The organism is Brachybacterium nesterenkovii (assembly GCF_900163655.1).
GTDB classification, from domain to species: domain Bacteria; phylum Actinomycetota; class Actinomycetes; order Actinomycetales; family Dermabacteraceae; genus Brachybacterium; species Brachybacterium nesterenkovii.
In genome coordinates, this window is the sequence record NZ_FWFG01000116.1 from 1 (window position 1) to 57,511 (window position 57,511).

56 protein-coding genes and 1 tRNA gene (1 of these 57 cut by a window edge) are annotated in these 57,511 nt (G+C 70.5%); 51 read left to right on the top strand and 6 right to left on the bottom strand.

Annotated elements, in window-relative coordinates; genetic code table 11:
* The first annotated feature begins 111 nt into the window (after positions 1–111).
* The 3 genes from FM110_RS13215 to galK all read left to right on the top strand — a co-directional run bounded on the left by FM110_RS13215 (position 112) and on the right by galK (position 3,906).
* Complete coding sequence (locus FM110_RS13215; protein ID WP_159458093.1) at positions 112–1,548, top strand: threonine/serine exporter family protein; 1,437 nt, start codon at positions 112–114, stop codon at positions 1,546–1,548.
* The gene (locus tag FM110_RS13220) at positions 1,545–2,594 is read left to right on the top strand and encodes a lactonase family protein (protein WP_087105217.1); all 1,050 of its coding nucleotides are present in this window, start codon (positions 1,545–1,547) and stop codon (positions 2,592–2,594) included. The genes FM110_RS13215 and FM110_RS13220 overlap by 4 nt, the downstream gene beginning before the upstream one ends.
* A 91-nt stretch (positions 2,595–2,685) precedes the next feature.
* Positions 2,686–3,906 (top strand): galactokinase, encoded by a 1,221-nt coding sequence (gene galK / locus FM110_RS13225; RefSeq protein ID WP_087105218.1) that lies wholly within the window; start codon positions 2,686–2,688, stop codon positions 3,904–3,906.
* A 6-nt stretch (positions 3,907–3,912) separates the two neighbouring features.
* On the opposite strand, the gene FM110_RS13230 is transcribed toward galK, so the two are convergent.
* The gene (locus FM110_RS13230; RefSeq protein WP_087105219.1) at positions 3,913–4,989 is read right to left on the bottom strand and encodes an adenosine deaminase; all 1,077 of its coding nucleotides are present in this window, start codon (positions 4,987–4,989) and stop codon (positions 3,913–3,915) included.
* Positions 4,986–6,230, bottom strand: a complete 1,245-nt coding sequence (locus tag FM110_RS13235) for a pyridoxal phosphate-dependent aminotransferase (protein ID WP_234992480.1) — start codon at positions 6,228–6,230, stop codon at positions 4,986–4,988. Before FM110_RS13235 ends, FM110_RS13230 begins: the two co-directional genes overlap by 4 nt.
* 279 nt (positions 6,231–6,509) lie before the next feature.
* On the opposite strand from FM110_RS13235, the gene FM110_RS13240 reads away from it, so the two are divergent.
* From FM110_RS13240 to rplA, 5 genes are all read left to right on the top strand, one after another.
* Positions 6,510–6,582: transfer RNA gene (locus tag FM110_RS13240), tRNA-Trp, on the top strand.
* 64 nt (positions 6,583–6,646) lie between these two features.
* The gene (secE, locus tag FM110_RS13245; RefSeq protein ID WP_087105220.1) at positions 6,647–6,913 is read left to right on the top strand and encodes a preprotein translocase subunit SecE; all 267 of its coding nucleotides are present in this window, start codon (positions 6,647–6,649) and stop codon (positions 6,911–6,913) included.
* A gap of 80 nt (positions 6,914–6,993) precedes the next feature.
* On the top strand, positions 6,994–7,920 hold the full coding sequence (gene nusG, locus FM110_RS13250) for a transcription termination/antitermination protein NusG (protein WP_087105221.1): 927 nt from the start codon (positions 6,994–6,996) through the stop codon (positions 7,918–7,920).
* A gap of 165 nt (positions 7,921–8,085) precedes the next feature.
* The gene (gene rplK / locus FM110_RS13255; RefSeq protein WP_087105222.1) at positions 8,086–8,517 is read left to right on the top strand and encodes a 50S ribosomal protein L11; all 432 of its coding nucleotides are present in this window, start codon (positions 8,086–8,088) and stop codon (positions 8,515–8,517) included.
* 5 nt (positions 8,518–8,522) lie between these two features.
* Positions 8,523–9,242, top strand: coding sequence for a 50S ribosomal protein L1 (rplA, locus tag FM110_RS13260; RefSeq protein WP_087105223.1), 720 nt, complete (start codon positions 8,523–8,525; stop codon positions 9,240–9,242).
* Positions 9,243–9,507: 265 nt separating this feature from the next.
* Here rplA and adhE read toward each other — a convergent pair whose 3' ends face one another.
* Complete coding sequence (gene adhE / locus FM110_RS13265) at positions 9,508–12,324, bottom strand: bifunctional acetaldehyde-CoA/alcohol dehydrogenase (protein WP_087105224.1); 2,817 nt, start codon at positions 12,322–12,324, stop codon at positions 9,508–9,510.
* A gap of 712 nt (positions 12,325–13,036) precedes the next feature.
* On the opposite strand from adhE, the gene rplJ reads away from it, so the two are divergent.
* The 10 genes from rplJ (at position 13,037) to tuf (ending at position 29,174) form a co-directional block, all read left to right on the top strand.
* Positions 13,037–13,555, top strand: coding sequence for a 50S ribosomal protein L10 (gene rplJ, locus FM110_RS13270; protein ID WP_087105225.1), 519 nt, complete (start codon positions 13,037–13,039; stop codon positions 13,553–13,555).
* A 165-nt stretch (positions 13,556–13,720) separates the two neighbouring features.
* On the top strand, positions 13,721–14,110 hold the full coding sequence (rplL, locus tag FM110_RS13275) for a 50S ribosomal protein L7/L12 (protein WP_087105226.1): 390 nt from the start codon (positions 13,721–13,723) through the stop codon (positions 14,108–14,110).
* A 185-nt stretch (positions 14,111–14,295) separates the two neighbouring features.
* A complete protein-coding gene (locus FM110_RS13280) occupies positions 14,296–15,450 on the top strand; it encodes a magnesium transporter CorA family protein (protein ID WP_159458094.1) in 1,155 nt (384 codons plus the stop codon).
* Positions 15,451–16,029: 579 nt separating this feature from the next.
* Positions 16,030–16,392 (top strand): carboxymuconolactone decarboxylase family protein, encoded by a 363-nt coding sequence (locus tag FM110_RS13290; protein ID WP_087105229.1) that lies wholly within the window; start codon positions 16,030–16,032, stop codon positions 16,390–16,392.
* Positions 16,393–16,752: 360 nt separating this feature from the next.
* Positions 16,753–20,232: a DNA-directed RNA polymerase subunit beta gene (gene rpoB / locus FM110_RS13295; RefSeq protein ID WP_087105230.1), complete on the top strand. Its 3,480-nt coding sequence runs from the start codon at positions 16,753–16,755 to the stop codon at positions 20,230–20,232.
* 112 nt (positions 20,233–20,344) lie between these two features.
* The gene (locus tag FM110_RS13300) at positions 20,345–24,232 is read left to right on the top strand and encodes a DNA-directed RNA polymerase subunit beta' (protein ID WP_087105231.1); all 3,888 of its coding nucleotides are present in this window, start codon (positions 20,345–20,347) and stop codon (positions 24,230–24,232) included.
* Between the two features lie 542 nt (positions 24,233–24,774).
* A complete protein-coding gene (gene rpsL, locus FM110_RS13305) occupies positions 24,775–25,149 on the top strand; it encodes a 30S ribosomal protein S12 (protein WP_087105232.1) in 375 nt (124 codons plus the stop codon).
* Entirely contained in the window at positions 25,149–25,619 is a 471-nt protein-coding gene (gene rpsG, locus FM110_RS13310; RefSeq protein WP_087105233.1) for a 30S ribosomal protein S7, read from the top strand. The genes rpsL and rpsG overlap by 1 nt, the downstream gene beginning before the upstream one ends.
* A gap of 84 nt (positions 25,620–25,703) precedes the next feature.
* Entirely contained in the window at positions 25,704–27,857 is a 2,154-nt protein-coding gene (gene fusA, locus FM110_RS13315) for an elongation factor G (protein WP_087105234.1), read from the top strand.
* A 129-nt stretch (positions 27,858–27,986) separates the two neighbouring features.
* Positions 27,987–29,174 carry an elongation factor Tu gene (gene tuf / locus FM110_RS13320; RefSeq protein WP_087105235.1) on the top strand — a complete coding sequence of 396 codons (1,188 nt, stop codon included), beginning with the start codon at positions 27,987–27,989 and terminating at the stop codon, positions 29,172–29,174.
* 119 nt (positions 29,175–29,293) lie between these two features.
* On the opposite strand, the gene FM110_RS13325 is transcribed toward tuf, so the two are convergent.
* Positions 29,294–29,941, bottom strand: a complete 648-nt coding sequence (locus tag FM110_RS13325) for a general stress protein (protein ID WP_200810255.1) — start codon at positions 29,939–29,941, stop codon at positions 29,294–29,296.
* A gap of 422 nt (positions 29,942–30,363) precedes the next feature.
* Here FM110_RS13325 and rpsJ point away from each other — a divergent pair, with 422 nt between their 5' ends.
* The 33 genes from rpsJ to FM110_RS13490 all read left to right on the top strand — a co-directional run bounded on the left by rpsJ (position 30,364) and on the right by FM110_RS13490 (position 53,581).
* Entirely contained in the window at positions 30,364–30,672 is a 309-nt protein-coding gene (gene rpsJ / locus FM110_RS13330) for a 30S ribosomal protein S10 (protein WP_006946210.1), read from the top strand.
* 11 nt (positions 30,673–30,683) lie between these two features.
* Entirely contained in the window at positions 30,684–31,364 is a 681-nt protein-coding gene (gene rplC, locus FM110_RS13335; RefSeq protein ID WP_087105236.1) for a 50S ribosomal protein L3, read from the top strand.
* 5 nt (positions 31,365–31,369) lie between these two features.
* A complete protein-coding gene (rplD, locus tag FM110_RS13340) occupies positions 31,370–32,071 on the top strand; it encodes a 50S ribosomal protein L4 (RefSeq protein ID WP_087105237.1) in 702 nt (233 codons plus the stop codon).
* Complete coding sequence (gene rplW / locus FM110_RS13345; RefSeq protein WP_087105238.1) at positions 32,068–32,370, top strand: 50S ribosomal protein L23; 303 nt, start codon at positions 32,068–32,070, stop codon at positions 32,368–32,370. Before rplD ends, rplW begins: the two co-directional genes overlap by 4 nt.
* A 48-nt stretch (positions 32,371–32,418) precedes the next feature.
* Positions 32,419–33,255, top strand: a complete 837-nt coding sequence (gene rplB / locus FM110_RS13350; protein WP_087105239.1) for a 50S ribosomal protein L2 — start codon at positions 32,419–32,421, stop codon at positions 33,253–33,255.
* Between the two features lie 15 nt (positions 33,256–33,270).
* Positions 33,271–33,552 (top strand): 30S ribosomal protein S19, encoded by a 282-nt coding sequence (gene rpsS / locus FM110_RS13355; RefSeq protein ID WP_087105240.1) that lies wholly within the window; start codon positions 33,271–33,273, stop codon positions 33,550–33,552.
* A gap of 50 nt (positions 33,553–33,602) precedes the next feature.
* The gene (rplV, locus tag FM110_RS13360) at positions 33,603–33,956 is read left to right on the top strand and encodes a 50S ribosomal protein L22 (RefSeq protein ID WP_087105241.1); all 354 of its coding nucleotides are present in this window, start codon (positions 33,603–33,605) and stop codon (positions 33,954–33,956) included.
* A 13-nt stretch (positions 33,957–33,969) separates the two neighbouring features.
* Positions 33,970–34,806 (top strand): 30S ribosomal protein S3, encoded by an 837-nt coding sequence (rpsC, locus tag FM110_RS13365; RefSeq protein WP_087105242.1) that lies wholly within the window; start codon positions 33,970–33,972, stop codon positions 34,804–34,806.
* A gap of 2 nt (positions 34,807–34,808) precedes the next feature.
* Positions 34,809–35,228 (top strand): 50S ribosomal protein L16, encoded by a 420-nt coding sequence (gene rplP / locus FM110_RS13370; protein ID WP_087105243.1) that lies wholly within the window; start codon positions 34,809–34,811, stop codon positions 35,226–35,228.
* Positions 35,228–35,461, top strand: coding sequence for a 50S ribosomal protein L29 (gene rpmC / locus FM110_RS13375; protein WP_087105244.1), 234 nt, complete (start codon positions 35,228–35,230; stop codon positions 35,459–35,461). Before rplP ends, rpmC begins: the two co-directional genes overlap by 1 nt.
* A gap of 20 nt (positions 35,462–35,481) precedes the next feature.
* A complete protein-coding gene (gene rpsQ, locus FM110_RS13380; RefSeq protein ID WP_087105245.1) occupies positions 35,482–35,796 on the top strand; it encodes a 30S ribosomal protein S17 in 315 nt (104 codons plus the stop codon).
* Between the two features lie 200 nt (positions 35,797–35,996).
* Positions 35,997–37,742 carry an MFS transporter gene (locus FM110_RS13385; RefSeq protein WP_234992482.1) on the top strand — a complete coding sequence of 582 codons (1,746 nt, stop codon included), beginning with the start codon at positions 35,997–35,999 and terminating at the stop codon, positions 37,740–37,742.
* A gap of 555 nt (positions 37,743–38,297) precedes the next feature.
* Positions 38,298–38,666 (top strand): 50S ribosomal protein L14, encoded by a 369-nt coding sequence (gene rplN / locus FM110_RS13390; protein WP_087105247.1) that lies wholly within the window; start codon positions 38,298–38,300, stop codon positions 38,664–38,666.
* Between the two features lies 1 nt (position 38,667).
* Positions 38,668–39,054, top strand: coding sequence for a 50S ribosomal protein L24 (rplX, locus tag FM110_RS13395; RefSeq protein WP_087105248.1), 387 nt, complete (start codon positions 38,668–38,670; stop codon positions 39,052–39,054).
* Positions 39,054–39,626 carry a 50S ribosomal protein L5 gene (rplE, locus tag FM110_RS13400; protein WP_087105249.1) on the top strand — a complete coding sequence of 191 codons (573 nt, stop codon included), beginning with the start codon at positions 39,054–39,056 and terminating at the stop codon, positions 39,624–39,626. Before rplX ends, rplE begins: the two co-directional genes overlap by 1 nt.
* A 1-nt stretch (position 39,627) precedes the next feature.
* A complete protein-coding gene (locus FM110_RS13405) occupies positions 39,628–39,813 on the top strand; it encodes a type Z 30S ribosomal protein S14 (RefSeq protein WP_087105250.1) in 186 nt (61 codons plus the stop codon).
* Between the two features lie 63 nt (positions 39,814–39,876).
* Positions 39,877–40,275 (top strand): 30S ribosomal protein S8, encoded by a 399-nt coding sequence (rpsH, locus tag FM110_RS13410; protein ID WP_087105251.1) that lies wholly within the window; start codon positions 39,877–39,879, stop codon positions 40,273–40,275.
* Positions 40,276–40,294: 19 nt separating this feature from the next.
* Entirely contained in the window at positions 40,295–40,837 is a 543-nt protein-coding gene (rplF, locus tag FM110_RS13415; RefSeq protein WP_087105252.1) for a 50S ribosomal protein L6, read from the top strand.
* Positions 40,838–40,839: 2 nt separating this feature from the next.
* Positions 40,840–41,226, top strand: a complete 387-nt coding sequence (gene rplR, locus FM110_RS13420; protein ID WP_087105269.1) for a 50S ribosomal protein L18 — start codon at positions 40,840–40,842, stop codon at positions 41,224–41,226.
* 30 nt (positions 41,227–41,256) lie between these two features.
* A complete protein-coding gene (rpsE, locus tag FM110_RS13425) occupies positions 41,257–41,946 on the top strand; it encodes a 30S ribosomal protein S5 (protein ID WP_087105253.1) in 690 nt (229 codons plus the stop codon).
* The gene (gene rpmD / locus FM110_RS13430; RefSeq protein WP_159458095.1) at positions 41,943–42,125 is read left to right on the top strand and encodes a 50S ribosomal protein L30; all 183 of its coding nucleotides are present in this window, start codon (positions 41,943–41,945) and stop codon (positions 42,123–42,125) included. Before rpsE ends, rpmD begins: the two co-directional genes overlap by 4 nt.
* A gap of 2 nt (positions 42,126–42,127) precedes the next feature.
* A complete protein-coding gene (gene rplO / locus FM110_RS13435; protein ID WP_159458096.1) occupies positions 42,128–42,580 on the top strand; it encodes a 50S ribosomal protein L15 in 453 nt (150 codons plus the stop codon).
* 87 nt (positions 42,581–42,667) lie between these two features.
* Positions 42,668–43,978, top strand: a complete 1,311-nt coding sequence (gene secY / locus FM110_RS13440; RefSeq protein WP_087105255.1) for a preprotein translocase subunit SecY — start codon at positions 42,668–42,670, stop codon at positions 43,976–43,978.
* Complete coding sequence (locus FM110_RS13445) at positions 43,978–44,604, top strand: adenylate kinase (protein WP_087105256.1); 627 nt, start codon at positions 43,978–43,980, stop codon at positions 44,602–44,604. The genes secY and FM110_RS13445 overlap by 1 nt, the downstream gene beginning before the upstream one ends.
* Entirely contained in the window at positions 44,601–45,461 is an 861-nt protein-coding gene (gene map, locus FM110_RS13450) for a type I methionyl aminopeptidase (RefSeq protein WP_087105257.1), read from the top strand. Before FM110_RS13445 ends, map begins: the two co-directional genes overlap by 4 nt.
* 294 nt (positions 45,462–45,755) lie before the next feature.
* Positions 45,756–45,977: a translation initiation factor IF-1 gene (gene infA / locus FM110_RS13455; protein ID WP_087105258.1), complete on the top strand. Its 222-nt coding sequence runs from the start codon at positions 45,756–45,758 to the stop codon at positions 45,975–45,977.
* A 69-nt stretch (positions 45,978–46,046) separates the two neighbouring features.
* Positions 46,047–46,160: a 50S ribosomal protein L36 gene (gene rpmJ, locus FM110_RS13460; RefSeq protein WP_087105259.1), complete on the top strand. Its 114-nt coding sequence runs from the start codon at positions 46,047–46,049 to the stop codon at positions 46,158–46,160.
* A gap of 208 nt (positions 46,161–46,368) precedes the next feature.
* A complete protein-coding gene (rpsM, locus tag FM110_RS13465; RefSeq protein WP_087105260.1) occupies positions 46,369–46,743 on the top strand; it encodes a 30S ribosomal protein S13 in 375 nt (124 codons plus the stop codon).
* 100 nt (positions 46,744–46,843) lie between these two features.
* Positions 46,844–47,251, top strand: a complete 408-nt coding sequence (gene rpsK, locus FM110_RS13470; protein ID WP_087105261.1) for a 30S ribosomal protein S11 — start codon at positions 46,844–46,846, stop codon at positions 47,249–47,251.
* Positions 47,252–47,396: 145 nt separating this feature from the next.
* Entirely contained in the window at positions 47,397–48,395 is a 999-nt protein-coding gene (locus FM110_RS13475; protein ID WP_087105262.1) for a DNA-directed RNA polymerase subunit alpha, read from the top strand.
* 25 nt (positions 48,396–48,420) lie between these two features.
* Positions 48,421–48,897 carry a 50S ribosomal protein L17 gene (gene rplQ / locus FM110_RS13480; RefSeq protein WP_087105263.1) on the top strand — a complete coding sequence of 159 codons (477 nt, stop codon included), beginning with the start codon at positions 48,421–48,423 and terminating at the stop codon, positions 48,895–48,897.
* Positions 48,898–49,160: 263 nt separating this feature from the next.
* Positions 49,161–51,239, top strand: coding sequence for an S-layer homology domain-containing protein (locus tag FM110_RS13485; protein ID WP_087105264.1), 2,079 nt, complete (start codon positions 49,161–49,163; stop codon positions 51,237–51,239).
* Entirely contained in the window at positions 51,236–53,581 is a 2,346-nt protein-coding gene (locus FM110_RS13490) for a polysaccharide pyruvyl transferase family protein (protein WP_087105265.1), read from the top strand. Before FM110_RS13485 ends, FM110_RS13490 begins: the two co-directional genes overlap by 4 nt.
* Before the next feature lie 37 nt (positions 53,582–53,618).
* On the opposite strand, the gene purL is transcribed toward FM110_RS13490, so the two are convergent.
* A complete protein-coding gene (gene purL / locus FM110_RS13495) occupies positions 53,619–55,949 on the bottom strand; it encodes a phosphoribosylformylglycinamidine synthase subunit PurL (RefSeq protein WP_087105266.1) in 2,331 nt (776 codons plus the stop codon).
* An 80-nt stretch (positions 55,950–56,029) separates the two neighbouring features.
* Positions 56,030–57,511 carry the 3' portion of an acyl-CoA dehydrogenase family protein gene (locus FM110_RS13500; protein ID WP_087105267.1) on the bottom strand. It continues 672 nt past the right edge of the window, so the window shows 1,482 of its 2,154 coding nt (coding positions 673–2,154); its start codon lies beyond the right edge, outside the window; the stop codon is at positions 56,030–56,032.

Below are 57,511 nucleotides of genomic sequence, written 5' to 3' on the forward strand. Positions count from 1 at the left end.
GGAGGGGGACGAGGGGGCCGCGGGGGCGCTGGAGTCGGGCTGGTTCATGGGTTCCTCCCCAGGTCGCAGGCGGGAATGCGGATGCGACCGACAGTGTGGCACGATCCTGGCGTGGCTACCGATCTGGCGCGTCTGCACGCGGTCTTCGACCTCGCGATTCGCATCGGCGAGGGGATGCTCACCAACGGGGCCGCGGCCTCCGAGGTCACCGCCACGGTGCTGCGGATCATCTCATCCTCGGGCATCCGCAACGTGTCGGTGACCGTCACCTTCGACGAGGTCTCGATCTCCTACCTGCCCGACCCGGAGGCGGCCCCGTTCACGAGGATCCGCGCGGCGGGCGCCCGCATCCAGGACTTCACCAAGCTCGAGGCCTTCGAGCAGATCGCCGAGGACTACGTGAAGGGCGCGGCGACGCTCGAGGAGTCCACCGCGCGCATCGCGCTGGTCCCCTCCGCGGCCCCGTCCTACCCGTCGTGGCTCGTGGCCGCGGCGCTCGCGCTCATGGGCGGCGCGGCCGCCTACGGCCTCGGCGCCGGGATCCTGGTCACGCTCGCCGCGACCGCGACGGCGGCGTTCCTCGCCGTCCAGACCGAGTCCCTCGTGCGGCGCCGCATCCCCCTGTTCTACGTGCAGGCCGCGGGGGGCTTCGTCGCCGCCGCGGCCGCCATCGCGGTCCACCTCATCGACCCCGCCCGCTCGTCGTCCCTCGTCGTGGTGGCCTGCCTCATCATCCTGCTCGCCGGCCTCACCTCGATCGGCGCGATGCAGGACGCGATCACGGGCTGGTACGTGACGGCGTCGGCCCGGATGCTGGAGACGATCATGCTCACGGTCGGCCTGATCGTCGGCGTCCGCGGCGGCCTGCTCGCCGCCGACCTGCTGGGCGCCGATCTCTCGGTCAGCGCCCCCATGTCGGTCTCCCTGTCCTCGGTCCCGGTCGTGCTGGTCTCCGGCGCCCTCATGGGGCTCGGCTACGCGATCAGCGTCCAGACCCCGCCGCGATCGCTCGTGTGGTGCGCCGTGATCGCCGCGGTCTCCGCCCTGGGAGCGAACCTCCTGACCGATACCGGGATCGAGCGGGTCTGGGCGGTCGGCGCGACCTCGCTCGCCGCCGGCGTGATCGCCGTGCTCATGGCCCAGCAGGTGCGGGCCCCGGCCCGCACCTTCGTCATGGCGGGCGTGATCCCGCTGGTCCCCGGCAGCCGCATCTACGCCGGGCTCCTGCTCATCGGCACGGATCTGACCGCCGGCGCCGCGAAGCTCTTCGAGGCGGGCGAGGTCGCGGTCGCGCTCGCCGCCGGCGCCGTCCTGGGCCAGCTCCTGGCGGCGTGGGCGCTGGGCGCTAGCGGGCGCACTGTGAGCACGTTCACACCGGTCATCGCCGCGCCCTTCACCACCCTGCGCCGCCGTCGGCAGGTGGCCGGGAGTCCCCGGGGAGGCCGCCGCGGCGGGTCTACGATTGCAGCGGAGCGGACAATGCCGTCCACGTCGCAACCGTCCGAGCCCCGCCACGACCGGGCCGCGGACCAGGAGGAGACCCCATGACTGTCAGCGCCCCCAGCGCACCCACCGCCGTCATCGCGACCGGCGCCTACACGTCGGCCTCCCGCGGCCGCGGGAGGGGGGTGACGCTCTGGGCGCTCAATCGCGCGGATCTGACGATGCGCGAGCTCGCGACCGTCGAGCTCGAGGACCCGAGCTTCCTGCTGTGGAGCGAGGACGGGACGCTGCTGCACGTGGTCCAGGAGACCTCGCCGACGCGCCTGACCACCCTGCGCGTCGCCGCGGACGGCGCGGGCGCCGAGGTCCTCGGCGACCTCGAGCTCACCGGATCGGGCGGATGCCATGCGGCGCCCGGGCTGCGCGAGGGCACCCTGGTGGTGACCGACTACGCGAGCGGGCACGTCGAGGTCGTGCGCCTGGACGAGGAGGGACGACCGGTCGCGGTGCTCGACGTCTGCGACCAGGACTCCTACCGCCCGGCCCGCGAGGGGCACCCGCACCAGGCGGTGGTGCTGCCCGGCACCGAGCTGCTGGCCGTGAGCGACCTCGGGATGGACCGGGTGTACCTGTACAAGCAGGACCCCGCGGGGACGATCGATCTGACGGGCGAGATCAGCGCTCCCCGCTTCTCCGGCCCCCGCCACCTCGCCGCCGACCACGAGAGCCGCACGGTCTACGTTGCGTGCGAGCTCAGCGGCCAGATCGTCGACTTCACCCGCATCGAGGCCACCGCCGAGCAACCCGGGCCCGCCTTCAGCGCAGGTCGCCCGCTCCGCGCGAGCGGGCGCGACGGGGAGAACCGCCCCTCGCACATCGAGGTCTCCCGCCACGAGAACCACCTGTTCGTCGCCAACCGCGGCCCGAACACGATCTCCGCCTTCAGCCTCGGTATGATGCGACCGGAGCTCGTCTCCGAGATCGAGGTCGGCGCCGAGCCGCGGCACTTCGCGCGCGTGGCCGAGCTCATGCTCGTCGCCGCGCAGGAGGGCGACCGCATCGACGTGCTGCGCTGGGACGGGATGCGCCTGGGCACGGCCGCCGATCCGGTGCCCGCACCGTCGGTCGCCTGCATCGCGCCGCGCCCCTGATTCCGGTGCGACCCTGACCGGCGCAGCCCTGATCGCGGTGCCGGACGCGCGCCCCTAACCTGCACCATCCCCGAACCGGATCGGAGTCCTGATGACCGTCCCCGCCGCCGTGCCCTCGTCCCCCCTGTCCGCCGCGCCGGATCGCGAGGCGGCGGCGGACGCGATCGCCGCCCACTTCACGGAGGTGTTCGGGTACGAGAGCGACGGGGTGTGGTCCGCGCCCGGGCGCGTCAACATCATCGGAGAGCACGTCGACTACCAGGACGGGCTGTGCCTGCCGATGGCGATCTCGCACCGCTGCTTCATCGCGGCCGCGCGCACGCCGACGAACCTGCTGCGCCTCCGCTCGGTGCAGAGCGACGTGGCGATCGACGTCGACGTGAGCGATCTCGAGCCGGGCGACGTCGACGGCTGGGGCGCCTACGTCGCCGGCGTGCTGTGGGCCCTCGAGCGCTTCCGCGGCGCGGGCCAGGGCGGGGCCGACATCCTCGTGGACGGGCACGTCCCGCGCGGCGCGGGCCTGTCCTCGTCGGCCGCGCTCGAGTGCGCGGCGGCGGAGGCCTTCGAGTCCCTCCTGTCGCTGGGCACGGCGCCGCTGGACCGGGTGCGCGCCGCGATCCGCGCCGAGACGGAGTTCGCGGGCGCCTCCACGGGCGGGCTCGACCAGTCGGCCTCCGTGCTGTGCACGGCGGGGCACGCGCTCGAGCTTGACTGCCGGGACTTCTCCACCGCGCCCGTGCCGTGGGACCTCGCCTCCGGGGGCCTCGCGCTGCTCATCTGCGACACAAAGGCCGAGCACTCCCACGTCGACGGCGAGTACGCCGCGCGGCGGCGCGACAGCGAGGCGGCGGCCGCGGCGGTCGGCGTGCCCGCGCTGCGCGACGTCGAGCTGGCCGATCTCGACGCGGTGCTCGCGCGCATCGAGGACGGGACGGTCCGCCGCCGCGCCCGCCACATCGTCACGGAGATCCAGCGGGTGCGGGAGACCGTCGAGCTGCTGCGCACGACGGACCTGCGCGCGGGCGTCGAGCGCCTGGGCGCCCTGCTGAACGCCTCCCACGACTCGCTGCGCGACGACTACGAGGTGACGGTGCCCGCCCTGGACGTGGCGGTCGATGCCGCCCGCGCGGCCGGCGCGCACGGCGCCCGCATGACCGGCGGCGGGTTCGGCGGGAGCGTCATCGCGCTCGTCGAGGCCGATGCCGCGGAGTCCGTCGCCGCCGCGATCACCGCCGCGTTCGCGCGCGAGGGCCTCGGGACGCCCGCCTTCTTCCTGGCGCTGCCCGAGGACGGGGCCGGCCAGGACCGCTGACGCCCGTCACGTGCGCTGCGCGGCGCGCACCTCGGCCGCCGAATCTCCGCTGGTGCCCGGCACCTGGGCGAGCCAGGCGTCGACGCCCCGCAGCATCCGGCGCCGGCTCTCCTCATCGGCCCGCGAGGCCCGGATCGAGGCGGCCGCGAGGCCCGCGAGCGCGGTGTCGTCGAGCCCGAGAGCACGGGCTGTCTCGTACTGGTCCAGGAGGCGCGAGCCGAACAGGAGCGGATCGTCGGCGCCGAGCGCGACGGTCGCCCCCGCGTCCAGCAGCGCGCGCAGGGGCACCTCGTCCGCGGAACGGAACACCCCGAGCGCGGCGTTCGAGGCGGGGCAGACCTCGAGGGCGATGCCGAGCTCGACGATCCGCTCGAGCAGCGCCGGGTCCTCGGCCGCGCGGACCCCGTGGCCCAGACGATCGGGCCCCAGATGCTCGACCACGTCGCGGACATGGGACGGGCCCAGCAGCTCGCCTCCGTGGGGGAGGCTCGCGAGCCCCGCATCGCGGGCGATCCGGAAGGCCGGCGCGAAGTCGGCCGTCGTGCCGCGGCGCTCGTCATTGGACAGGCCGAAGCCCACGACGGCCCCGGCGTGCCGGGCGGCCAGGCGCGCGAGGGTCCGCGCGTCCAGGGGGTGGCGCGTGCGGGAGGCCGCGACGACGATGCCGATGTCGACGCCGGTGGCCCGACGGGCGGAGGCCGCCTCGTCGAGCACGATCTCGAGCGCCGGGGTGAGCCCGCCGACGAAGGGCGCATAGCTGGTGGGGTCCACCTGCAGCTCGAGGCGCACCGATCCCTCGGCCGCGTCGTCCTCGGCGGCCTCGCGGACGATGCGCCGCATGGCCGCCTCGGAGTCCACCACGGCGCGCGCGGCGTCGTAGTGGCGCTGGAAGCGGAACCAGCCGCGGGCGTCGGGCTCGACGCGCAGCGCCTCGGACTCCGCGAGGCCGCGCGGCAGACGCAGGCGCCGCGCGGCGGCCATCTCCACGAGCGTGGTGGGCCGCATCGAGCCCGTGAAGTGCAGGTGCAGATGCGCCTTGGGCAGCGTCGCGAGGTCCCGGACGGCCCCGGGCGCGGCGCTCACCGGGCCAGGAGCGCGGCCACGCGGTCGATGCCCTCGACGAGGTCGGCGTCGGCGAGGGCGTAGGAGAAGCGCAGGTGGCCGGGGGCGCCGAACGCCTCGCCGGGGACCGCGGCGACCTCGGCGTGCTCGAGGATCGCGGCGGCCAGCTCGGCGGAGGTCTCGACGCGGGTGCCGGCGATCTCGCGGCCCAGGATCCCGGTGACGTCGGGGAAGGCGTAGAAGGCGCCGCGCGGGGTCGGGACGGTCATGCCCTCGATCGCCGCGAGCCTCTCCACGATCGTGCGGCGCCGACGGTCGAAGGCCTCGCGCATCTCCCACGCCGCGTCCATCGGCCCCGTGAGCGCCGCGAGCGCTGCGCGCTGGGACACGTTGGCGACGTTCGAGGTCAGATGCGACTGCAGGTTGGCGGCCGCCGCGATCACGTCGGTCGGGCCGATGGTCCAGCCCACCCGCCAGCCGGTCATCGCGAAGGTCTTCGCGACGCCGTTGAGGAGCATGCAGGTGTCGGCGAGCTCCGGCACGGCGGCTAGGACCGAGGTGAACTCGGCGCCGTCGTAGGTGAGGTGCTGGTAGATCTCGTCGGAGATCACCCAGATCCCGTGCTCGAGCGCCCACCGCCCGAGCTCCGCGACCTGCTCGCGGTCCATGACGGCGCCCGTGGGGTTCGAGGGGGAGCACAGCAGCACGGCGCGCGTCGCGTCGGTGCGGGCTGCCTCGAGCTGCGCGATCGTGGGGAGGTACCCCTGGTCGGCGCCCGCGAGCACCGGGACCTCGCGCGCACCGGCGAGCCGGATCGCCTCGGGGTAGGTGGTCCAGTACGGGGCGGGCAGGATCACCTCGTCGCCCGGATCCAGCAGCGTCGCGAAGGTCTGGTAGACGGACTGCTTGCCGCCGTTGGTGACGAGCACCTGGGACGGATCGACGTCGATGCCGTCGGTGCGCCGCGTCGCCTCGGCGATCGCGGCGCGCAGCTCGGGCAGGCCCGCCGAGGGGGAGTAGCGGTGGTTGCGCGGATCGGCGGCGGCCTCCTGGGCGGCCGCGACGATGTGCGCGGGCGTGGGGAAGTCGGGCTCGCCGGCGCCGAAGCCGATCACGGGGCGGCCCGCGGCCTTGAGGGCCTTGGCCTTCGCGTCGACGGCGAGCGTCGCGGACTCCGCGATCGCGCCGATGCGACGGGAGATGCGGCCGTGGGCGGCAGGGGACGGGTTGAATGCGGGAGCGGCGGCGCCTGTGCTGTTCACCTCACCTATGGTGGCAGAGCCCGGGCGGCGCGGCCACCGCGCAGGCCGCATCCGGCGACGTCGGCCCTCGTCGGAGGCGGTCCCGAAGGGGTGCGGGACCTGCCCGGTCCGCGCGGATCCGAGCAGGCGGCGCACTCGTCGCGGGCCCGACGGGAGGCGGAGCGATTCGCACGGCGCGGACGCGGCCGCTATGCTGGTCCTCGGTCCGAACGCTCGGACTCCCGCTGACGACGTCCCCGGACGAGGTCGGCAGGAGCTGCGAGCGGCACGGTCCGGTGAAGGGCAGTGGCGCAATTGGTAGCGCAGCGGTCTCCAAAACCGCAGGTTGCAGGTTCGAGCCCTGTCTGCCCTGCTCATCCGCCCGGGAACTCCCGGGTGGGAGCGGTCGCCCTCGACGAGATCGGACGGATGCAGGCGTGAGCACCAGCGAGCACACCTCCCCGACCCGCAGCGCGGAGGGGCCCGAGGGGAGCCGCAATCCGTTCGTCGCGATCCTCCGCTTCGTGCGCGAGGTCATCGCCGAGCTGCGCAAGGTCGTCGCCCCGACGGGCCGCGAGCTCGGGGTCTACACGGTCACCGTGCTGGGCTTCGTGCTCTTCATGATCCTCCTCGTGTTCGGGCTCGACGTCGCCTTCGGGTGGCTCGCGGACCTCGCCTTCACGGTCGGCGGCCCGGGGGCCTGACCCGACTCGTCGCGCTCGGCCCCTGAGGTCCCCGCGGACCCGACCCCACGATCCACAGCCGGACAGAAAGCAGGTTCACGGTGGCAGACGACTTCGCCGACCAGACTCCCGAGCACGACGCCGACACCCCGGCGTTCTCCGCCTCGCAGGCGGAGGCGCCCGTCTCCGAGCTGCCCGAGGGCGATGGCGAGACCAGCTCGGCCGACCTCGACTTCGGTGCCGCCGACGACCGCGAGGCCGGTGCCGCCGCCGGCACCCCCGTCGAGGCCGCCGCCGATCCGATCGACGAGTCCGACGCCGTCGCCGGCGTCGTCGACGAGCTGACCGCCCCCGAGGGCGCTGAGCCCGGCGCCGACGAGCCCGCGGGCGAGGAGGACGGCGCCGCGGAGGCCCCGGCCGAGGAGGACCCGGTCGCGGTCCTGCGCCGCCAGCTGCGCTCGGCCCCCGGCGAGTGGTACGTCATCCACTCCTACTCCGGCCACGAGAACCGCGTGAAGACCCAGCTCACCACGCGCATCGAGACCCAGGACATGGAGGAGTACATCTTCCAGGTCGAGGTCCCCATGGAGGACGCGACCGAGGTCAAGGGCGGCCAGAAGAAGGTCGTGCGCCGCGTGCGCATCCCCGGCTACGTGTACGTCCGCATGGAGATGACCGAGGGCTCGTGGCGCGTCGTCCGCGACACCCCCGGCGTCACCGGCTTCGTGGGCAATGCGACCGACCCGACGCCGCTGAGCTTCGACGAGATCTTCTCCGTGCTCGCGCCGTCGGCGGGGCTGCCCGAGAAGAAGCGCTCCTCGTCGTCCTCCGCGAAGGCCCAGGCCGCGCAGAAGATGCCCGATTTCCAGGTCGGCGAGTCGGTCACCGTCATGGACGGTCCGTTCGAGACCATGCCCGCGTCGATCGCCGAGATCGACGCCGAGCACCGCAAGCTCCGGGTGCTCGTGTCCATCTTCGGGCGCGAGACCCCGGTCGAGCTGGCCTTCGACCAGGTCGCCAAGATCTGATCGGGCGCTCGTCCGTGTGACCTGACCGATAGCCGGGCCCTGCGGGGCTCGGCTATCGTCGGGTGGCCGGTCGTGCGAGCGCCGGCAGGGCGCCGCCTCGTGCGGCGCCAGCAGTGGGAGGGGCCCAGCGGCCCCGCCCGGACCACGATGAGTTAAGGAAGAGCAATGCCTCCCAAGAAGAAGGTCGCGCGCATCATCAAGCTCCAGATCCAGGCCGGCGCGGCCACCCCCGCCCCGCCCGTGGGTCCGGCGCTCGGTGCTGCCGGCGTCAACATGATGGAGTTCGTCAAGGCGTACAACGCCGCGACCGAGCACCAGCGCGGGAACATCATCCCCGTCGAGATCACCGTGTACGAGGACCGCTCGTTCACGTTCATCACCAAGACCCCGCCGGCCGCGGAGCTCATCAAGAAGGCCGCCGGCCTCCAGAAGGGCTCGGCCACGCCGCACACCGACAAGGTGGGCTCGGTGACCATGGCTCAGGTCCGCGAGATCGCGGAGACCAAGATGCCCGACCTGAACGCGAACGATATCGATGCTGCCGCGAAGATCGTGGCCGGGACCGCGCGGTCCATGGGCATCACGGTGGAGGACTGAGACTGATGGCATTCCGCAGCAAGGCTTACAAGGACGCCGCCGCCAAGATCGAGGAGGGTCGTCTCTACGCCCCGCTCGACGCCGTGCGTCTGGCCCAGAAGACCTCCCCGGCGAAGTTCGACGCGTCCGTCGAGGTCGCGATGCGCCTGGGCGTCGACCCCCGCAAGGCCGATCAGATGGTCCGCGGCACGGTCAACCTGCCCAACGGCACCGGCAAGACCGCTCGCGTGATCGTGTTCGCCACCGGCCCCCAGGCCGAGGCGGCGCTCGCCGCGGGCGCCGATGAGGTCGGCGACGACGAGCTCATCGAGAAGGTCGCCGGCGGCTGGACCGACTTCGACGCGGCCGTCGCCACCCCGAACCTGATGGGCAAGGTCGGCAAGCTCGGCCGCGTCCTGGGTCCGCGCGGCCTCATGCCGAACCCCAAGACCGGCACGGTCACGATGGACACGGCCAAGGCCGTGGGCGACATCAAGGGCGGCAAGATCGAGTTCCGCACCGATCGTGCGGCGAACCTGCACTACATCATCGGCAAGACCTCGTTCACCGATCAGCAGCTGGTGGAGAACTACGTCGCCGCGCTCGAGGAGATCCTCCGCCTCAAGCCGTCGTCGTCGAAGGGCCGCTACATCACGAAGATCACCGTGTCCACCACCATGGGCCCGGGCATCCCGGTCGACGTGACCCGTACGCGCAACCTCACCGAGGACACCGACGAGGCCTGATCGCCTCGGCACGACGCACGACGCCCCCGCAGCCACGGCTGCGGGGGCGTCGTCGTCTCTGCGGTGCGCGTGATCGCTGGTCGAGCGCCATGCTGCGACCCATCCGGGCCCTGCGATGAGCCGCAGCATGGCATTCGGCACCCGTGAGCGGGGTGCGTGCCCGCGGGGATGCGCGAAGGGGCGGCGCCGTGGTCGGCACCGCCCCTCCGCGTGCTGTCAGCCCCGCAGGGCCTCAGCGCAGGGCCTCAGCGCGTCAGGGCCTCGCTCAGGCCTTGCCCTTCTTCCGCTCCTCCTCGGGGTCCATGGAATCGACCCAATCGGCGGTGTCCTCGGCCATCGCGGGCGTGCGGGCCGGCGACTTCTTGGCGGCCTTCGGGGCCTTCGAGGGCTTGTCGGCCTCGCCGGACGGAGCGTGCACGACGGACTTGCCGTGCGTACGGGTCCAGCCGACCTCTCCCTCGTAGGCGTCGCGGATGAGCTCCTTGAGCTCGGCCACGAGCGGCTCCTTGGGGTTGGCCGGGGTGCACTGGTCCTCGAAGGCGCGGTAGGCGAGATCGTCGATCGCTGCCTCGAGGCGCTCCTCGGTCACGCCGTTGTCCTTCAGGCTCATCTCGATGCCCAGGTCGGTCGCGAGCTTCGTGACCTCGTCGATGAGCGACTGCACGCCCTCCTCGACGGTCGAGGCGGCGAAGCCCATGTAGCGCGCGAAGTCCGCGAGGTCCTGATCGGCCCGGTAGGACTCGTACTTGGGGAAGATCGCGTGCTTGAACGGCCGTGTCGCGTTGTAGCGGATCACGTGCGGCAGGAAGATCGCGTTGGTGCGGCCGTGGGCCAGCTCGAACTCGCCGCCGCACTTGTGCGAGAGCGAGTGCACGATCCCCAGGAACGCGTTGGCGAAGGCCATGCCCGCCATCGCCGAGGCGTTGTGCATCTTCTCCTTGGCGTCGCGGTCGTTCTCCAGCACCGCGGCGCGCAGGTTCTCGAAGATGAGCTGCCCGGCGCGCAGCGAGAGGCCGCGCGTGTAGTCGCTGGCCATGACCGAGACGTAGGACTCGATGCAGTGCGTCAGCGCGTCCATGCCGGAGTCGGCGGCGGTGCGGCGCGGCACCGTGTCGACGAACTGCGCGTCGACGATCGCCACGTGCGGGGTGACCGCGTAGTCGGCGATCGGGTACTTCACGTGGGTCTCGGAGTCGGTGATGACGGCGAAGGGCGTGCACTCCGAGCCGGTTCCCGAGGTGGTCGGGATGGACACGAACTGGGCCTTCTTGCCCAGCTTGGGGAAGCGGTAGGAGCGCTTGCGGATGTCCATGAACTTCTGCTTCATGCCGAAGTAGGAGGCCTCGGGCTCCTCGTAGAACAGCCACATGCCCTTGGCGGCGTCCATGGCAGAGCCGCCGCCGAGGGCGATGATGCAGTCGGGCTCGAAGTCCCGCATGTGCTGGGCGCCCTTGAAGACGGTCTCCGAGGTGGGGTTCGGCTCGACGTCGGAGAAGATCGTCCAGGCGACCTCCTGCTTGCGCTTCTTGAGGTGGTCGATGAGCACGTCGACGTAGCCGAACTGCACCATGCCCGGATCGGAGACGATGAAGACGCGGTTGATGGCGGGCATCTTCTGCAGGTACTGGACCGAGTAGCGCTCGAAGTACGTCTTCGGGGGCACCTTGAACCACTGCATGTTGTTCCGCCGTTCTGCGATCCGCTTGACGTTGATGAGGTCGATGGCCGAGACGTTGCGCGACACCGAGTTGTGCCCGTAGGAGCCGCAGCCCAGCGTCAGCGAGGGGATCAGACCGTTGTAGACGTCGCCGATGCCGCCCAGCGCGCTGGGGGAGTTGACGATGATGCGGCAGGCCTTCATCCGCAGCCCGAACTCGCGCTGCAGCGCGGCGTCGCGGGTGTGGACGACGGCCGTGTGGCCGAGGCCGCCGAACTCGAGCATCGCCTCGGAGAGCGCGAGGCCCTCCTCGTGGCCCGAGACCGTCTTCATCGCCAGGACGGGGCACAGCTTCTCGCGGGAGAACGGGTGCTCCTCGCCGACCCCGTCGATCGGGACCAGCAGCAGCTTGGTACCCGCGGGCACGTCGATCCCGGCGCCCTCGGCGATCGCCTGCGCGCTCGCGCCGACGACCGAGGCCACGACGGACCCGGACTCGGTCATCATGTACGCCTGCAGCTTCTCGCGCTCGGCCTCGGTGACCACGTGGCAGCCGTACTTCACGAACTCCGCGACGACGTCGTCGGCGATCTCCTGGTCGATGAAGATCGCCTGCTCCGAGGCGCAGATCATGCCGTTGTCGAAGGTCTTGGACAGGATCAGGTCGTTGACCGAGCGGGAGATCTTCGCGGTCTTCTCGATGTACACCGGCACGTTGCCGGGGCCGACGCCGAGGGCGGGCTTGCCCGTGGAGTAGGCGGCCTTGACCATGCCGGAGCCGCCGGTCGCGAGGGTGAGCGCGATCGTCGGGTGGTTCAGCAGGGCGTTGGTGGCGTCGATCGAGGGCTTCTCGATCCACTGGATGCAGTTCGCGGGCGCGCCGGCCTCGATGGCCGCGTCGTACATGACCTTGGCGGCGGCGGCCGAGCTCTGCTGCGCGCTCGGGTGGAAGGCGAAGATGATCGGGTTGCGCGTCATGATCGCGATGAGGCACTTGAACATCGTGGTCGACGTCGGGTTGGTGACCGGGGTGACGCCTGCGACGACGCCCACGGGCTCGGCGATCTCGGTGATGCCGGTCTGGTCGTCCTCGCGGATCACGCCGACGGTGCGGTCGTACTTGATGGAGTTCCAGACGTACTCCGTGGAGAACAGGTTCTTGACGCACTTGTCCTCGAAGAGGCCGCGGCCGGTCTCCTCGACGGCCAGCTTCGCGAGCGGCATGTGCTGGTCGACGCCGGCGAGGGCCATCGCGTGGACGATGGCGGTGATGCGCTTCTGGTCGTAGTCGTAGAACGCGGAGAGGGCCTCGGCGCCTCGGGCTGCCAGGAGGTCGATGTCGGCGGTGGACGCGCTGGCGGAGTCGGCGGCAGGGGCCGTGGACGTCGCGCTGTCGGCGGTCTTCGCGGTGCGAGGGGCTGCCATGGTGTCTGACGTGTCCTTCGTGTCGGAGGGAACGGCGTCGGCTCCGTCGGAGTCGACGAGGACGACGCTAGAGGACGGGCGGGGGCAGGGCAACGCTCCGCCGCGGGTTGCCGCGGCCGAGGGGGAAAGCGCAGGTCGGCGCCGGTTTCTCGATTCCGGGCGCCGCGGCCCCCGGTCGCTCGCGGGGACGCCGCACCGGGGGGAGCGGACGACGGGTGATGCACCTCTCAGCCTTTGCGCCAAACACGGCGGGGGACTCGGGTCCCGCTCTGACCTGCGCCTTGGCTGGAAGGATGCATGGTGGGCGCGAAGCGGCCTCGGAGCGCACCGATCCCCGCCCGCTCGGGGCGTCAGCGCCCCGACGCCGAGAGATCGCGACGACGGGGACCGACGTCCCGCGGAGGAGCGGCACTCGGAGCGATGTGGCGGGGTTCACGCGGATGTGAGCCACGGCGCTCCCCGTGTCCTGGAGGCGCCGGGCGGCACGGGGTAGGGTGGCATCACCGAAGACCGCCGGTCGTCGCCCTCGACCCCGAGGACGACCGAAGGAATCCCGTACGGGACGGCCTGCGCAGGTGAATCGAACGACCGTCGCACGACGTGGACCTCTTATGAGGGCCGCCCTGTGCGCCGCGAGCCTCGACGCCTGCGCGTCGAGGCTTTTCTCGTTCCGGGCCCTCAGCCGGCGTCCGAGACCTCTGGAAGGAGGGCCATGGCGAAGCCCGAGAAGGTGGACGCCGTCGCCGAGCTCACGGAACTGTTCCGCGAGTCCGACGCCGCTGTTCTCACCGAATATCGCGGCCTCAGCGTGAAGCAGCTCAAGGAGCTGCGTCGTGCGCTGGGCGCCGATACGCAGTACGCCGTGGTGAAGAACACGCTCACCGAGATCGCCGCCCGTGAGGCCGGCATCGACGTGTTCGAGGGCAAGCTCTCGGGCCCGACCGCCATCGCCTTCATCAAGGGCGAGCCGGTCGAGGCCGCGAAGGCCCTCCGTGACTTCGCCAAGGGCAACGACAAGCTCGTCCTCAAGGGCGGGTACTTCGAGGGCAAGGAGCTCTCGGAGGCCGATGTCACCAAGCTCGCGGACCTCGAGTCCCGCGAGGTCCTGCTGGCCAAGGCCGCGGGAGCCATGAAGGGCTCCCTGTCCAAGGCCGCTGCCGTGTTCCAGGCGCCGCTGTCGAAGACCGCGCGCACCGTGGACGCGCTGCGTGCGAAGCAGGAAGCGGCCTGAGCCCTCGGGCTCGGGTGATCGTTCCCGCATCGCGCATCCCAGCGCGTCAGCGCTGACATCCGCGCTCCCCGGCAGGGGAGGGCGGAACCCGATCAGGCGCACGAGCGCCGCATACCCCCGGACGGGGCCCCTGCGCGGGTCCCCCCAACAGGAAGGAACGCCACCATGGCGAAGCTCAGCAACGACGAGCTCATCGAGGCTTTCAAGGAGATGTCCCTCATCGAGCTCTCCGAGTTCGTGAAGCAGTTCGAGGAGGTCTTCGACGTCACCGCCGCTGCCCCCGTGGCCGTCGCCGCCGCCGGCGGCGCCGCCGGTGGCGATGCCGCCGCGGCCGCCGAGGAGCAGACCGAGTTCGACGTCATCCTCGAGTCGGCCGGCTCGGCCAAGATCGCCGTCATCAAGGAGGTGCGCGCTCTGACGGGCCTCGGTCTGAAGGAGGCCAAGGACCTCGTCGACGGCGCCCCCAAGGCCGTCGTGGAGAAGGTCGACCAGGCCGCGGCCGACAAGGCCAAGGAGCAGCTCGAGGGCGCCGGCGCCACCGTCACCGTCAAGTGACCTCGGGGCGCGCGGATCCCTCCGCGCGCCGCTGATCCGCGAAGGGTCGTCCCGCTCAGGCGGGGCGGCCCTTCGCCATGCCCGGGGGATCCGCGTGCTCGGGACGCGCGGCGGGCGCGCCCCGGCCCCGCCGTGCGAGAGCGCTCCGCCGCGCGACAGCGCGCCGCAGTGCGAGGATGTCGCCCATGCTGAGCGCTCGCATCACCGCCTGGACGTCCGCGTCCCGCGATCCCGAGGTCCGGGAGACCGATGATCCCGAGGCGGTCGTCGCCGCCCTGATGGACCCGGACTCCCTGGTGTGGGTGGACCTGCTGGCCCCCACGGCGTCGGAGCTGACGGAGGTCGGCGCGCCCCTGGGCCTGCACGCCCTCGAGATCGAGGACGCGATCGCCCCGCGCGAGCGCCCGAAGGCCGCGCAGCATGAGGACCACGCCACTTTCGTCGTCTACGCCCTCACGCCCCGCAGCGATGTGGCGCGCGCGATCGAGGTCGACGAGCGCGCTCGGCGGGCACCCGCGGGCCCGGATGCCGCGCCCGACGCCGCCGGGGCGGCCGCGGCCGACGCCGCCGACGCCCTGCTTGACCGCGTGCTCGAGGGGCAGGAGGCCGAGGCGTCCTTCGGGGAAGCCCTGTTCGCCCACACCCGGGTCTCCGGCTTCGTGCTCCCCGGAGGCGTCCTGGCCGTGCGCTCGGACGACGCGCTGACGCCCGACGCCGTGGAGGCGGGGTGGCGGGGGCTCGGCGATGCCCGCCGCCTGGGTCCCTACGGCCTCGTGCACGGCCTGCTCGACGTCGTCGTCGACGGGCTATTCGACGCCACCCAGTTCCTCGACGACCGCATCGAGGACCTCGAGGAGGACCTGTTCGACCGCTCGGCGCATCTCGAGGGCTTTCAGCGCCGTGCGTACGCGCTGCGCAAGGAGCTGGTCGCGCTGCGACGCGCGGTGCTGCCGCTGCGCGACGTGCACTCGGCGCTGTGGCGCCGCCGTCCCGAGGACGCGGGGGCCGGGGGAGGGGCCGCGCGGCTCGATGCGCTGTACGCCGACCTGCTCGACCACATCCTGCGGGTGACGGAGTGGACGGAGTCGCTGCGGGACATGATCGCGACCGTGTTCGAGACGCATCTGTCGCTGCAGGACCAGCGCCTGAACGAGGTGATGCAGCGCCTCGCCGGCTGGGCCGCCGTGGTCTCGGTCCCCACCCTCGCCACGGGCTGGTACGGGATGAACGTGCCCTACCCGGGGCAGTCGAGCCCGCTGGGGCTCGTGCTCGCGGTGCTCACCGTGGTCGTGCCGGCCGCCACGATCTGGTGGGCGCTGCGGCGGCGCGGCTGGCTGTGACGCGGCGACGTGCCCGGTCGGGGGCGTGCGTGCCGGGATGACGTCGTGTGTCCGCGATACGGCGGACGAATTGATGCGCCCTTCCTCCACTCATAACGTAGGGCGTCGACAGAGCACAGCAGGACTTATGCCTCTGTGTCGGACCCGTTCGTGTCGGACCCGTTCGTGTCGGACCCGTTCGTGTCGGACCCGGTCCGATTGGCGCAGCGCGGAGGAGGGCCATGCCCACGGAGAGCCGACCCGGCGGGCGGGCGCTGGGCCGCCGCGCCCTGCTGCACGGCGGTGCCGCCCTCGCGGCCTCCGCGACCCTCAGCGGCTGCGCCGGCGGGCTCGCGGGAGCGGTCGGCCAGGCGGATCCGCACGTCGTCCCCTTCTGCACGGTCGAGAACGACCCGGCCACGCTCGAGCTGTTCCAGCGCGTCGTCAAGGGTTTCCGCGCCGACCACCCCGGCGTCGACGTCCAGGTCACGGTGCTCTCGGACTCCAACGCGGCGCAGCAGATCGCGATGTCGATGCGCAACGGCGTGGACATGGGCGTCTTCGCGATACCGGGCTGCCAGCTGACCAGGCTCGTCCAGGGTGAGCACGGGGGAGCGGGAGCTCGCGGCGCTGGCCGTCTCTCTGCGCACGCCCTGCGTCTTCTGCGCCTCGGTGCACGGGCGCCGTCATTTCCTCGAGACGCGGGACGAGCGGACCGCGACCCTGCTCGCGGACGCGGACGCGGACGCCGGCGCCGAGGCGCTGGAGGGCGAACGGGATCGGGCGGTGGCCCGCCTCGCGCAGGCGCTCGCCGCCCCGGTGCCCGCCGTGCCCGTCGACGAGGCGGTCGAGCTGCGGGGACTGGGCGCGGGGGACGCGGAGATAGCCGTGGTCGGTGCCGTCGCCGCGATGTTCGCCTGGGCCAACCGCCTCATAAGCATGCTGGGCGAGCCGGTCGACTGACGCGGACGCGCGCCTGCTTGACTCGCCGAGACTTTCCCCTCATCCTTGAACCCGAACGCGAGCCGTTCCTGCCGAGCACCTTCCGCCGCCGATGTCGGGCGGGTGCGCACCCCGAACAGGGCAGGAGGCCCGCCGTCCGCGCCAGGCATATAGCGGCCGACGCGGATGGACCGAGGTGACGCGCACCTCTTGTGTCCATCCGTGCTCTTCGGCTACGCTCAGTCTTTGCGCTGTGCTCTCAGCTGCCGTGCCCGTGCTCGCGAATCGACCCCCTGCTCCGCCGGAGGTCTGTCCGCATCCGGTCGCACGTCGTTGTGAACGGTCGCGCCCCACTGTCGTCGGCCTGTGGAAGGACCCCCCTTGGCTGCCTCGAGCACCGATTTCTCCGCTGTCTCCGCCCGCACCGCCTCGCCCCGCGTGACATTCGCGAAGCTGGGCGACCCCCTGGAGGTCCCAGACCTCCTCTCCCTGCAGACCAAGAGCTTCGACTGGCTCCTGGGCAACGAGCGCTGGCAGGAGCGCGCCGCCGAGGCCGCGGCCGCCGGTCGCGAGGACGAGCCGCAGACCTCCGGTCTCGCGGACATCTTCGAGGAGATCTCCCCGATCGAGGACTTCGCGGGCAACATGTCTCTGTCCTTCCGGGACCACACCTTCGACGACCCGAAGTTCACGGTCGACGAGTGCAAGGAGAAGGACCTCACCTACTCCGCGCCGCTGTACGTCATCGCTGAGTTCATGAACAACGAGACCGGCGAGATCAAGACCCAGACGGTCTTCATGGGCGACTTCCCGCTCATGACCGACAAGGGCACCTTCATCATCAACGGCACCGAGCGCGTCGTCGTCTCGCAGCTGGTGCGCTCCCCGGGCGTGTACTTCGAGGAGTCCATCGACAAGACGAGCGACAAGCACGTCTTCTCGGCGAAGTTCATCCCCTCGCGCGGCGCGTGGCTCGAGTTCGAGATCGACAAGCGCGATCAGGTGGGCGTGCGCATCGACCGCAAGCGCAAGCAGTCCGTGACCACGCTGCTGCAGGCCCTCGGCATGTCCCACAGCGACATCCTCGAGGAGTTCGGCGAGTTCGAGTCCATGCGCTCGACGCTCGAGAAGGACCGCGTCTCCTCGCAGGACGAGGCGCTCATGGGCATCTACCGCAAGCAGCGTCCGGGCGAGCCGCCGAGCCGCGACGCCGGCGAGGCGATGCTCAACAACCTGTACTTCAACGACAAGCGCTACGACCTCGCCAAGGTCGGCCGCTACAAGATCGACAAGAAGCTCGGGCTCGACAACCCGCTGTCGCAGTCGACCCTCACGCTGTCCGACATCGTCGGCGCTGTGAAGTACATCGTCTCCCTCCACGACGGCCTGACCGAGATGCAGGGCGAGAACCGGACGGTGCGCGTCGAGACCGACGACATCGCCCACTTCGGCAACCGACGCATCCGCGCCGTCGGCGAGCTCATCCAGAACCAGGTCCGCACCGGCCTGTCCCGCATGGAGCGCGTCGTCCGCGAGCGCATGACCACGCAGGACGTCGAGGCGATCACCCCGCTGACCCTGATCAACATCCGTCCCGTGACGGCCGCGATCAAGGAGTTCTTCGGCACCTCGCAGCTGTCGCAGTTCATGGACCAGAACAACCCGCTGTCGGGCCTGACCCACAAGCGCCGCCTCTCGGCGCTGGGCCCGGGCGGCCTCTCGCGCGACCGCGCCGGCATGGAGGTCCGCGACGTCCACCCGAGCCACTACGGCCGCATGTGCCCGATCGAGACTCCCGAGGGCCCGAACATCGGCCTCATCGGCTCGCTCGCGACGTTCGCGCGGATCAACCCGTTCGGCTTCATCGAGACCCCGTACCGCAAGGTCACCGACGGCAAGGTCACCGACGAGATCGTCTACCTGACCGCCGACGACGAGGACCGCCACATCATCGCCCAGGCCAACGCGCCGCTGGACGAGGACGGCACGTTCTCCGAGGAGCAGGTGCTCGTGCGCCTCTCCGGCGGCGAGCCGGACCTGGTCCCCGCGGATGAGGTCGATTACATGGACGTCTCGGCTCGCCAGATGGTGTCGGTCGCGACCGCGATGATCCCCTTCCTCGAGCACGACGACGCCAACCGCGCGCTCATGGGCGCCAACATGCAGCGCCAGGCCGTGCCGCTGCTGCGCGCCGAGATGCCGCTGGTCGGCACCGGCATGGAGCGCCGTGCCGCCGTGGACGCAGGCGACGTCATCACCGCCGAGAAGGCCGGCGTCATCGAGGAGCTGTCCGCGGACCTCATCTCCGTGATGGCCGACGACGGCACCCGCCAGACCTACCCGATCGGCAAGTTCGAGCGCTCCAACGCGGGCAACTGCTACAACCAGCGCGTGCTGTGGAACGAGGGCGACCGCGTCGAGGCCGGTTCGATCCTGGCCGACGGCCCCTCGACCGACGAGGGCGAGCTCTCGCTCGGCAAGAACCTGCTGGTCGCGTTCATGTCCTGGGAGGGCCACAACTACGAGGACGGCATCATCCTGTCCTCGCGCATGGTCTCCGACGACGTCCTCACCTCGATCCACATCGAGGAGCACGAGGTCGACGCCCGTGACACCAAGCTGGGCCGCGAGGAGATCACCCGCGACATCCCCAACGTCGGCGACGACGTGCTGGCGGACCTCGACGAGCGCGGCATCATTCGCATCGGCGCCGAGGTCGAGCCGGGCGACATCCTGGTCGGCAAGGTGACCCCGAAGGGCGAGACCGAGCTGACCCCGGAGGAGCGTCTGCTGCGCGCCATCTTCGGCGAGAAGGCCCGCGAGGTCCGCGACACGTCGCTGCGCGTGCCCCACGGCGAGTCCGGCACCGTCATCGGCGTGCAGGTCTTCAGTGAGGACGACGAGGGCGACATCCTGCCCACGGGCGTCAATGAGATGGTCCGCGTCTACATCGCCCAGAAGCGCAAGATCACCGACGGCGACAAGCTGGCCGGTCGCCACGGCAACAAGGGCGTCATCGCGAAGATCAACCCGGTCGAGGACATGCCGTTCCTCGAGGACGGCACCCCGGTCGACATCATCCTCAACCCGATGGGCGTGCCCGGGCGCATGAACATCGGACAGGTGATGGAGACCCACCTCGGCTACGTCGCCAAGAACGGCTGGGACCTGACGGGCTCCGAGGTCGCCAAGGACCTGCCCGAGTCCGCGCTGAAGGGCGAGCCGGGCACCCCCGTGTCCGTCCCGGTCTTCGACGGCCTGTCGGGGGAGGAGCTCAACGAGCTCATCGCCAACCACACGCCCAACCGCGATGGCGACCGCATGGTCCGCCCCGATGGCAAGGCGCGCCTGTTCGACGGCCGCTCCGGCGAGCCGTTCCCGGAGCCGATCTCGGTGGGCTACATGTACATCCTCAAGCTCCACCACCTCGTGGACGACAAGCTGCACGCGCGCTCGACGGGCCCGTACTCGATGATCACGCAGCAGCCGCTGGGCGGTAAGGCCCAGTTCGGCGGCCAGCGCTTCGGCGAGATGGAGGTGTGGGCCCTGGAGGCCTACGGTGCCGCGTACGCGCTGCAGGAGCTGCTGACCATCAAGTCGGACGACATCTCCGGCCGCGTGAAGGTCTACGAGGCGATTGTCAAGGGCGAGAACGTGCCCGAGCCGGGCATCCCGGAGTCCTTCCGCGTGCTGCTCAAGGAGATGCAGTCGCTGTGCCTGAACGTCGAGGTCCTGTCCTCCGACGGTCAGAGCATGGAGGTCCGGGAGGCCGATGAGGACGTCTTCCGCGCCGCCGAGGAGCTCGGCATCGATCTGTCCCGCCGCCCGCACGAGGGCGTCGGCTCCATCGAAGAGGTCTGACGGATCCGCTCCGCGCCCTGCACCGCCCTCGGGCGAACGGCGGGCGCGGAGCGGCCCCGCGACCTGAGATCCATCAGACCTACGAGATTTTCGATTCGAGAGAAGGACATCTGTGCTCGACGTCAACACCTTCGACGAGCTCCGCATCGGGCTCGCCACCGCCGATGACATCCGCGCCTGGAGCCACGGCGAGGTCAAGAAGCCCGAGACCATCAACTACCGCACCCTGAAGCCCGAGATGGACGGCCTGTTCTGCGAGCGCATCTTCGGCCCCACCCGGGACTGGGAGTGCTACTGCGGCAAGTACAAGCGCGTCCGCTTCAAGGGCATCGTCTGCGAGCGCTGCGGCGTGGAGGTCACCAAGTCCAACGTGCGCCGCGAGCGCATGGGGCACGTGGAGCTGGCCGCCCCGGTCACCCACATCTGGTACTTCAAGGGCGTGCCCAGCCGCCTGGGCTACCTCCTGGACCTCGCGCCCAAGGACCTCGAGAAGGTCATCTACTTCGCGGCGTACATGATCACCGCCGTGGACGCCGACGCGCGCCACGAGGACATGCCGGACCTGCAGGCCCGTCACGACCTGGAGATCCGCGAGCTCGAGAAGGAGCGCGACGCGGCGATCAACGACCGCGCCGTCTCCGCCGAGCAGGACCTCGCCAAGCTCGAGGAGGAGGGGGCCAAGGCCGACGCCAAGCGCAAGGTCCGTGACTCCGCCGAGCGCGAGCAGGCCCAGATCCGCAAGAAGTACGACGCCGAGATCGACCGCATCACGGCCGTGTGGGACCGCTTCAAGAACCTCAAGGTCGCCGACCTCGAGGGCGATGAGCAGCTCTACCGCGCCATGAAGCTGCGCTACGGCACGTACTTCGAGGGCGGCATGGGCGCCGAGGCGATCCAGAAGCGCCTGCAGGACTTCGACCTCGACTCCGAGGCCGAGACCCTGCGCGAGATCATCGCCACCGGCAAGGGGCAGAAGAAGGCTCGTGCGCTCAAGCGCCTCAAGGTCGTCTCCGCCTTCCGCTCCACGACCAATTCGCCCGTCGGCATGGTCCTGGAAGCCGTCCCGGTGATCCCCCCGGATCTGCGTCCGATGGTGCAGCTGGACGGCGGCCGCTTCGCGACCTCCGACCTCAACGACCTGTACCGCCGCGTCATCAACCGCAACAACCGCCTCAAGCGCCTGCTGGATCTCGGTGCGCCCGAGATCATCGTGAACAACGAGAAGCGCATGCTGCAGGAGTCGGTCGACTCGCTGTTCGACAACGGCCGTCGCGGTCGCCCCGTCACGGGCCCGGGCAACCGTCCCCTGAAGTCGCTCTCCGACATGCTCAAGGGCAAGCAGGGGCGCTTCCGCCAGAACCTGCTGGGCAAGCGCGTGGACTACTCGGGCCGCTCCGTGATCGTCAACGGCCCGCAGCTGCACCTGCACCAGTGCGGCCTGCCCAAGGGCATGGCGCTCGAGCTGTTCAAGCCGTTCGTCATGAAGCGCCTCGTGGACCTGTCGCACGCGCAGAACGTCAAGGCCGCCAAGCGCATGGTCGAGCGCGCCCGCCCCGAGGTCTGGGACGTGCTCGAGGAGGTCATCCGCGAGCACCCGGTGCTGCTCAACCGCGCGCCGACGCTGCACCGCCTGGGCATCCAGGCCTTCGAGCCGCAGCTCGTCGAGGGCAAGGCCATCCACCTGCACCCGCTCGTCTGCGCCGCCTTCAACGCGGACTTCGACGGCGACCAGATGGCCGTGCACGTGCCGCTGTCGGTGGAGGCGCAGGCCGAGGCCCGCATCCTCATGCTCTCGAGCAACAACATCCTCAAGCCGTCGGACGGCCGTCCGGTGACCATGCCCGCGCAGGACATGATCATCGGCCTGTACCACCTGACGACCGTCAAGGAGGAGGCCGAGGGCGCCGGCCGCGCGTTCGCGTCGGTCTCCGAGGCGATCATGGCCCACGACGCCCGCGAGCTGGATCTGAACGCTCCCGTGAAGATCCGCTTCACCGACATCGTGCCGCCGCAGGGCTGGGAGGCGCCGGAGGGCTGGGAGCAGGGCGACCCGATCACCCTGGAGACCACGCTGGGCACCGTCTACTTCAACGAGACGCTGCCGCTGGACTTCCCGTACGTGGAGGGCCAGGTCGGCAAGAAGCGCCTGGGCGGGATCGTCAACGAGCTCGCCGAGCGCTACCCGAAGGTCCAGGTCTCCGCGTCGCTCGATGCGCTGAAGTCCTACGGCTTCTCGTGGTCCACCCGCTCGGGCGTCACCTTCGCGTTCTCGGACGTCGTGGCCCCGCCGAGCAAGGGCGAGATCATCGCGAAGTTCGAGGCCAAGGCCGCCCAGGTGCAGGAGAACCGCGACCTGGGCCTGGTGTCGGAGGCCGAGCGCAACTCGGAGCTGATCGACATCTGGACCGAGGCGACCAACGAGGTCGACCAGGCGATGCGCGCGAACTTCCACCGCGACAACACCATCTTCCGGATGGTCGACTCCGGTGCGCGAGGCAACTGGATGCAGATCCGCCAGATCGCCGGCATGCGCGGCCTGGTGACCAACCCGAAGGGCGAGATCATCCCGCGCCCGATCCTCTCGAACTACCGCGAGGGCCTGTCGGTGCTCGAGTACTTCATCGCCTCGCACGGCTCCCGCAAGGGCCTGGCGGACACGGCGCTGAAGACCGCGCAGTCGGGCTACCTCACGCGCCGTCTCGTCGACGTCTCCCAGGACGTCATCGTGCGCGAGGAGGACTGCGGCACGTCCAAGGGCCTCGTCCTGCCGATCGGCGTCGAGGAGGCCGGCATCGTCCGCGAGGCCGACAACGTCGAGACCACCGTTTACGGCCGCACGCTGGCCACGGCGGTCACGGCCGAGGACGGCACCGTCCTGGCCGAGGCCGGCTCCGACGTGGGCGATGTCCTGATCGCGCAGCTCGTCGCGGCGGGCGTCACCGAGGTCAAGATCCGCTCGGTGCTGACCTGCGACTCCGCCGTGGGCACCTGCGCCAAGTGCTACGGCCGCTCGCTCGCGACCGGCCAGCTCGTGGACATCGGCGAGGCCGTCGGCATCGTCGCGGCCCAGTCGATCGGCGAGCCCGGCACGCAGCTGACCATGCGCACCTTCCACACCGGCGGCGTGGCGAGCGCGGACGGCGACATCACGCACGGCCTCCCGCGTGTGCAGGAGCTGTTCGAGGCCCGCACCCCGGCCGGCTTCGCGCCGATCACCGAGGTCGCCGGCCGCGTGGAGATCGAGGAGACGGACAAACAGCGCCGCCTCACGATCACCCCGGACGACGGCTCGGAGCCGGTGACCTACACCGTCTCGCGCCGCGTCTCGCTGCGCGTGGCCGACGGCGAGAGCGTCGAGGTGGGCCAGCAGCTCACCCAGGGCTCCGTCGATCCCAAGCAGGTGCTGCGCATCCTCGGCCCCCGCGCCGTGCAGCAGCACCTCGTGGACGAGGTCCAGAAGGTGTACATCTCGCAGGGCGTGGACATCCACGCCAAGCACATCGAGGTCATCGTGCGCCAGATGCTGCGCCGCGTGACGGTCATCGAGTCCGGCGACACGGACCTGCTGCCCGGCGACTTCGCCGAGCGCGTGGTCTTCGAGCAGGAGAACCGCCGGATCGTCTCCGAGGGCGGCCAGCCCGCCTCGGGCCGACCGGAGCTCATGGGCATCACGAAGGCGTCGCTCGCGACGGACTCGTGGCTGTCGGCCGCCTCCTTCCAGGAGACGACCCGCGTGCTCACCGAGGCCGCCCTGAACCGCAAGAGCGATCAGCTCATGGGGCTCAAGGAGAACGTCATCATCGGCAAGCTGATCCCCGCCGGAACGGGCCTGCCCCGCTTCCGCCGGATCGTAGTGGAGCCGACCGACGAGGCCAAGGCGCAGATGTACCAGGTCCCGGGCTACGACGAGCTCGATTACTCGGGCTTCGGCACGTCCCAGCCGTCGGTCAATCTCGACGACTTCGACTTCTCGGATCCGTTCCGCACGGACTTCCGCTGAGCCGAGACGCTCGCCCGGGCCGCGCGCCCGGGCGAGTGCACGGCCGAGGGCCGGTTCCCGCCGAGCGCGGGGACCGGCCCTCGGCCGTCCCCGGGATGTGATGTGCGACCGACCTCCCCGGGCCCTTTGACCCCCTGCGAGCGCGGTTTGTAGAATCACGAGTGCGTCCGGAGTGCCCTCTGGCAGCCGCATCACCGCTTCATGGCGACGACATGGCAGCGACATGGCAGCTCGGACCACGACTGGGACCGGTCCTCGCGGTCCGCTCCGCCCCTCGCGGCGGATCGGCGGCGAGGCAGGGTCCCCCGCGAGGAGCGGATCCTCGCGGCGTGCCCGCATGCGGAATCAGCAGTCCCGATCCTGCGGCGGTCACGGTGCCGGACGCACGGGCGGCCCCTGCGCCGCCCGAGCGGGTCGTCCCCTCGTACCCCCGCGGCTCGCGCCGCGCGGAGCGCGAGGACGGGTCGCTGGCCGCGTGAGCGGTCGCAAGATGTCGATCCCCGGACCTCAACAGGGTCCAGGGCCGAACAGGAAGAGTTGAAGTGCCCACTATTCAGCAGTTGGTGCGCAAGGGACGGTCGGCGAAGTCCTCGTCGTCCAAGACGCCCGCGCTCAAGGGCTCGCCCCAGCGCCGCGGTGTCTGCACCCGCGTCTACACCACCACCCCCAAGAAGCCGAACTCGGCCCTGCGGAAGATCGCCCGCGTGCGTCTGTCCACGGGCATCGAGGTCACGGCGTACATCCCGGGCGTCGGCCACAACCTGCAGGAGCACTCGATCGTGCTCGTGCGCGGCGGCCGCGTGAAGGACCTCCCCGGTGTGCGATACAAGATCGTCCGCGGTTCGCTCGACACCCAGGGCGTGAAGGGCCGCCAGCAGGCCCGCTCCCGCTACGGCGCCAAGAAGGAGAAGAAGTAATGCCTCGTAAGGGAGCAGCTCCCAAGCGCCAGCTCGTCGTCGACCCGGTCTACGGCTCGCCGCTGGTCACCCAGCTCATCAACAAGATCCTCCTCGACGGCAAGAAGACCGTCGCCGAGTCGATCGTCTACGGCGCCCTCGAGGGCTGCCGCGAGAAGAACGGCCAGGATCCCGTCGCGACCCTGAAGAAGGCCATGGACAACATCCGTCCGAGCCTCGAGGTCCGCTCCCGCCGCGTCGGCGGCGCGACCTACCAGGTCCCCGTCGAGGTCCGCCCGGGCCGCTCGACCACGCTGGCGCTGCGCTGGCTGGTCGGCTACTCGCGCGCCCGTCGCGAGCACACCATGACCGAGCGCCTCATGAACGAGATCCTCGACGCCTCCAACGGCCTCGGGGCCGCGGTCAAGCGCCGCGAGGACACGCACAAGATGGCCGAGTCCAACAAGGCCTTCGCTCACTACCGCTGGTGAGCCCCCGGGCGGGCCCCGCATCCGCGGGGTCCGCCCGTCCTCGACCTCACGTCGACCCCTTTGCCCACAGAAAGGCAGCAGCCCGTGGCACTCGCAGTGCTCAGCGACCTCACGAAGGTTCGCAACATCGGCATTATGGCCCACATCGATGCCGGCAAGACCACCACCACCGAGCGCATCCTGTACTACACCGGTGTGAACTACAAGATCGGCGAGACGCACGACGGCGCCGGCACGATGGACTGGATGGAGCAGGAGAAGGAGCGCGGCATCACGATCACGTCGGCCGCGACGACCTGCTACTGGCACGACAGCCAGATCAACATCATCGACACGCCCGGCCACGTGGACTTCACCGTCGAGGTGGAGCGCTCGCTGCGCGTGCTCGACGGCGCGGTCGCCGTGTTCGACGGCAAGGAGGGCGTGGAGCCCCAGTCGGAGACCGTGTGGCGCCAGGCCGACAAGTACGAGGTCCCCCGCATCTGCTTCGTCAACAAGATGGACAAGCTCGGCGCGGACTTCTTCTTCACCGTGCGCACCATCGTCGACCGCCTCAAGGCCAAGCCGCTGGTGATGCAGGTCCCGATCGGCGCGGAGAACGAGTTCCGCGGCGTCGTCGACCTGCTGAACATGAAGGCCTACGAGTGGCCCGAGATCTTCCCGGACGAGGCGTCCGCCAAGCCCTTCGGCAAGAAGGCCGGCGACGCCGCCCTCGGTCAGCTCCAGGTCGAGGTCCCGATCCCCGCCGAGCTGCAGGACACGGTCGACGAGTACCGCGCCAAGCTGGTCGAGGACGTCGCCGAGAGCTCCGAGGAGCTCATGAACGCCTACCTCGAGGAGGGCGATCTGACGATCGACCAGCTCAAGGCGGGCATCCGCGAGCTGACGACCACCTCGCAGGCGTACCCGGTCTTCGCCGGCTCGGCGTTCAAGAACAAGGGCGTCCAGCCCATGCTCGACGCCGTGATCGACTTCCTGCCCTCGCCCGTCGACGTGCCGCCGATGGTCGGCCACGACGTGCGCGACGAGGAGAAGGAGATCATCCGCAAGCCCTCGACGGAGGAGCCCTTCTCGGCCCTCGCGTTCAAGGTCGCCACGCACCCGTTCTTCGGCACGCTCACCTACGTGCGCGTCTACTCGGGCCACGTGAAGTCCGGTGACCAGGTGCTCAACGCCACCACCGGCAAGAAGGAGCGCATCGGCAAGCTGTTCCAGATGCACTCCAACCAGGAGAACCCCGTGGACGAGGCCTTCGCCGGCCACATCTACGCGTTCATCGGGCTCAAGGACACCAACACCGGTGACACCCTGGCCGATCCGGCGAACCCGGTGCAGCTGGAGTCGATGACCTTCCCCGAGCCCGTGATCTCCGTGGCCATCGAGCCCAAGACCAAGGGCGACCAGGAGAAGCTGTCCGTCGCCATCCAGAAGCTCGCCAAGGAGGACCCGACCTTCCAGGTCGAGCTCGACGAGGAGACCGGGCAGACGGTCATCAAGGGCATGGGCGAGCTCCACCTCGACATCCTCGTGGACCGCATGCGCCGCGAGTTCAAGGTCGAGGCGAACATCGGCAAGCCCCAGGTGGCCTACCGCGAGACCATCCGCCGCGCCGTGGAGAAGTTCGACTTCACCCACAAGAAGCAGACAGGCGGCTCCGGCCAGTTCGCCAAGGTCCAGCTCACCTTCGCGCCCCTCGAGGACGCCGAGGACGGCGTGTTCTACGAGTTCGACAACGCCGTCACCGGCGGCCGCGTCCCGCGCGAGTACATCCCGTCGGTCGACGCCGGCATCCAGGACGCCCTGCAGTCGGGCGTGCTCGCCGGCTACCCCGTGGTCAACGTCAAGGCGACCCTGGTCGACGGCGCGTACCACGACGTCGACTCCTCGGAGATGGCGTTCAAGATCGCAGGCTCCATGGCCACCAAGGAGGCCCTGCGCAAGGCGAACCCCGTGATCCTCGAGCCCCTCATGGATGTCGAGGTGCGCACCCCCGAGGAGTACATGGGCGATGTCATCGGCGACCTGAACTCGCGTCGCGGGCAGGTCCAGTCGATGGAGGACGCGAGCGGCGTGAAGATCGTGCGTGCTCTCGTCCCGCTGTCGGAGATGTTCGGGTACGTCGGCGACCTGCGGTCCAAGACCCAGGGCCGTGCGATGTACACGATGCAGTTCCACAGCTACGCGGAGGTCCCGAAGAACATCTCGGACGAGATCGTCGCGAAGACCCGGGGCGAGTGAGGCACGCGGGGGAGGGGCGGTAGTATTCATCAGCCGCCCTTCTCCCGGCGCCCTTCGGCCGACGCGCCAGCGCGTGGGCCGATCCCGATCAGTAATACCCAGAGATAAGAAGTCCTAGGAGGACACCCCATGGCCAAGGCCAAGTTCGAGCGGACCAAGCCGCACGTCAACATCGGCACCATCGGTCACGTCGACCACGGCAAGACCACCCTGACGGCTGCCATCTCGAAGGTCCTGTACGACCAGTTCCCGGACCTCAACGAGAAGCGGGACTTCGATCAGATCGACAACGCGCCCGAGGAGAAGCAGCGCGGCATCACGATCAACATCTCGCACATCGAGTACCAGACCGACAAGCGCCACTACGCGCACGTCGACGCCCCCGGCCACGCCGACTACATCAAGAACATGATCACCGGTGCGGCGCAGATGGACGGCGCCATCCTCGTGGTCGCCGCGACCGACGGCCCGATGGCCCAGACCCGCGAGCACGTTCTGCTCGCCCGCCAGGTGGGCGTCCCTTACCTGCTGGTCGCGCTGAACAAGTCCGACATGGTCGACGACGAGGAGATCCTCGAGCTCGTCGAGATGGAGGTCCGCGAACTGCTGGCCAGCCAGGAGTTCGACGAGGACGCTCCCGTCGTCCGCGTCTCCGCTCTCAAGGCCCTCGAGGGCGACGAGAAGTGGGTCAAGTCGGTGCAGGACCTCATGGCCGCCGTCGACGAGTCCATCCCGGACCCGGTCCGCGACATGGACAAGCCCTTCCTCATGCCGATCGAGGACGTCTTCACGATCACCGGTCGCGGCACCGTCGTCACCGGCAAGGTGGAGCGCGGCAAGCTCGCCATCAACTCCGAGGTCGAGATCGTCGGCATCCGCGAGCCCCAGAAGACCACGGTCACGGGCATCGAGATGTTCCACAAGCAGATGGACGAGGCGTGGGCCGGCGAGAACTGCGGCCTCCTGCTCCGCGGCACCAAGCGCGAGGACGTCGAGCGCGGCCAGGTCGTCGTGAAGCCGGGCTCGATCACCCCGCACACGAACTTCGAGGCGCAGGTCTACATCCTGTCCAAGGACGAGGGCGGGCGTCACAACCCGTTCTACTCGAACTACCGCCCGCAGTTCTACTTCCGCACCACCGACGTCACCGGCGTCATCACGCTGCCCGAGGGCACCGAGATGGTCATGCCCGGCGACTCCACCGAGATGTCGGTCGAGCTGATCCAGCCGATCGCCATGGAGGAGGGCCTCGGCTTCGCGATCCGCGAGGGCGGCCGCACCGTCGGCTCCGGCCGCGTCACCAAGATCACCAAGTGATCGCCGCGGGTTGAGCCCGCAGCCGTGACCGGCCCCTCCGCGGGAGGGACCATGACGAGGGCCCCGCACCAGCAGCGCTGGTGCGGGGCCCTCGATCATGCGCGGGCTCCTCAGTCCTCTCAGTCCTCGCGGCGGGGATCCTGCGCCCTCGGCGGCTCGGTCCGCTCCGGCGCGGGCTGCCCGTAGGAGGCGCGGCCGCCGAAGGCGGGGCGCGGGCTCGACGACGCGGCCTGCTCCGGCGCGCCGGCACCGCCGGGGCTGGTGACCGGCCGGGGCAGGGAGGGGCCCGCGGCGGCCAGGAGGCGGCGCGCCTCCTCGGCCACCGAGTGCTCGACCAGGAGTTCGTACTGCATCGGGATCGTCGCCGTGGTCGAGGTGAAGTCCCGCCGGCCGCTGGAGAGCGCGTAGCCGATCGCCGCCCACACCGTGAAGAACACGATCCCGAGGACGACGGAGGAGACGAGCGTCGTCAGCGCCTGCTCGGACAGCATCGAGAACAGCAGGCCGATGAACAGGCCCATCCATGCGCCGGACAGGATGCCGCCGCCGATCACGCGGCCCCAGGAACGGCGGCCGGTGACGCGCTCGACGAGCCGGAGGTCGGTGCCGACGATCATCGTGTTCTCGACGGCGAAGTCCTCGTCCGCGAGGGCGTCGACGACCGCCTGGACGTCGGCGTAGCTCGCGTAGGTGCCCAGCGAGCGCGGGAAGCGCAGGCGGAACAGCTGGTTGTCGAGGGGGGAGTCGGTGGTGCGGGGGCTGCTCATGGCGCGAGCCTAGACGAGCGACCCGACAGAGTCCGGGATGCGCATGTGACCGGGTGCACCAGCGCGCACGCTTGGCATGGGTGCTTCCGGCCTGGCACACTTGGGGAGTTGTCTGCGCGGACCGTCATCCCCGGTTCCGTTCTCCGCGGCAGGGACACACGTCCTGCGGCGGCGAATGATCACCGGATGTGGTCCGCCCCGATGATGCGAACGGCCTCCTGCGGGAGAGAATGCCGAGCGCGCATCGTTCGAGGGGCACCGAGGAATCGGGCGCAGGCGTGCTGATCGGCACCGATGGTCCCTAGCCGTGCTCAAGGAATGGCTCTGACGTGCGGGGATGAGGCGACACGCCCATCCGCGGGGACCGGGACGAACAGCAGTCATGTCAACAGCGTGTGAAGAAGAGAGAGTCGATAAAGGCTATGGCGGGACAGAAAATCCGCATCCGGCTGAAGTCGTACGACCACGAGGTGATCGACAGCTCGGCGCGCAAGATCGTCGACACCGTCACCCGTGCGGGTGCGACCGTCGTGGGCCCGGTGCCGCTTCCGACCGAGAAGAACGTGTTCTGCGTGATCCGTTCGCCCCACAAGTACAAGGACTCCCGCGAGCACTTCGAGATGCGTACGCACAAGCGCCTGATCGACATCGTCGATCCCACGCCCAAGGCCGTGGACTCGCTCATGCGTCTCGACCTGCCGGCGGACGTCAACATCGAGATCAAGCTCTGAGGTATCCGGACATGAGCAACGAACTGACAGGGCAGCGTGCGCGCGCCCTCACCGGCGTGCTCGGCACCAAGGTCGGCATGACCCAGGTCTGGGACGAGAACGGAAAGCTCGTGCCCGTCACGGTCGTCCAGGCCGGTCCGTGCGTCGTCACGCAGGTCCGCACCGTCGAGACCGACGGCTACGACGCGATCCAGATCGCGTACGGCCAGATCGATCCCCGCAAGGTGTCCAAGCCGCTCAAGGGCCACTTCGAGAAGGCCGGCGTGACCCCGCGCCGTCACCTGACCGAGCTGCGCACCCTCGACGCCGCCGAGTACACCGTGGGCCAGGAGATCGACGCCACCGCGTTCGAGGCCGGCCAGAAGGTCGACGTCGTCGGCACCACCAAGGGCAAGGGCACCGCCGGTGTCATGAAGCGCCACGGCTTCGCCGGCGTCTCCGCCTCCCACGGTGCGCACCGCAACCACCGCAAGCCCGGTTCGATCGGCGGGGCCTCGACGCCCGGCCGCGTCTTCAAGGGCCTGCGGATGGCCGGCCGCATGGGCGGCGAGCGCGCCAGCATCCAGAACCTGACCGTGCACGCGGTCGACGCCGAGAAGGGCCTCGTGCTCGTCAAGGGCGCCGTCCCCGGCCCCAAGGGCGGCGTCGTCCTCGTCCGCACGGCCGCCAAGAGCCCCGTGAAGGAGGCCTGAGTCCGATGGCAGCGAACCTGACCGTCGACGTGCTCGACGTGGCCGGCAAGAAGGCCGGCACCGCTGAGCTCCCCGCGTCGATCTTCGATGTGCAGACCAACGTCCCGCTGATCCACCAGGTCGTCGTCGCCCAGCTGGCCGCTGCCCGCCAGGGCACCCACAAGGCGAAGACCCGCGGTGAGGTCGCCGGCGGCGGCAAGAAGCCGTACAAGCAGAAGGGCACCGGCCGCGCTCGTCAGGGCTCGATCCGCGCGCCCCAGTTCGCCGGCGGCGGCGTCGTGCACGGGCCGGTCCCGCGCGACTACAGCCAGCGCACACCCAAGAAGATGAAGGCCGCCGCCCTCCGCGGCGCCCTCTCGGATCGCGCCCGCAACGGCCGCGTCCACGTCGTGAGCTCCCTGCTCGAGGGCGATGCGCCCTCGACCAAGGCCGCGCTCAAGACCCTGTCCGCCGTCTCGGAGCGCAGCCACGTCCTCGTGGTGCTCCGTCGCGACGACGAGGTCGGCGCGCTCAGCTCGCGGAACCTGCCGAACGCGCACGTCCTGTACGCCGATCAGCTGAACACCTACGACGTCATGCTGTCCGACGACGTGGTCTTCACCTCCGGCGCCCTCGAGGACTTCATCGCCTCGGCCACGCTGTCCCTGCCGACCTCGTCCTTCGCCCAGGCGAAGGCCGCTGCGGCCGCTGAGGAGGAGTCCAAGTGAGCACGCTGAACAAGGACCCGCGCGACATCATCGTCGCCCCCGTCGTCTCCGAGAAGAGCTACGGGCTGATGGACGAGGGCAAGTACACCTTCCTGGTGGACGGCCGCGCCAACAAGACCGAGATCAAGGTCGCCGTCGAGAAGATCTTCGACGTCAAGGTGAGCTCGGTGAACACGATCAACCGGCAGGGCAAGACGCGTCGCACGCGTCTGGGGATGGGCAAGCGCAAGGACACCAAGCGCGCCATCGTGACCCTCGTCGACGGAACCATCGACATCTTCGGGGGCTCGGTCGCCTGAGGCGCCCGAGGAACCGAAGAGCCGTAAGAGAGTCTGAGGAAACCCACCATGGGAATTCGCAAGCACAAGCCGACCACGCCGGGCCGTCGCGGCTCGAGCGTCGCCGACTTCGTCGAGGTCACCCGCAGCACGCCTGAGAAGTCGCTGGTCCGCCCGCTCAGCAAGTCCGGTGGCCGCAACAACAACGGCCGCGTCACCTCCCGTCACCGCGGCGGCGGCCACAAGCGCGCCTACCGCGTCATCGACTTCCGTCGCCATGACAAGGACGGCATGCGCGCCAAGGTCGCTCACATCGAGTACGACCCCAACCGCACCGCCCGCATCGCCCTCCTGCACTACGAGGACGGCGAGAAGCGCTACATCCTGGCCCCGGCCAAGCTGCGCCAGGGCGACTGGATCGAGAACGGCCCCACCGCCGACATCAAGCCCGGCAACAGCCTCCCGCTGCGCAACATCCCCCTGGGCACCGTGATCCACGCGATCGAGCTCCGCCCCGGCGGCGGCGCGAAGATCGCGCGCTCCGCGGGCGCCTCGGTGCAGCTCGTCGCCAAGGAGGGCCGCTTCGCGCAGCTGCGCATGCCCTCCGGCGAGATCCGCAACGTGGACATGCGCTGCCGCGCCACGATCGGCGAGGTCGGCAACGCCGAGCAGTCGAACATCAACTGGGGCAAGGCCGGCCGCATGCGCTGGAAGGGCAAGCGCCCCCACGTCCGCGGCGTCGTCATGAACCCCGTCGACCACCCGCACGGCGGTGGCGAGGGCCGCACCTCCGGCGGCCGTCACCCCGTGTCGCCGTGGGGCAAGCCCGAGGGCCGCACGCGCCGTCCGGGCAAGGAAAGCGACAAGCTCATCGTGCGCCGTCGTCGCACCGGCAAGAAGCGCTGATAGGGAGTACGAGAAATGCCTCGCAGTATCGCCAAGGGCCCGTTCGTCGACGACCACCTGCAGAAGAAGGTCGGCGTCGCCAACGAGAAGGGCACCAAGAACGTCATCAAGACCTGGTCGCGCCGCAGTGTCATCACTCCGGACTTCCTCGGTCACACCTTCGCAGTGCACGACGGCCGCAAGCACGTCACGGTGTTCGTCACCGAGTCGATGGTCGGCCACAAGCTCGGCGAGTTCGCTCCCACGCGGACTTTCAAGGGCCACGAGAAGGACGACAAGAAGGGGCGTCGTCGCTGACCGCGGTCAGGGACGGCACCCTCTCGAATCGAAGAGAAAGCAGGACAGCAATGGAAGCCAAGGCGCAGCTGCGGTACGCCCGCATGTCGCCCATGAAGGCCCGGCGCGTCGTGGACCTGATTCGTGGCAAGAGCACGGGCGAAGCGCTGAACACCCTGCGGCACGCGCCGCAGGCCGCCAGCGAGCCCGTTCTCAAGCTCGTGGAGTCCGCGATCGCCAACGCCCGTGTCAAGGCGGAGCAGGCGGGGGAGCGCTTCGATGAGCGCGAGCTCGTCGTCGCGACCGCGTTCGTCGACGAGGGCCCGACCATGAAGCGGTTCCAGCCGCGCGCTCAGGGTCGTGCCTTCCAGATCAAGAAGCGCACGAGCCACGTGACCGTGGTCGTCGCCGACGCGAAGAAGTAAGGGGAACCGAAGAATGGGCCAGAAGGTCAATCCGAACGGGTTCCGCCTCGGGATCACCACGGAGCACACCAGCCGGTGGTTCGCCGATTCCACCAACGACGGGCAGCGCTACCGCGACTACGTGAAGGAAGACGTCGCGATCCGCAAGCTCATGTCCGAGGGGCTCGAGCGCGCCGGCATCTCCAAGGTCGAGATCGAGCGCACCCGTGATCGAGTCCGCGTGGACCTCCACACCGCCCGCCCGGGCATCGTCATCGGGCGTCGCGGCGCGGAGGCCGAGCGCCTGCGCGGCGCTCTCGAGAAGCTCACCGGCAAGCAGATCCAGCTGAACATCCTCGAGGTCAAGAACCCCGAGGCCGATGCCCAGCTGGTGGCGCAGAACATCGCCGAGCAGCTCGCGAGCCGCGTGTCGTTCCGTCGCGCCATGCGCAAGGGCATCCAGTCCGCGCAGCGCGCCGGCGCCAAGGGCATCCGCGTGGCGGTCTCCGGCCGCCTCGGCGGTGCCGAGATGAGCCGCAGCGAGTTCTACCGCGAGGGGCGCGTGCCGCTGCACACCCTGCGCGCGAACATCGACTACGGCTTCTACGAGGCCCGCACCGCCTTCGGCCGCATCGGCGTGAAGGTGTGGATCTACAAGGGCGACGTCACCGCCAAGGAGCTCGCGGCCCAGGCCGCCTCGCAGGCGCCCCGCGGCGCCGGCCGGGGCCCCCGCGCCGAGCGCCCCCGCGGTCGTCGCAACGAGCGCAACGCCGCCGCCCGCGGCGGGAACGAGGCTGAGCAGGCGACTGCCGGCACCGCCCCCGCCGAGCAGGCTCCCGCGGCTGCCGCCGAGACCGGAACGGAGGCCTGAGCATGCTGATCCCGCGCAGGACCAAGCACCGCAAGCAGCACCACCCCACCCGCCGGGGCATGGCCAAGGGCGGCACCGAGCTCGCGTTCGGCGACTACGGCATCCAGGCGCTCGCGCCGGCCTACGTCACCAACCGCCAGATCGAGGCCGCGCGTATCGCGATGACCCGCTACATGAAGCGCGGCGGCAAGGTGTACATCAACATCTTCCCGGACCGCCCCCTGACCAAGAAGCCTGCCGAGGTCCGCATGGGCTCGGGCAAGGGCTCGGTCGAGTGGTGGGTCGCGAACATCAAGCCCGGCCGCGTCATGTTCGAGGTCGCCGGTGTTCCCGAGGATGTGGCGCGCGAGGCCCTTCGCCTCGCGATCCACAAGCTCCCCATGAAGTGCCGCATTCTGAGCCGAGAGGGTGGTGACATCTGATGGCAGCGACCAAGCTCACCGCTGAGGAGCTCGACAAGCTGGACGACCTGAAGCTGGCCGACGAGCTGGCGAAGGCCAAGGACGAGCTGTTCAAGCTCCGTTTCCAGTCCGCCACCGGTCAGCTCGAGACCCCGGGCCGACTCCGGTCGGTCAAGAAGGACATCGCACGGATCTACACGATCCTGCGCGAGCGCGAGCTGGGGATCCGCCAGGCCCCCGGCGCCGCCGAGTGACCGCGAAGCGAGGAGACTCCATGAACGACAACACCACCGAGGTCGAGAACCTCGACAAGGAGGGGGCGCAGGCCTCCTCCTCCGAGCGCCCGTACCGCAAGGTGCTGCGCGGCTTCGTGACCTCAGACAAGATGGACAAGACCATCGTCGTCGAGGTCGAGGAGCGCGTGAAGCACGCTCTGTACGGCAAGGTCATGACCAAGACAAACAAGTTCAAGGCGCATGACGAGGAGAACGTCGCCGGCATCGGCGACCGCGTCCTCATCATGGAGACCCGACCGCTGTCGGCCTCCAAGCGCTGGCGTCTCGTGGAGATCCTCGAGAAGGCCAAGTGATCCGCTCGCCGCGCTGACCGCAGGTCGGTCGCGGACGAGGTGTCAGAGCAGGCCCGCTCCCCAACAGGGGAGTGGGCCTGCTCTCGTTGTCGGGTCTCTGACGCGCGGGACGTCCCGGTGCGGGCCTTCCCTTGATCGGCTCGCGGGCGGGACCTGCGTCTCGTCTGCGGGCGTCCATGTCCGCGAACGAGAGGCACCCCATGGCACGGCCGCATGCAGGAGAGCGCACAGCACGAGCGGAGAGGCGCTTCCGCCTCGCGACGCGGCGACGGCGCCTCGAGGCGGACGACGTCCTGGTGGTCGAGCGCTCCAGCATCCGCAGCGCCATCTCCGGCACCGTCGTCGGCAACTTCATGGAGTGGTTCGACTTCGGCGTCTACGGGTACGTGACCGTCACGCTGTCCCAGCTGTTCTTCCAGACGGGCGACGAGCAGCTCGACGTGCTGCTCGCGTTGCTCGGCTTCGCGGTCAGCGTCGTCGTGCGCCCCCTCGGCGGCCTGGTCCTCGGCCCGCTCGGCGATCGCATCGGCCGCCAGAAGGTCCTGTTCTTCACGATGGCGGCGATGGCGATCGCGACGGCGCTCATCGGCGTGCTGCCCACCCACGCGCAGATCGGGTTCCCCGCCGCGATCCTGCCGTACGTCCTGAAGATGGTGCAGGGCTTCTCGACCGGCGGCGAGTACGCGGGCGCAGCGACCTACGTCTCCGAGTTCTCCTCAGACCGCAAGCGCGGCTACTACGCCTCCTGGCTCGACATCGGCCCCTACCTCGGCTTCGCCACCGGCGCGGGCACGGTCGCGCTGGTCCACGCAATCGCCCCGGCCGGCTGGGGCGAGTCCGCGTTCCCGGACTGGGGCTGGCGCGTGCCGTTCCTCGTCGCGATCCCGCTGGGCGCGGTCGCGATCTACTTCCGCGCCCGCATCCCCGAGACCCCGGCGTTCGAGAGCGCCGAGCCGGGCGCGGATGCGGCGCCCGAGGAGATCGTCGCCGATGACCCGCTGCAGGCGACCGGACTGCGCAGCGTCCTGCGCCACTACCGCAAGGAGCTTCTGGTCGCGATCGTGATCGTCGCGGCCGCGAACTCCGTCGGCTATGCCCTCACCAGCTACATGCCCACGTTCCTGGGCACGCAGCTGGGGCTCGACAAGATGCAGTCCGCCCTGCTCACGATCCCCGCGATGGTGCTCGTGGCCCTCAGCCTGCCCGCCATCGGACGCCTCTCCGACGCGATCGGCCGCCGCCGGGCGCTGCTGCTCGCGGCGATCGGCACGCTCGTGCTGTCCATCCCCTCGTTCTGGCTGATCCTGCACGCGACGAGCTTCGCCCTCACGCTGCTCGCGATGCTGCTGCTGGGCATCCCGACCGCGCTGTACCTGGCGATGCTCGCGCCGACGCTCCCGGCGATGTTCCCCACCCGCGCCCGCTACTCGGCCATGGGCTTCGCCTTCAACGTGGCCGTCTCACTGTTCGGGGGGACGACGCCGCTGATCGCGCAGGCGCTGATCGGCTGGACCGGGATCCAGCTCATGCCCGCGTTCTGGATCATGCTGCTGTCGGTGCTGTGCCTGCTGGCCCTCCCCGCCCTGCACGAGACCGCCGGGGCCCCGCTGCTGGGCTCCTACCCGACCGTCGAGCACGAGGACGAGGTCGCCGAGCTCGTCGAGGGCCAGGACGAGGACCCGCACCTGGACCTCGAGCGCATGCCGCTGGACGACGAGATCGTGGCCGTCCCGGTCGATGCGAGCGGTCAGGTGCTCGAGGACGTCGGGCCGGTCGTGCTTGACGACCTCTCGCCGCGCGACCGCACCCAGCTCGACGAGTACTACTCGACGCGGGAGATCCCGACGCTCGCGACGCTCACCGGCGAGATGCCCGCGATCGACCCGGGCGAGGCTCCGGACGCCGTCGCCGAGGGCTCGGAGGCTCCCGGCGCGACGCGGGCCTGAGGGCTCCTGGTGTCCTGAGGGCTCCGCGCGCGCTGGTGGCCGCCCGTCCCGACCGGGACGGGCGGCCCTCGCCGTCCGCGGGGCGCAGCGCGGCAACCTGCGCACGAGCGGCGCGGTACCCCGCGGGAGAGCAAGGACACAGCGGCGGGGCGATGGGCGGGGTTCTCACCGCGCCCCGCCCTCCCGTATGCTTGAACGGTTGCGATTCCGCACGACCACGCTGATGCGCCTCCCGAGGCGCCCGGTGGGGGAGTGAGGAGGAGCGGACGCCCGCGTCCATCCCCCGACGGAGACCTCGCATCGCCTCGTCCCGGTCCACCGGGACTGGCCCGCCCCGTGGGCGGCGAACGGCAGCCTCGCTGCCGCCGCCGCGTCAGGTCAGGCCCATAGGCGCTGCCCGAGTCCGACGGAGGGTTTTTTGATGCCCGCGGTCGATCGCATGCAACGGTCCGATATCCGTTCCGCCAGGCTCGTCCTCGCCGTGTCCGGTCCCGCGCCCCAGGGCGCTGGAGCCGAGCGGCGGAGAGAGAACCGGCGAGACGCAAGGAGAACTGAGTGATTCAGCAGGAGTCGCGACTGAAGGTCGCCGACAACACGGGTGCCAAGGAGATCCTCTGCATCCGCGTTCTCGGCGGCTCCGGTCGCCGTTACGCCAGCATCGGCGACACCATCGTGGCGACCGTTAAGGACGCCATCCCCGGTGGCAACGTGAAGAAGGGCGATGTCGTCAAGGCCGTCGTCGTGCGCACCACCAAGGAGCGTCGGCGCGCCGACGGCTCCTACATCCGCTTCGACGAGAACGCAGCGGTGATCCTGAAGGGCGACGGCGAGCCGCGCGGAACGCGCATCTTCGGCCCCGTCGGTCGCGAGCTCCGCGACAAGCGCTTCATGAAGATCGTCTCGCTGGCACCGGAGGTGCTGTGACATGGCAAAGATGAAGATCAAGAAGGGTGACCTGGTCCAGGTCATCACGGGTCGCACGAGCGACGCCGACAAGGCCGCGAAGCGCGAGCTCGCCGCCGGCGACAAGGGCAAGCAGGGCCGGGTGCTCGAGGTCTACCCCGAGGCGCAGAAGGTCCTCGTCGAGGGCGTCAACCGTCGCACCCACCACCTCAAGGCCAACCCGGCCGGCGGCGCGGGCGGCATCGAGCAGCGCGAGGCGCCGATCCACGTGTCCAACGTGGCGCTGGTCGACCCGGAGGACAACAAGCCCACCAAGGTCGGCTTCCGCGTGGAGACCGTGGAGCTGGAGAACGGCCGCACCAAGCAGGTGCGCGTCCGCTACGCCAAGCGCTCCGGGAAGGACATCTGATGACCGAGACGAGCACCCAGGTGCGGGAGCTCCCGCGCCTGCAGCAGAAGTACCGCGACGAGATTAAGGGCGCGCTGACCGAGCAGTTCGGCTACGGCAACGTCATGCTCATCCCGGGCCTGACCAAGATCGTCGTCAACATGGGTGTCGGCGAGGCCGCTCGCGACTCCAAGGCGATCGACGGCGCGATCCGCGACCTGGCCTCCATCACCGGCCAGAAGCCGCAGGTCACGCTGGCCCGCAAGTCCATCGCGCAGTTCAAGCTGCGCGAGGGCATGCCGATCGGCGCCCACGTGACGCTGCGCGGCGACCGCATGTGGGAGTTCCTGGACCGTCTGCTGTCCACGGCGCTTCCCCGCATCCGCGACTTCCGCGGCCTGAGCCCCAAGCAGTTCGACGGCAACGGCAACTACACCTTCGGTCTCACGGAGCAGGTCGTGTTCCACGAGATCGACCAGGACAAGATCGACCGGACCCGCGGCATGGACATCACGGTCGTCACCACCGCCAAGACCGACGACGAGGGACGCGCGCTGCTCAAGCTGCTCGGCTTCCCCTTCAAGGAGAACTGACATGGCAAAGACCGCTCTCATCAAGAAGCAGGAGGCGAAGCCGAAGTTCGGCGTTCGCGCCTACACCCGGTGCCAGCGCTGCGGCCGTCCGCACTCCGTGTACCGCAAGTTCGGGCTGTGCCGCGTGTGCCTGCGCGAGATGGCTCACCGCGGTGAGCTCCCCGGCGTCACCAAGAGCAGCTGGTAAGGACTATCGCCACAGGTCCTGTGCGGAAGCACAGGAAACCGCGGTGAGGAAGAAGCAAACGACATGACCATGACCGACCCGATCGCGGACATGCTGACGCGGATCCGTAACGCCTCCGGGGCGTACCACGACACCGTGTCCATGCCGTACTCGAAGTTGAAGTCCCGTATCGCGGACATCCTGAAGGCCGAGGGCTACATCCTCGACTGGCGCGAGGAGGAGGCCGAGGTCGGCTCGACTCTCGTGCTGGAGCTCAAGTACAGCAGCAGCCGTGAGCGCGCCATCTCGGGCATCCGCCGGATCAGCAAGCCCGGCCTGCGCGTGTACGCCAAGTCGACCAATCTGCCCAAGGTGCTCGGCGGCCTGGGCGTGGCCATCCTGTCCACGTCCTCCGGCCTCCTGACCGACAAGCAGGCAGCGCAGAAGGGTGTGGGTGGGGAAGTCCTCGCCTACATCTGGTAAGCGGAAGAGGAGAGGCGAAATGTCCCGCATCGGACGCCTGCCGGTCGCAGTGCCGGCCTCTGTCCAGAACGTCACCATCCAGGACCGGACCGTCACGGTCACGGGCCCCAAGGGCGAGCTGAAGCACGTCGTGCCCTCGCCCCTGACCGTCGAGCGCGCGGAGGACGGCACCATCGTCGTCCACCGCCCGGACGACGAGCGCGAGAACAAGGCCCTGCACGGCCTCACGCGCACCCTGATCGCGAACATGATCACCGGTGTCACCGACGGCTTCACCAAGAAGCTCGAGATCGTCGGCACCGGCTACCGCGTCACCGCCAAGGGCACGGACCTCGAGTTCGCGCTCGGGTTCTCCCACCCGGTCGTCATCAAGGCGCCCCAGGGGATCACCTTCGCGGTCGAGACGCCGACCAAGTTCTCGGTCAGCGGCATCGACAAGCAGCAGGTCGGAGAGGTCGCGGCGAACATCCGCAAGCTCCGCAAGCCCGAGCCGTACAAGGGCAAGGGCGTGCGCTACGCCGACGAGGTCGTCCTGCGCAAGGCCGGAAAGGCTGGTAAGTGATCATGGGTTACGCAAGCAAGCACTCCGTCGGCGGCCGCGGCAGCCGACTGCGCGCCCGTGGACGCCGTCACCTGCGCGTAGGCCGTCGTGTGGTGGGCACCCCGCAGCGCCCCCGCCTGGTGGTCACCCGCAGCCAGCGCCACGTGTTCGTGCAGATCGTGGACGACTCCAAGGGCATCACCCTGGCGTCGGCCTCGACCATGGAGAAGGACCTGCGTGCGGCGAGCGAGACCAAGTCCGACAAGGCCCGCTCCGTCGGCGCCCTCGTCGCCGAGCGCGCCAAGGCCGCCGGCATCGACGCGGTCGTCTTCGACCGCGGCGGCAACAAGTACCACGGCCGTGTGGCCGCCGTCGCCGACGGCGCCCGCGAGGCCGGGCTGACGCTCTGATCGCCCCCGGACAGGAGAAGAGGATCTGATATGGCTGCACAGCAGCGAAGCAACGGTCCCGCGGCCTCCGGCCGGCGGGACGACAACACCAGCAGCAACGATCGCGGCACCGGTCGCGGCGACCGCCAGGGCGGGCGTCGCGGCGAGGGCCGCGGCGGCCGCAACCAGGAGGCCGAGAAGTCGGCGTTCCTCGAGCGCGTCGTGAGCATCAACCGCGTGTCGAAGGTCGTCAAGGGCGGCCGGCGCTTCTCGTTCACGGCCCTCGTGGTCGTGGGCGACGGCGACGGCACTGTCGGCGTCGGCTACGGCAAGGCCAAGGAGGTCCCCGCAGCGATCTCCAAGGGTGTCGAGGAGGCGAAGAAGAACTTCTTCCGCGTCCCCCGCATCCAGGGCACGATCGTCCACCCGGTCCAGGGCGAGCAGGCAGCGGGCGTCGTCCTGCTGCGTCCGGCCGCTCCGGGAACCGGCGTGATCGCCGGCGGTCCGGTGCGCGCGGTGCTCGAGTGCGCCGGCGTGCACGACGTGCTGTCCAAGTCGCTCGGCTCGACCAACGCGATCAACATCGTGCGGGCGACCATCGCGGCGCTCCAGCAGCTCGAGGAGCCGGAGGCCGTCGCGGCTCGTCGCGGTCTCCCCGTCGAGGACGTCGTCCCGGCCCCGCTCCTGCGTGCGCAGGCCGCGGGCCGCGCCGCCGCCCGCGCCGAGAAGGTGGGTGCGTGATGCAGCTGAAGGTGACCCAGACCCGCTCGGAGATCGGCGGCACCCAGCCCCAGCGCGCCACGCTGCGAGGCCTCGGCCTCAAGCGCATCGGCGACACGGTGGTCAAGGAGGATCGTCCCGAGATCCGCGGCATGATCCGCGCCGTCACCCACATGGTGACGGTCGAAGAGGTGAAGTGACGATGACCGAGAACAACCCGATCAAGCTCCACGACCTGCGCCCCGCGCCCGGCGCCAAGACCGCGCGCACCCGCGTCGGCCGTGGTGAGGGCTCCAAGGGCAAGACGGCCGGCCGCGGCACCAAGGGCACCAAGGCCCGGTACCAGGTCAAGGCCGGCTTCGAGGGCGGCCAGATGCCGCTGCACATGCGCCTGCCGAAGCTGCGCGGGTTCACCAACCCGTTCCGCGTCGAGTACCAGGTCGTGAACCTGTCGGCGCTGGCCGAGGCCTTCCCCGAGGGCGGCGACGTGACCGTCGACGACCTCGTGGCCAAGGGCCTGGTCCGCAAGAACCAGCCGGTGAAGGTGCTGGGCTCCGGCGACCTGAGCGTCAAGCTCGACGTCACCGCCCAGAAGTTCTCCGCCTCGGCGGAGCAGAAGATCACTGCGGCGGGCGGAACCGTCACGGTCGCGTGATCGACCCCTTTTTGACGGGGCATCGCGGCGCACAATAGCCTGTGCCGCGGTGCCCCGTCGCCGTTTTCGACCCCTGAGGAGGGCTCCGTGAAGAACGCCTTCATCCGCGCGTTCAGCACCCCGGACCTGCGATCCAAGATCCTGTTCACGCTCGGGCTGCTGGCGATCTACCGGCTGGGCGTGTTCATCCCGACCCCGGGGTTCGACTACACCACGGTCAAGCAGTGCGCGACCGACGCCATGCAGGGTGACTCCGCCGGGCTGCTGGGCATGGTGAGCCTGTTCTCGGGCGGCGCGCTCCTGCAGCTGTCCGTCTTCGCCCTCGGCGTGATGCCCTACATCACCGCCTCGATCATCATCCAGCTGCTGCGCGTGGTGATCCCGCGCTTCGAGGCCCTCCACAAGGAAGGCCAGTCGGGCACCGCGAAGCTCACGCAGTACACGCGCTACCTGACCATCGGACTGGCCGTCCTGCAGTCGACGACGATCATCACCCTCGTCCGCTCCGGCGGCTTCTTCCCCAACTGCTCGCCGACCGCGCTGCTGCCCGACCAGTCCGCCCTGATGCTGCTGCTCATGGTGCTGACGATGACCGTCGGCACGGTGCTCATCATGTGGATGGGCGAGCTCATCACCGAGCGCGGCGTCGGCAACGGCATGTCCCTGCTGATCTTCACGTCGATCGCCGCCTCGTTCCCCGGGGCGCTCACGCAGATCTGGAAGCTGCAGGGCCAGCTCACGTTCTGGCTCGTCATGCTCGTGGCCGTGGTGGTCATGGTCGGCGTCATCTTCGTCGAGCAGTCCCAGCGCCGCATCCCCGTGCAGTACGCCAAGCGCATGGTGGGGCGCCGCACCTACGGGGGCGCCTCGACCTACATCCCGATCAAGGTGAACCAGGCCGGCGTCATCCCCGTCATCTTCGCGAGCTCCATGCTCACGGTCCCGCAGCTCATCGCGCAGTTCGGGGACCCCTCGGCCTCCTGGGTCCGCTGGATCATGGACCATGTCGTCCAGGGCCAGAACTTCTCTTGGATCCACACCCTGCTGTACACGGGCCTGATCATCTTCTTCGCCTTCTTCTACACGTCGATCACCTTCAACGCCGAGGAGATCGCCGACAACATGAAGAAGTACGGCGGCTTCATCCCGGGCGTCCGCGCCGGGCGCCCCACGGCGCGCTACCTGCAGTACGTCATCAACCGCATCCAGACCGCGGGCGCCATGTACCTCGCGGTCATCGCCCTGATCCCGATGCTCGCCCTCGTGTTCCTGGGCACGAGCCAGAACTTCCCGCTGGGAGGCGCGTCGATCCTCATCATCATCGGCGTCGGCCTGGACACCGTGAAGCAGATCGACGCCAAGCTCCAGCAGCACCATTACGAAGGGATCCTCCGCTGATGAACCAGCCCGCCGCCGCCCAGACCCCCGAGCAGCCCGGCTCCGCGCAGCCCGCCCCCGCCCGTCGCCTCCTGATCGTCGGACCCCCCGGGGCCGGCAAGGGCACCCAGGCCGCGCGCATCGCCGAGTCCCTCGCGATCCCCGCCATCTCCACCGGCGACATCTTCCGCGCCAACGTGGGCCAGCAGACCGAGCTGGGCGTGCTCGCCAAGTCGTACATGGACAAGGGCGAGTACGTGCCCGACTCGGTCACCAATGACATGGTCGACGCGCGCCTGCACGAGGCCGATGCCGCCGACGGCTTCCTGCTCGACGGCTACCCCCGCACCCTCGCGCAGGTCGATGCCCTCGATGCGATGCTCGAGCGCCTGGGCACCTCCCTGGACGCCGTGGTGCTCCTGGAGGTCGACCTCGAGGAGGTCGTCGGGCGCCTCGTCCAGCGCGGCCGCGAGCAGGGCCGCTCCGACGACACCGAGGAGACGATCCGCCGCCGCATTGAGGTCTACACCGAGCAGACCTCCCCGCTGATCGACGTGTACGAGAAGCGCGGACTGGTGCGCCGGGTCGACGGCATGGCCTCGATCGACGCGGTGACCGCCGCGATCATGGAGGCGCTGGGCGCGTGAGCCCCCGACTGCGCGCCCCCCGTCTGCAGCTGAAGACCCCCGAGCAGATCGCCCTCATGCGGCGCTCGGGGCTCCTGCTGTCGCAGGTGCACGACATGCTGAGCGAGAGCCTGCGCCCCGGCATCACCACGGGCCGCCTCGACGAGCTCGCCGAGGATATGATCCGGGACCACGGCGCGACCCCGAACTTCCTGGGCTACCAGGGGTACCCGAGGACGGTGTGCATCAGCGTCAACGAGGAGGTCGTCCACGGCATCCCCGGGGAGCGCGTGCTCGAGGAGGGGGACGTCGTCTCGATCGACGGCGGCTGCATCGTCGAGGGCTGGCACTCCGATGCGGCCCGCACGCACATCGTCGGCGCGCCGCGCAGCGCGGCCGACGAGGCGCTGGTGGCCGTCACCGAGCAGTCGCTGTGGGCGGGCATCGCCGCGCTCGCGAGCGCGAGGCGCGTCGGGGAGGTCGGCGCCGCGATCGAGGACTTCGTCGACGACGCGATGACCGACGGCTGGCACGGCCCGGCCCTCTCGCACCTCGAGGGCTTCGGCGGCCACGGTATCGGGACCGCGATGCACATGGAGCCCGACGTCATGAACTACCGCACGCACGACAAGGGCCCGAAGATCGCCCCGGGCCTGTGCGTGGCGATCGAGCCCATGCTGATCCAGGGGCCGGGCGACTGGCGCATGCTCGAGGACGACTGGACCGTGGTGGCCACGGGCGGCGGCCGTGCCGCGCACGCCGAGCACTCCGTCGCCGTGACCGAGCACGGCGTGCTCGTGCTCACCGCGGCCGACGGGGGAGCGGCCGAGCTGGCCGCGCGCGGGATCGTCGCAGCCCCCGACCCTCTGGTGGCCTGACCCGGGCGGTTCGCGTCGTACTGGTGCACGCCATCGCGTGACGCACGCGACCTCCCCGGCCCCTGGGCCGGGTCGCGGTGGACGTGTAAGATTGACCCTCGGGTGTCCTCCGCGCGCGTCAAGAGGCTCCCGCGCACGAGCGAGTCTCGAGCGCCCCGTGGATCTGCGGAAGCGGACCGCTCGACCCCTCGCGGCGAGCCCGGTCCGGAGGGTCACGGGACGCTCCCCCTCTCGTGGACCGAAGAAGACGCGATGCTCTGTCCCCGCACGGCGGGAGCAGGAGATAGGGGATCCATGGCCAAGAAGGACGGCGTCATCGAGGTCGAGGGCACGGTGACGGAGGCGCTCGCCAACGCGCGCTTCCGCGTCGAGCTCGACAACGGGCATAAGGGCCTCGCGCACATCTCCGGGAAGATGCGTCAGCACTACATCCGGATCCTGCCCGAGGACCGCGTGGTCGTCGAGCTGAGCCCCTACGACCTCGACAAGGGCCGCATCGTCTACCGCTACAAGTGACCTGCGCACGCGCCCGCGTTGCACAGGACCGGTCCGCCTCGCGGCGGGCCCGGACGTGAGAAGGAAGAAATGAAGGTCAAGCCGAGCGTCAAGCCGATCTGCGACAGCTGCAAGGTGATTCGTCGCCACAGCGTCGTCATGGTCATCTGCAAGAACCCGCGCCACAAGCAGCGCCAGGGCTGATCGCCCCGGCGTCGCATCCGGGGCCCCGGCCCCGGTGACGCACCGGCCGCATGCGGCCACCCGCCCCTCGGGGCACGACAACACAAGAGACGTCACCGCCCCTCGGAGGAGGGGACACCCGCAGGACGGAGGCTGCGGCGCATCGACGGGCGACATGCCGGATGCGAGGGGACGGATCAGGCCTCCGCGACAGTAGGAGAACACTGCCATGGCACGACTTGTGGGAGTCGACCTTCCGCGCGACAAGCGCCTCGAGGTCGCCCTGACGTACATCTACGGCGTGGGCCGCACCCGCGCCCTGGAGACCCTGGAGGCCACCGGCGTCTCCGGCGACCTCCGCGTCCGCGAGGTCAGCGACGAGCAGCTCGTCGCGCTCCGCGACCACATCGAGGCGAACTACCAGGTCGAGGGCGATCTTCGCCGCGAGGTCGCCGCCGACATCCGCCGCAAGGTCGAGATCGGTTCGTACCAGGGCCTGCGCCACCGTCGTGGCCTGCCCGTCCGCGGTCAGCGCACCAAGACCAACGCCCGCACCCGCAAGGGCCCCAAGCGCACGGTCGCCGGCAAGAAGAAGGCCCGCTGATTCAGCTGGCCCGTCCGGACCAGAAGCTCTCCGCCGCCGCCACCGAGCGTGATGCGCGCGGCACACCGATCACCTGAACCCACCCGAGGAGTTCTGCCGCATGGCACCCAAGACCCGCCAGGCCTCCGGCGCGCGCAAGCCCCGCCGCAAGGACAAGAAGAACGTCGTCAACGGCCAGGCCCATATCAAGAGCACGTTCAACAACACCATCGTGTCGATCACCGACCCGACCGGTGCCGTCATCTCCTGGGCCTCCGCCGGCCAGGTCGGCTTCAAGGGCTCGCGCAAGTCGACCCCGTACGCCGCGCAGATGGCCGCCGAGGCCGCCGCTCGCCGCGCCCAGGAGCACGGCCTCAAGAAGGTCGACGTCTTCGTGAAGGGCCCGGGCTCGGGCCGCGAGACCGCGATCCGCTCGCTCACCGCGGCGGGCCTCGAAGTCGGCTCCATCCAGGACGTCACGCCGCAGGCCCACAACGGCACCCGTCCGCCCAAGCGCCGCCGCGTCTGATCCGGGCGTCGGTCGGCACGGGGGAGCGGGCACCGTCCCGCCTCCGCGTTCCGGCCGACGCACCGCGATCGTGCCCATCCACCCCTTCTGAGGCCACCACCCCTCCCGAGCGTCATATGGCGGACGCTCCCAGAAAGGAACCACCGTGCTCATTGCACAGCGCCCCACGCTGACCGAAGAGGTCGTGTCGGACAACCGCTCCCGGTTCGTCATCGAGCCTCTCGAGCCCGGCTTCGGCTACACGCTCGGCAACTCGCTGCGCCGCACCCTGCTGTCCTCGATCCCCGGCGCCGCGGTCACCTCGATCCGCGTCGACGGCGTGCTGCACGAGTTCAGCACCATCCCCGGGGTCAAGGAGGACGTCACCGAGATCATCCTCAACATCAAGAACCTCGTCGTCTCCTCGGAGAACGACGAGCCCGTCGTGATGTACCTCCGCAAGGAGGGCGAGGGCGAGGTCACCGGCGCCGACATCACCCCGCCGGCCGGGGTCGAGATCCACAACCCCGAGCTGCAGATCGCCACGCTCAACAGCGCCGGCCGTCTGGAGATCGAGCTCATCGTCGAGCGCGGACGCGGCTACGTGTCCGCCGCCCAGAACAAGGGCGTCGACGCCGAGATCGGCCGCGTGCCGGTCGACTCGATCTACTCGCCGGTCCTCAAGGTGACCTACAAGGTCGAGGCCACCCGCGTCGAGCAGCGCACCGACTTCGACCGTCTGATCGTGGACGTCGAGACCAAGCCGGCCATCACCCCGCGCGACGCCGTCGCGTCCGCGGGCAAGACCCTGGTCGAGCTGTTCGGCCTGGCCCACGAGCTGAACGAGGAGGCCGAGGGCATCGAGATCGGCCCGTCGCCGACGGATCAGGCGCTCGCCGCCGATCTGGCGCTGCCGATCAACGACCTGAACCTCACGGTCCGCTCGTACAACTGCCTCATGCGCGAGGGCGTCCACACCGTGGGCGAGCTGACCGCGCGCAGCGAGGCCGACCTTCTGGACATCCGCAACTTCGGGCAGAAGTCCATCGACGAGGTCAAGGCGAAGCTCGCGGAGCTGGGCCTGTCGCTCAAGGACTCCCCGGCCGGGTTCGACCCGTCCGCCGCGCTGGGGTCCTACGACGACGACTTCGGCGACCAGTACTGACCTCATCTGATCTAGGAGAACGATCATGCCTGCACCCACCAAGGGCGCTCGCCTCGGCGGATCCCCCGCTCACGAGCGGATGATCCTGGCGAACCTCGCCACCGAGCTGTTCCGCCACAAGGCGATCACCACCACCGAGTCGCGCGCCAAGCGCCTGCGCCCCCTCGCGGAGCGCCTCGTGACCCAGGCGAAGAAGGGCGATCTCGCCTCCCGCCGCCGGGTTATGCGCACCGTGCGCGACAAGGGCGTCGTCTACTCGCTGTTCGAGGAGATCGCGCCGACGTTCGCGGAGCGCCCGGGCGGCTACACCCGCATCACCAAGGTCGCGCCCCGCAAGGGCGACAACGCGCCGATGGCCGTCATCGAGCTCGTGACCGAGGCCTACTCGGCCAAGCAGTCCGTGGTCAAGGAGGCCGAGGGCGCCGCGAAGAACGCCGCCAAGGCCGACGAGACCCCCGCCGCGCTGGTCGACACCGCCGCCGCGGAGGACGAGAAGGCCTGAGCCTCCTCTCCGACTCCGCTCGACGGGCCGCGATCCTCACGGATCGCGGCCCGTCGCGCATGCGGCGCCGTTCAGCTCACGCGCGGGGGCGTGCGTGCGGCGCCGTGCCTCGGTGATGTGACCAGGTGCACGAGAGTTCGCGGGGTCTTGACCATCCCGTTGCCCGAACCGGGAAAGCGCGCGGGCACAATGGGCTCCGTCCGCCCCGGACGTCCCCGCGGCCGGGTGGGCGATCCCCGCTTCCCCTCTCCCCGGAGCACGTCATGTCCCCCTCCCATCCCGTCCGCCCCCTCCCGTCGGTCCGTCGGCGCGTGCTCCTCGGCCTCGGCGCCGCCGCCGTCCCCGCGGCCGTGCTCGGCCTCCCGGAGGTCGCCGACGCCGTCCCCGCCGGGCCCGGTGCGCCCGCGGAGCCCGTGCTGCCGCTCGAGCCGGTCGATCCGGCGGTCACCGGCGGCGAGACCGTCATCCTCGATCAGGTGCTCGCGGACCTCGCGCCCGTCACGGACGACCCGGACGGCCCGCTGCGGCGCATCGAGGACGTCGCCGCCACGATGATCGGCTGCACGTGGCAGGGCGAGGCCCCCGAGGAGGTGTGGGTCCGCGGCCGCGCCGAGGACGGCACCTGGTCCCCGTGGCTCGAGGCCGAGCGCGCCTTCGACCCGGAGACGGGCGATGCCGCCGACGGCACCGAGCCCTCCTGGCTGGGCGGCTCCTTCGCCGTCGACGTGCGCGCCTCCCGCGGCGGCGAGGACGTCTCCGGCGAGCTCACCGCGCACATCGTCACCACCTCCCCCCGCAAGCAGGACGACGGGACCGCGCTGTTCACCGCCGGGGCCGGCGTCGGCGCGACGGGCCGCGTCGGCGTCGTCGGCGCGATCTCCTCGACGGCGGGCACCAGCATCGGGCCCAACGCGCCGACCGTCATCTCCCGCGCGCAGTGGGGAGCCGATGAGTCCCTCGTCCGCTCGGTGTCCACGAGCTCCTCGCTCAAGGGCGTGGTCCTGCACCACACGGCGGGGGCGAACTCCTACAGCCAGGCGGAGTCGGCCCAGCAGGTGCGCGGCATCCTGAGCTACCACACCAAGACGCTCGGCTGGTCGGACATCGGCTACAACTTCCTGATCGACCGCTACGGCCAGGTCTTCGAGGCCCGCCACGGCGGGATGATCAACAACGTCGTCGGCGCCCATGCGCTCGGCTTCAACACCGGCACCTGCGGGATCTCGGTCATGGGCGACTTCACCTCGAGCGCCCCGCCGCAGGTCGCGATCGACGCCGCGATGTCGGTGGCCGCATGGAAGCTGCTGGGCACGATGCGCGCCGACATCTCCGAGAAGGTTTCCTACACCGTCGGCATCTCCGGGACGCGCTTCCCCAAGGGGTCGACGCAGTCGCTGCCGCGGTTCTACGCGCACCGCGACGTCGGCACCACCGCCTGCCCCGGCGCCGCGTTCTACGGCCGCATGTCGACCATGCGCACGGATCTGCAGCGCCGTATCGACACCGGCTGGCGAGGCCACTTCGACGCATTCCGCACGGCGGGCGGAGGCGACGTCCTCGGCTCGGTCAAGAAGGTCGCCCACCCGAAGGGCTCGTACACGCTCACGGTCCTGACCAAGGGCATCATCCTGTCCGATGGGCTCAAGAACTCCGTCGCCTACGCGACGCCGTTCGCGGACTCGTGGAAGCCCGAGTGGGGCCGGCCGACCTCGGAGGCTTCGGAGGTCTCGGGCGTCACGCGTCAGCGGTTCGAGCACGGGACCGCCGTCCTCCAGGGCGGTAACGTCACGTTCTCGACGCAGCGCTTCAGCGACGTCCCCCCGAGCATGATGTTCGCGGCCGAGATCGAGGAGATCGCCGCCCGGGGCATCACGACCGGCTACCCCGACGGCACCTACCGGCCGGCGGCGTCGATCAACCGCGATGCGATGATCGCGTTCATCCACCGCGCCAAGGGGTCCCCGTCGTCCACGCCGCCAGCGCGCTCGCCGTTCCGGGATCTGACGCCGTCGACGATGTACTACAAGGAGATCTGCTGGGCGCTGGACCAGGGCATCACGACGGGTTATCCGGACGGTACGTATCGTCCGACGGAGCCGGTCGAGCGCGGTGCGGTCGCGGCATTCCTCCACCGCTGCGCTGGATCGCCCACGGTGTCGACCGGAGGCCAGCGGTTCAGCGACGTGCCGGTGAGCCATCAGTTCTTCCGGGAGATCTCCTGGCTCGTGAGCGCAGGGATCACCACGGGGTGGCCGGACGGCACGTTCCATCCGGAGGCTGCGATCAACCGTGATGCGATGGCGGCGTTCATGGTGCGGTGGCTCAAGGCCACCGGGGCATGACCGACGGCCGTGCGCTCCGCGTCGCGCTGCTGTGCGACGTCGACCAGAGCGTCTACCACGTCGGCGACGAGGCGATCGGGCTGGCCGGCGCCCAGCGGCTGGGGGCGCACGGATTCGACGTCGTCATGGTCTCGCGGGGCGAGAAGTACGGCCCCGAGGGGACCGTGCCCGCCGAGGCGATCGAGGCGCTGACCTTCCCCTGGCCCGAGCCCGACCGCGAGCGGTACCTCGACGAGATCACCCGCGTGCTCGCGGGGGAGCCCGGTGCCCTGCCGCCCGAGGACAAGCTGCATCGCATCATCGAGCAGATCCGCGGGGTCGACGCCCTCGTGATCGGCGGCGGAGGCAGCCTGAACTCCCGCTACGGCTGGCTCCTGTACGAGCGCGCCGCGACGGCGCTGGTCGCGGCGGCGCTCGGCAAGCCCGTCGTCCTGACCGGTCAGAGCGTCGGACCCGACCTCACGGTCACGGATGCCGAGGTCCTCGGACGGCTGCTCGACGCGTGCGTCCTCGCAGGCGTGCGGGACGCCGACTCGCTCGCGCTCGCCCGCGCGATCCGCCCGGAGCATCCCGCGCTCGTGCAGACCGTCGACGACGCCGTGCTGCTCGAGGGCCTCGACGACGTCGGGCTCGCCGAGCGCATTTCCGTGACCGTAGGATCGGACCCGGGCTCCCTGCCCGCCGACGATCTCGTCGCGGTCATGGCCGCCGTCGTCGACGGCCTCGCGGACCGCACCGGCGCCGAGATCGAGCTCGTGCCCCACATGGCCGATCCCGACACCGGCGGCAGCGACCTCGACATGCACGCGCGCATCGCCTCCCGCCTGCGCCACGATGCCGCGCAGCTGCCCATCCGCCCCGCCGAGGAGACGGCGCGGCGCCAGGCGGGCTCCGCCTGGATCGTGACGACCCGCTTCCACCCCGTCGTGTTCGGCACCGCGTCCGGGGCAAGCGTGCTCGCGCTGCCGATGAACCGGTACGGGCGCAGCCGCGTCGACGGCGCCCTCGCCAACGCCGGCTGGTCCGGCGGCTCGGTCCCGCTCGCGGCGCTCTGGGATCCGGCGACCGGCGGGGCATCCGCCCTGCTCGACCCCGTCCTCGACGCGCTCGTCGCCCGTGCCGAGCGCGAGCGCGAGCACCTGCGCGCCCGCCGGACAGGGGTGCGCGCCGACGCCGCGGCATGGTGGGACCGGATCGCCGGGGCCCTGCGCGGCGAGGGAGCCGGATGCGCACCCGCCCTCCGCGGCCCCGCCCCCGTGCAGCGCTTCGACGACGACCTGCGCGCGGCGCTCGCACCGTACCGCGCCGTCGAGCAGGCGGAGCGGAGCGCACCGGCGACCGTCGGCATCGTGATGCGCACCCAGGACCGGACGGTGATGCTCGATCGCGCCGTGCGCGACGTCCTGTCCCAGACCTGGGCCGACTGGCATCTCGTGATCGTCGACGATGCGGGCTCGGACCCCGCAGGCGTCGTCGCCGTCGTCGCCCGCTACGCGCATGAGGCCGCTGGGCGCATCACCGTCCTGCATCGCGATCGTTCGACGGGGATGGAGGCCGCGAGCAACGCCGGGATCGCCGCGACGGCGACGGAGCTGCTCGCGATCCACGACGATGACGACACCTGGCGGCCGACGTTCCTGCAGCGCACTGTCGCGCATCTGCGCGCGCATCCCGAGCAGCCGGCCGTCGTGGTGCGCACCGAGATCGTGCATGAGCACCAGGAGGGCACGACGCTGGTCGAGGACGAGCGCTTCGTCGTGAACCCCGAGCTCACCGGGATGCACCTCGTGGACTTCATGGCGCTGAACCGGACCACGCCGATCGCCGTGCTGCACCGCCGGGCCGTGCACGATGAGGTGGGCCTGTTCCGCGAGGACCTCCCCGTCGTGGGCGACTACGAGTTCCACTTGCGCCTGCTGGCCCGGGGACCGATCGGCTTCCTGGATCTGCCGCTCGCCGAGTGGCGTCTGCGCCCGAGCGCCTCGGGCACAGCGAGCAACTCGATGTTCGCGGCCGCCGACGCCCACACGGAGTTCGACCGTGTCCTGGCCGACGAGCATCTGCGCCCCTGGGTCGCCGAGCACGGGCTCGGCCTGCCCCTGTTCATCTCCCGCGCCGTCGAGGAGCGCGTGGGGAAGGCCCTGTCCCCGCTGCATGAGCAGAACGAGCGGCTGCTCGCACTGCTCGAGGAGACCACGGCACGTCTCTCCATGCTCGAGGAGGTCGCGCGCCACCAGCAGGTCCGTCTCGATGAGCGCAGCGCCGTCGACCTCACGCGGCGCGCGGCCCGCTCCGCGCGCACCGGGATGCACCGGGCGGTGGGGCTGCTCCGCCGGAACTGAGACAGCCCCGCCCGCATGACGGACGGGGCGGCGCCTGTCAGGCGAAGCGGCCCGGCAGGGTCTCCTCGCGCAGCGCGCGCAGCTCGTCGACGCCGAACGCGCCGATGCCCTGGATCTCGAGCGCATCCCCGGTGGTCACGCCGATGCGGACCATCGGCAGGGCGCGGGCGGTGCACATGTCGGTGAAGCGGACCTCCTCGCTGCGGGGGACCGCGACGATCGCGCGCGCCGAGGACTCCGAGACGAGCGCCATGAACGGGTCGATCCCGTCGCGGGCGCAGAGGTCGTCGAGCACGATGCGGGCGCCGACGCCGAAGCGGCAGCAGGACTCGACGAGGGCCTGGACGAGGCCTCCCTCGGAGAGGTCGTGCGCCGCATCGGCCATCCCGTCCCGGGAGGCGGCGACGAGCACCTCGCCCAGCACCTTCTCGGCGGCCAGGTCGTCGATGGGAGGCATGCCGCCCAGGTGGGCGTGGATGACGTCGGCCCAGGCGCTGCCGGAGAGCTCCTCGCGGGTGGTGCCGAGCGCGAAGATCGCCAGGCCCTCGGCCTGCCAGCCCGAGGGGGTGCGGCGGTTGACGTCGTCGAGGACGCCGAGGACGCCGATGACGGGGGTCGGGTGGATCGCCGAGTCGATGCGCCCTACCTCGCCCGTCGAGTTGTACAGCGAGACGTTGCCGCCGGTGACGGGCACGCCCAGCTCCTGGCAGCCGTCGGCGAGGCCGCCGATCGCCTCGACCAGCTGCCACATGGGCCCCGGGTCCTCGGGGGAGCCGAAGTTCAGGCAGTCGGTGACGGCCAGCGGGACGGCGCCCGCGGTGGCGACGTTGCGGTAGGCCTCGGCCAGCGCCAGGCGGGCGCCGGTGCGGGGATCGAGCTTGGTGTAGCGGCCGTTGCCGTCGGTCGCGAGCGCAACCCCGCGGCCGGTCTCCTCGTCCACCCGCAGCACGCCCGCGTCATCGGGCATCGCGAGCGCGGTCTGCCCGCCGACGTAGCGGTCGTACTGATCGGTGATCCAGTGGCGCGAGCACAGGTTCGGGGAGGCGACGAGCGTGCGGATCTGCGCGGCGATCTCCTCGGGGGACTGCGCGCGGGGGAGGTCCTCGGCGCGGTCGGCCTGCAGGGCGTCCTGCCAGTCGGGGCGGGCGTAGGGGCGCTCGTAGGTGGGGCCGCCGTGGGCGACCGTCACGGGGTCCACGTCCACGATGCGACGCCCGAAATGGTCGATGGTGAGGCGGCCGTCGCCGGTGACCTCGCCGATCACGGCGGCCTCGACGTCCCAGCGGCCCGTGATCGCGAGGAAGCGCTCGAGCTTCTCGGGAGCGACGACGGCCATCATGCGCTCCTGCGACTCGCTCATGAGGATCTCGCCGGCACTCAGCGTGGGGTCGCGCAGCAGCACGTTCTCGAGGTCCACGTGCATGCCGGAGCCGCCGTTGGAGGCCAGCTCGCTCGTGGCGCAGGAGATGCCGGCGGCGCCGAGGTCCTGGATGCCCTCGACCACGTCGGCCGCGAACAGCTCGAGGCAGCACTCGATGAGGACCTTCTCCATGAAGGGGTCGCCCACCTGGACGCTCGGCCGCTTGACCGGGCCGCCCTCCTCGAAGGTCTCCGAGGCGAGGATGGAGGCGCCGCCGATGCCGTCGCCGCCGGTGCGGGCGCCGAACAGCACCACCTTGTTGCCCGGGCCGGTCGCGGACGCCAGGTGGATGTCCTCGTGGCGCAGGACGCCGACGCACAGGGCGTTGACGAGGGGGTTGGTCTGGTAGGCGGCGTCGAAGACGGTCTCGCCGCCGATGTTGGGCAGGCCCAGGGAGTTGCCGTAGCCGCCGACGCCGCCGACGACGCCGTGGACCACGCGCGCCGTGTCATCGGCGTCGATGGCGCCGAAGCGCAGCTGGTCCATGACCGCCACGGGGCGCGCGCCCATCGCGATGATGTCGCGGACGATGCCGCCCACGCCCGTCGCCGCGCCCTGGTACGGCTCGACGTAGGAGGGGTGGTTGTGGGACTCGACCTTGAAGGTCACCGCCCAGCCGTCGCCGATGTCCACGACGCCCGCGTTCTCGCCGATGCCCACGAGCAGGTGCTCGCGCATCTCCTCGGTGGTCTTCTCCCCGAACACCTTCAGGTGAACCTTGGAGGACTTGTAGGAGCAGTGCTCGGACCACATGACTGAGTACATGGCGAGCTCAGCGTTCGTGGGGCGGCGCCCCAGGATCTCCCGGATCCTCGCGTACTCGTCGTCCTTGAGGCCGAGCTCGGCGTAGGGCTGGGGCTGGTCCGCGGTGGCCGCGGCGAGCTCGACCGTGTCGAGGTCGCCGCCGTCGGAGGGCGCGGTGGACGGGCTGGCGGGGGGAGGAGTCATCGCTGCGTGCGCATCCGTTCGGTGATGTCGGCCGGGACGCGCTCATCCTACGGGGCCGGTCCCCTCCCCGCCCTGCCCGTTCAGCCCTTCCGGTGGGTCCGCTTGAGCGCCTTCTCGCTGATCGGCGCGTCGGCGCGAGCGCGCTCGGAGCGGGCGTGGGCGGCGGCCTCCGCCTGGCGCTCGCGCTCGGCCCCCAGGGCGATGGGCGCGCGCACGTGCTCGGGCTGCAGGTCGAAGGCGGCGACGAGGTCGAGCGCGTGGGGGCGCAGGCGCCACAGCAGGCGCCGGATGTCGCGCGCGACGGTGCGGCCCCGCTGGAGCGACATCATGCCGTCGAGGAGGAACCAGGCGAGGTCGTCGTGGATGACGGTGAGGCCGAAGAGGTCGCGCAAGTCGGTCAGCACGGCGCGGGTGCCGTCGTCGGCCACCGCGCCGACCGCGCTCGAGAAGGCGCGCCAGCGCACGAGGTCGGCGTGGGCGCGGGCGGCGTCCAGCAGCTCCACCTGGTGCTTGTTGACGATCGCCGCGGCCTCGGCGGGCTCCTTGCCCGCGGCCGGGCGCAGCGCCAGGGCCACCTCCTCGACCTTCACGCGGGCCCGCTCGGAGAGCATCTGCTCCTGGAACTCGGGCAGGCGCAGCGACTCGGAGGAGCGGCGCGGGCGGCCCGCATCCGCGGCGCTCTGGACCAGGCGGTTCCAGGGCGTGTGGCGGCGCGACAGGGTCTCCGCGCGCTGGGCGATGTAGCGCCCGATGCCCGCGCGGTCGATGCTGCGCAGCTCCCCGGTGTAGTCGGCCAGCAGGCGCTTGCTCACGAGCTGCAGCAGCACCGTGTTGTCGCCCTCGAAGGTCGCGTACACGTCGAGGTCCTGGTGCAGGCCCACCAGGCGGTTCTCGGCGAGGAAGCCCTGGCCGCCGCAGGCCTCGCGGCACTCCTGGATCGTGTCGAGCGCCAGGCGCGTGGAGGTCGGCTTGAGGGCGGCGGCGAGGGTCTCGAGGTCCTCGCGGGCCTCGGGGGAGTCGCCGCGGCCGGAGAAGACGTCGTCGAAGGCGTGGAGCAGCTCCTCGTGGGCGAAGGCGCCAGCATAGGTCGCGGCGAGCTTCGGCAGCAGGCGTGCGAGGTGGCTCTGGTAGTCCAGCAGGACGGTCTCCTCGGTGGCCGAGGCGCCGGTGAACTGGCGGCGCTGGCTCGCATAGGTGATCGCGATGTGCAGGGCCAGCTGGGCGGCCCGGTTCGCGGAGCCGTCGAGGGAGACGCGGCCCTGGACCAGGGTGCCGAGCATCGTGAAGAAGCGGCGCCCGGGGGAGTCGATCGGCGAGGTGTAGGTGCCGTCGGGAGCGACGTCGCCGTAGCGGTTCAGCAGGTTCGTGCGGGGGATGCGGACGTCGTCGAAGGCCAGGCGCCCGTTGTCGATGCCGTTGAGGCCGCCCTTGGGGCCGTCGTCCTCGCTGCGGACGCCGGGCAGGAGGTTCCCGTCCTCGTCGCGCACGGGCACGTAGAAGCAGTGGACGCCGTGGTCGACGCCCCGGGTGATGAGGCGGGCGAACACGGTCGCGGCGCGGGC

Coding starts and splice junctions, on each gene's coding strand:
- FM110_RS13220 (WP_087105217.1), top strand. CDS start 1,545: ATGACTGTCAGCGCCCCCAGCGCACCCACCGCCGTCATCGCGACCGGC.
- galK (WP_087105218.1), top strand. CDS start 2,686: ATGACCGTCCCCGCCGCCGTGCCCTCGTCCCCCCTGTCCGCCGCGCCG.
- rplK (WP_087105222.1), top strand. CDS start 8,086: ATGCCTCCCAAGAAGAAGGTCGCGCGCATCATCAAGCTCCAGATCCAG.
- rplA (WP_087105223.1), top strand. CDS start 8,523: ATGGCATTCCGCAGCAAGGCTTACAAGGACGCCGCCGCCAAGATCGAG.
- adhE (WP_087105224.1), bottom strand. CDS start 12,324: ATGGCAGCCCCTCGCACCGCGAAGACCGCCGACAGCGCGACGTCCACG.
- rplJ (WP_087105225.1), top strand. CDS start 13,037: ATGGCGAAGCCCGAGAAGGTGGACGCCGTCGCCGAGCTCACGGAACTG.
- rplL (WP_087105226.1), top strand. CDS start 13,721: ATGGCGAAGCTCAGCAACGACGAGCTCATCGAGGCTTTCAAGGAGATG.
- FM110_RS13280 (WP_159458094.1), top strand. CDS start 14,296: ATGCTGAGCGCTCGCATCACCGCCTGGACGTCCGCGTCCCGCGATCCC.
- rpsG (WP_087105233.1), top strand. CDS start 25,149: ATGCCTCGTAAGGGAGCAGCTCCCAAGCGCCAGCTCGTCGTCGACCCG.
- tuf (WP_087105235.1), top strand. CDS start 27,987: ATGGCCAAGGCCAAGTTCGAGCGGACCAAGCCGCACGTCAACATCGGC.
- FM110_RS13325 (WP_200810255.1), bottom strand. CDS start 29,941: ATGAGCAGCCCCCGCACCACCGACTCCCCCCTCGACAACCAGCTGTTC.
- rpsJ (WP_006946210.1), top strand. CDS start 30,364: ATGGCGGGACAGAAAATCCGCATCCGGCTGAAGTCGTACGACCACGAG.
- rplC (WP_087105236.1), top strand. CDS start 30,684: ATGAGCAACGAACTGACAGGGCAGCGTGCGCGCGCCCTCACCGGCGTG.
- rplD (WP_087105237.1), top strand. CDS start 31,370: ATGGCAGCGAACCTGACCGTCGACGTGCTCGACGTGGCCGGCAAGAAG.
- rplB (WP_087105239.1), top strand. CDS start 32,419: ATGGGAATTCGCAAGCACAAGCCGACCACGCCGGGCCGTCGCGGCTCG.
- rpsS (WP_087105240.1), top strand. CDS start 33,271: ATGCCTCGCAGTATCGCCAAGGGCCCGTTCGTCGACGACCACCTGCAG.
- rplV (WP_087105241.1), top strand. CDS start 33,603: ATGGAAGCCAAGGCGCAGCTGCGGTACGCCCGCATGTCGCCCATGAAG.
- rpsC (WP_087105242.1), top strand. CDS start 33,970: ATGGGCCAGAAGGTCAATCCGAACGGGTTCCGCCTCGGGATCACCACG.
- rplP (WP_087105243.1), top strand. CDS start 34,809: ATGCTGATCCCGCGCAGGACCAAGCACCGCAAGCAGCACCACCCCACC.
- rpmC (WP_087105244.1), top strand. CDS start 35,228: ATGGCAGCGACCAAGCTCACCGCTGAGGAGCTCGACAAGCTGGACGAC.
- rpsQ (WP_087105245.1), top strand. CDS start 35,482: ATGAACGACAACACCACCGAGGTCGAGAACCTCGACAAGGAGGGGGCG.
- FM110_RS13385 (WP_234992482.1), top strand. CDS start 35,997: ATGGCACGGCCGCATGCAGGAGAGCGCACAGCACGAGCGGAGAGGCGC.
- rplX (WP_087105248.1), top strand. CDS start 38,668: ATGGCAAAGATGAAGATCAAGAAGGGTGACCTGGTCCAGGTCATCACG.
- rplE (WP_087105249.1), top strand. CDS start 39,054: ATGACCGAGACGAGCACCCAGGTGCGGGAGCTCCCGCGCCTGCAGCAG.
- FM110_RS13405 (WP_087105250.1), top strand. CDS start 39,628: ATGGCAAAGACCGCTCTCATCAAGAAGCAGGAGGCGAAGCCGAAGTTC.
- rpsH (WP_087105251.1), top strand. CDS start 39,877: ATGACCATGACCGACCCGATCGCGGACATGCTGACGCGGATCCGTAAC.
- rplF (WP_087105252.1), top strand. CDS start 40,295: ATGTCCCGCATCGGACGCCTGCCGGTCGCAGTGCCGGCCTCTGTCCAG.
- rplR (WP_087105269.1), top strand. CDS start 40,840: ATGGGTTACGCAAGCAAGCACTCCGTCGGCGGCCGCGGCAGCCGACTG.
- rpsE (WP_087105253.1), top strand. CDS start 41,257: ATGGCTGCACAGCAGCGAAGCAACGGTCCCGCGGCCTCCGGCCGGCGG.
- rplO (WP_159458096.1), top strand. CDS start 42,128: ATGACCGAGAACAACCCGATCAAGCTCCACGACCTGCGCCCCGCGCCC.
- FM110_RS13445 (WP_087105256.1), top strand. CDS start 43,978: ATGAACCAGCCCGCCGCCGCCCAGACCCCCGAGCAGCCCGGCTCCGCG.
- infA (WP_087105258.1), top strand. CDS start 45,756: ATGGCCAAGAAGGACGGCGTCATCGAGGTCGAGGGCACGGTGACGGAG.
- rpmJ (WP_087105259.1), top strand. CDS start 46,047: ATGAAGGTCAAGCCGAGCGTCAAGCCGATCTGCGACAGCTGCAAGGTG.
- rpsM (WP_087105260.1), top strand. CDS start 46,369: ATGGCACGACTTGTGGGAGTCGACCTTCCGCGCGACAAGCGCCTCGAG.
- rpsK (WP_087105261.1), top strand. CDS start 46,844: ATGGCACCCAAGACCCGCCAGGCCTCCGGCGCGCGCAAGCCCCGCCGC.
- rplQ (WP_087105263.1), top strand. CDS start 48,421: ATGCCTGCACCCACCAAGGGCGCTCGCCTCGGCGGATCCCCCGCTCAC.
- FM110_RS13485 (WP_087105264.1), top strand. CDS start 49,161: ATGTCCCCCTCCCATCCCGTCCGCCCCCTCCCGTCGGTCCGTCGGCGC.
- FM110_RS13490 (WP_087105265.1), top strand. CDS start 51,236: ATGACCGACGGCCGTGCGCTCCGCGTCGCGCTGCTGTGCGACGTCGAC.
- purL (WP_087105266.1), bottom strand. CDS start 55,949: ATGACTCCTCCCCCCGCCAGCCCGTCCACCGCGCCCTCCGACGGCGGC.